The 46312-nt window shown below is 67.0% G+C and carries 37 protein-coding genes; 26 read left to right on the top strand and 11 right to left on the bottom strand.

Annotated features, from left to right (window positions below; translation table 11 throughout):
• Positions 1-224 precede the first annotated feature (224 nt).
• The 18 genes from hutI to A0J57_RS21640 all read left to right on the top strand — a co-directional run bounded on the left by hutI (position 225) and on the right by A0J57_RS21640 (position 18284).
• Positions 225-1412: an imidazolonepropionase gene (gene hutI / locus A0J57_RS21725; protein ID WP_173664370.1), complete on the top strand. Its 1188-nt coding sequence runs from the start codon at positions 225-227 to the stop codon at positions 1410-1412.
• Entirely contained in the window at positions 1409-2929 is a 1521-nt protein-coding gene (gene hutH / locus A0J57_RS21720) for a histidine ammonia-lyase (protein WP_061937096.1), read from the top strand. The genes hutI and hutH overlap by 4 nt, the downstream gene beginning before the upstream one ends.
• Positions 2926-3717 carry an N-formylglutamate deformylase gene (gene hutG, locus A0J57_RS21715; RefSeq protein WP_061937099.1) on the top strand — a complete coding sequence of 264 codons (792 nt, stop codon included), beginning with the start codon at positions 2926-2928 and terminating at the stop codon, positions 3715-3717. Before hutH ends, hutG begins: the two co-directional genes overlap by 4 nt.
• A gap of 87 nt (positions 3718-3804) precedes the next feature.
• On the top strand, positions 3805-5472 hold the full coding sequence (gene hutU, locus A0J57_RS21710) for a urocanate hydratase (protein WP_061937102.1): 1668 nt from the start codon (positions 3805-3807) through the stop codon (positions 5470-5472).
• Between the two features lie 107 nt (positions 5473-5579).
• A complete protein-coding gene (gene phhA / locus A0J57_RS21705; protein ID WP_025551576.1) occupies positions 5580-6443 on the top strand; it encodes a phenylalanine 4-monooxygenase in 864 nt (287 codons plus the stop codon).
• Positions 6444-6510: 67 nt separating this feature from the next.
• The gene (gene hppD, locus A0J57_RS21700; RefSeq protein WP_061937105.1) at positions 6511-7551 is read left to right on the top strand and encodes a 4-hydroxyphenylpyruvate dioxygenase; all 1041 of its coding nucleotides are present in this window, start codon (positions 6511-6513) and stop codon (positions 7549-7551) included.
• Positions 7552-7863: 312 nt separating this feature from the next.
• Entirely contained in the window at positions 7864-8775 is a 912-nt protein-coding gene (cpaB, locus tag A0J57_RS21695) for a Flp pilus assembly protein CpaB (protein ID WP_061937108.1), read from the top strand.
• Between the two features lie 218 nt (positions 8776-8993).
• Positions 8994-10115, top strand: a complete 1122-nt coding sequence (locus A0J57_RS21690) for a type II and III secretion system protein family protein (protein ID WP_061937204.1) — start codon at positions 8994-8996, stop codon at positions 10113-10115.
• A gap of 2 nt (positions 10116-10117) precedes the next feature.
• Positions 10118-11269, top strand: a complete 1152-nt coding sequence (locus tag A0J57_RS21685; RefSeq protein ID WP_061937111.1) for a hypothetical protein — start codon at positions 10118-10120, stop codon at positions 11267-11269.
• Positions 11266-12594, top strand: a complete 1329-nt coding sequence (locus tag A0J57_RS21680; protein WP_061937114.1) for a CpaF family protein — start codon at positions 11266-11268, stop codon at positions 12592-12594. The genes A0J57_RS21685 and A0J57_RS21680 overlap by 4 nt, the downstream gene beginning before the upstream one ends.
• The gene (locus tag A0J57_RS21675) at positions 12588-13481 is read left to right on the top strand and encodes a type II secretion system F family protein (protein ID WP_061937117.1); all 894 of its coding nucleotides are present in this window, start codon (positions 12588-12590) and stop codon (positions 13479-13481) included. The genes A0J57_RS21680 and A0J57_RS21675 overlap by 7 nt, the downstream gene beginning before the upstream one ends.
• Positions 13481-14344 carry a type II secretion system F family protein gene (locus tag A0J57_RS21670; RefSeq protein ID WP_061937119.1) on the top strand — a complete coding sequence of 288 codons (864 nt, stop codon included), beginning with the start codon at positions 13481-13483 and terminating at the stop codon, positions 14342-14344. The genes A0J57_RS21675 and A0J57_RS21670 overlap by 1 nt, the downstream gene beginning before the upstream one ends.
• Positions 14341-14955, top strand: a complete 615-nt coding sequence (locus A0J57_RS21665) for a tetratricopeptide repeat protein (protein ID WP_235600932.1) — start codon at positions 14341-14343, stop codon at positions 14953-14955. Before A0J57_RS21670 ends, A0J57_RS21665 begins: the two co-directional genes overlap by 4 nt.
• A 1-nt stretch (position 14956) precedes the next feature.
• A complete protein-coding gene (locus A0J57_RS21660; protein WP_061937125.1) occupies positions 14957-15154 on the top strand; it encodes a hypothetical protein in 198 nt (65 codons plus the stop codon).
• Positions 15151-16947, top strand: coding sequence for a TadG family pilus assembly protein (locus A0J57_RS21655; RefSeq protein WP_061937129.1), 1797 nt, complete (start codon positions 15151-15153; stop codon positions 16945-16947). The genes A0J57_RS21660 and A0J57_RS21655 overlap by 4 nt, the downstream gene beginning before the upstream one ends.
• Positions 16948-17020: 73 nt before the next feature.
• A complete protein-coding gene (locus A0J57_RS21650; RefSeq protein WP_025551558.1) occupies positions 17021-17203 on the top strand; it encodes a Flp family type IVb pilin in 183 nt (60 codons plus the stop codon).
• 5 nt (positions 17204-17208) lie between these two features.
• The gene (locus A0J57_RS21645) at positions 17209-17634 is read left to right on the top strand and encodes a TadE/TadG family type IV pilus assembly protein (RefSeq protein ID WP_025551556.1); all 426 of its coding nucleotides are present in this window, start codon (positions 17209-17211) and stop codon (positions 17632-17634) included.
• Positions 17635-17750: 116 nt separating this feature from the next.
• Positions 17751-18284 carry a hemerythrin domain-containing protein gene (locus tag A0J57_RS21640; RefSeq protein ID WP_025551554.1) on the top strand — a complete coding sequence of 178 codons (534 nt, stop codon included), beginning with the start codon at positions 17751-17753 and terminating at the stop codon, positions 18282-18284.
• A 127-nt stretch (positions 18285-18411) separates the two neighbouring features.
• On the opposite strand, the gene glf is transcribed toward A0J57_RS21640, so the two are convergent.
• A complete protein-coding gene (gene glf, locus A0J57_RS21635; RefSeq protein WP_061937132.1) occupies positions 18412-20658 on the bottom strand; it encodes a UDP-galactopyranose mutase in 2247 nt (748 codons plus the stop codon).
• A gap of 292 nt (positions 20659-20950) precedes the next feature.
• On the opposite strand from glf, the gene A0J57_RS21630 reads away from it, so the two are divergent.
• Both A0J57_RS21630 and A0J57_RS21625 read left to right on the top strand, forming a co-directional pair.
• Complete coding sequence (locus A0J57_RS21630) at positions 20951-23170, top strand: NAD(P)-dependent oxidoreductase (RefSeq protein ID WP_061937135.1); 2220 nt, start codon at positions 20951-20953, stop codon at positions 23168-23170.
• A 233-nt stretch (positions 23171-23403) separates the two neighbouring features.
• Entirely contained in the window at positions 23404-24471 is a 1068-nt protein-coding gene (locus A0J57_RS21625) for a cellulase family glycosylhydrolase (protein WP_061937138.1), read from the top strand.
• A gap of 151 nt (positions 24472-24622) precedes the next feature.
• Here A0J57_RS21625 and A0J57_RS21620 read toward each other — a convergent pair whose 3' ends face one another.
• Entirely contained in the window at positions 24623-24835 is a 213-nt protein-coding gene (locus A0J57_RS21620; protein ID WP_025550480.1) for a hypothetical protein, read from the bottom strand.
• Positions 24836-25150: 315 nt separating this feature from the next.
• Between A0J57_RS21620 and A0J57_RS21615 the strand changes: the two genes are divergently transcribed.
• Entirely contained in the window at positions 25151-26371 is a 1221-nt protein-coding gene (locus A0J57_RS21615) for a molybdopterin-dependent oxidoreductase (protein ID WP_082718695.1), read from the top strand.
• Positions 26368-26682 (top strand): hypothetical protein, encoded by a 315-nt coding sequence (locus A0J57_RS21610; protein WP_007684475.1) that lies wholly within the window; start codon positions 26368-26370, stop codon positions 26680-26682. The genes A0J57_RS21615 and A0J57_RS21610 overlap by 4 nt, the downstream gene beginning before the upstream one ends.
• Positions 26683-26760: 78 nt before the next feature.
• On the opposite strand, the gene A0J57_RS21605 is transcribed toward A0J57_RS21610, so the two are convergent.
• From A0J57_RS21605 to A0J57_RS21580, 5 genes are all read right to left on the bottom strand, one after another.
• Positions 26761-27759, bottom strand: a complete 999-nt coding sequence (locus tag A0J57_RS21605) for a ParB/RepB/Spo0J family partition protein (protein WP_061937141.1) — start codon at positions 27757-27759, stop codon at positions 26761-26763.
• A gap of 94 nt (positions 27760-27853) precedes the next feature.
• The gene (locus A0J57_RS21600) at positions 27854-29071 is read right to left on the bottom strand and encodes an autotransporter domain-containing protein (protein ID WP_061937144.1); all 1218 of its coding nucleotides are present in this window, start codon (positions 29069-29071) and stop codon (positions 27854-27856) included.
• A 191-nt stretch (positions 29072-29262) separates the two neighbouring features.
• Positions 29263-30735, bottom strand: a complete 1473-nt coding sequence (locus A0J57_RS25575; protein ID WP_061937147.1) for a hypothetical protein — start codon at positions 30733-30735, stop codon at positions 29263-29265.
• 583 nt (positions 30736-31318) lie between these two features.
• Entirely contained in the window at positions 31319-31879 is a 561-nt protein-coding gene (locus A0J57_RS21585) for a 2OG-Fe(II) oxygenase (protein WP_025550470.1), read from the bottom strand.
• A gap of 48 nt (positions 31880-31927) precedes the next feature.
• Positions 31928-33622: a ShlB/FhaC/HecB family hemolysin secretion/activation protein gene (locus A0J57_RS21580; protein WP_235600931.1), complete on the bottom strand. Its 1695-nt coding sequence runs from the start codon at positions 33620-33622 to the stop codon at positions 31928-31930.
• 450 nt (positions 33623-34072) lie between these two features.
• Between A0J57_RS21580 and A0J57_RS21575 the strand changes: the two genes are divergently transcribed.
• From A0J57_RS21575 to A0J57_RS21565, 3 genes are all read left to right on the top strand, one after another.
• Positions 34073-34348 carry an HU family DNA-binding protein gene (locus A0J57_RS21575; protein WP_007684484.1) on the top strand — a complete coding sequence of 92 codons (276 nt, stop codon included), beginning with the start codon at positions 34073-34075 and terminating at the stop codon, positions 34346-34348.
• Between the two features lie 758 nt (positions 34349-35106).
• Positions 35107-35979, top strand: a complete 873-nt coding sequence (locus A0J57_RS21570) for a MucR family transcriptional regulator (protein ID WP_061937153.1) — start codon at positions 35107-35109, stop codon at positions 35977-35979.
• 1153 nt (positions 35980-37132) lie between these two features.
• The gene (locus A0J57_RS21565) at positions 37133-38062 is read left to right on the top strand and encodes a hypothetical protein (RefSeq protein WP_061937156.1); all 930 of its coding nucleotides are present in this window, start codon (positions 37133-37135) and stop codon (positions 38060-38062) included.
• A 799-nt stretch (positions 38063-38861) separates the two neighbouring features.
• Here the strand turns inward: A0J57_RS21565 and A0J57_RS21560 are convergent.
• From A0J57_RS21560 to A0J57_RS21550, 3 genes are all read right to left on the bottom strand, one after another.
• Positions 38862-40052 carry a replication initiator protein A gene (locus tag A0J57_RS21560; RefSeq protein WP_061937159.1) on the bottom strand — a complete coding sequence of 397 codons (1191 nt, stop codon included), beginning with the start codon at positions 40050-40052 and terminating at the stop codon, positions 38862-38864.
• A 388-nt stretch (positions 40053-40440) separates the two neighbouring features.
• The gene (locus A0J57_RS21555) at positions 40441-41538 is read right to left on the bottom strand and encodes a ParB/RepB/Spo0J family partition protein (RefSeq protein ID WP_061937162.1); all 1098 of its coding nucleotides are present in this window, start codon (positions 41536-41538) and stop codon (positions 40441-40443) included.
• 53 nt (positions 41539-41591) lie between these two features.
• Positions 41592-42788, bottom strand: a complete 1197-nt coding sequence (locus A0J57_RS21550) for an AAA family ATPase (RefSeq protein ID WP_013054122.1) — start codon at positions 42786-42788, stop codon at positions 41592-41594.
• Positions 42789-42987: 199 nt separating this feature from the next.
• On the opposite strand from A0J57_RS21550, the gene A0J57_RS21545 reads away from it, so the two are divergent.
• Positions 42988-44328, top strand: coding sequence for an anti-phage deoxyguanosine triphosphatase (locus tag A0J57_RS21545; RefSeq protein ID WP_061937165.1), 1341 nt, complete (start codon positions 42988-42990; stop codon positions 44326-44328).
• A gap of 130 nt (positions 44329-44458) precedes the next feature.
• Here the strand turns inward: A0J57_RS21545 and A0J57_RS21540 are convergent, their stop codons facing one another.
• Positions 44459-46036, bottom strand: a complete 1578-nt coding sequence (locus tag A0J57_RS21540) for a family 16 glycosylhydrolase (RefSeq protein ID WP_061937168.1) — start codon at positions 46034-46036, stop codon at positions 44459-44461.
• Positions 46037-46312 lie beyond the last annotated feature (276 nt).

Here is a 46312-nt window from a genome sequence, read left to right as displayed (position 1 = left end):
CGGGAGGGGTTAGGGGTGGGCGCGAGCGTAGCGAGCTTCTGACTTAGCCGTTGCAAAACAGCGCAGATGCCGCGCCAGCCCACCCCCTAACCCCCTCCCGCCTGCGGGAGGGGGAATGTCCGCAATCCACCCGTTTCCAACCTGAAGCCTTGCGCGCTCTGGACAATGGTGATCTGCTCCATTTATGTATATACATTATTGAGTCGGCGCCAGTGGAAATGACGATGCGGCCTGCCTGCGACAGAATCTGGACCCATGCGCGTCTTGCGACTTTGCGGGATGGGGTGGGTGTCGTCGAAGACGGCGCGGTGGGGGTGCGGGATGGCTTGATCAGCTATGTCGGAAGTACGGACGGCGCGCCGGATGCGGTCGAGACGATCGATTGCCAAGGGCGGTGGATCACACCGGGGCTGATCGATTGCCATACGCATCTGGTGCATGGCGGGGATCGGGCGGCGGAGTTCGAGATGCGGCTGGCCGGGGCCAGCTATGAGGAGATAGCGCGGGCCGGGGGTGGGATTTTGTCCACCATGCGGGCCACGCGGGAGGCGAGCGAGGATGCGCTGGTCGAAAGCGCCCTGCCCCGGTTGGATGCGTTGATCGCCGAGGGCGTCACGACCGTCGAGGTGAAGTCGGGCTATGGGCTGGACCTTGAGAATGAGGTCAAGATGCTGCGGGCGGCGCGGCGGTTGGGGAGCGAGCGGGCCGTTTCCATCAGGACCAGTTTTCTGGGCGCGCATGCCCTGCCGCCGGAATTTTCAGGCGACGCGGACGGCTATATCGATCTGGTCTGCGGCATGTTGCCGGAGATCGCGCCGCTGGCCGACGCGGTGGATGGGTTTTGCGAGGGGATCGGCTTTTCCCCGGCGCAGATCGGAAGGCTGTTCGAGGCGGCCGGGCGGCTGGGGCTGCCGGTGAAATTGCATGCGGAGCAATTGTCGAACAGCCGGGGGGCGGAACTGGCGGCGCGGCATGGGGCGCTTTCCGCCGATCATCTGGAGCATCTGGATGCGGCGGGGGTGGCGGCCATGGCGCGGGCGGGGACCGTCGCGGTGCTGTTGCCGGGGGCCTTTTACTTCATGCGCGACACGCAGGCGCCGCCGGTCGAGGCCTTGCGGCGGGCGGGCGTGCCCATGGCGGTCGCGACCGACTGCAATCCGGGGACCGCGCCGCTGACGTCGCTGCTGCTGGCGATGAACATGGGGGCGACCCTGTTCCGGCTGACCGTCGAGGAATGCCTGGCCGGGGTGACGCGGGAGGCGGCGCGGGCGCTGGGGATGCTGGACCGGGTGGGGACTTTGGAGGTCGGCAAATGGTGCGACCTTGCCGTCTGGGACATCGAGCGGCCTGCCGAACTGGTGTATCGCATGGGGTATAACCCGCTCCATGCGCGTGTGTGGAGAGGACTATGAAGCTGGTTCCGGGCGCGGTTTCGCTGGGGCAATGGCGGGCGATTTACGAGGGCGCGGCGGTGGTGCTGGACCCGGCCTGCGCGCCCCGCATCGCGGCGGCGGCGGCGGCGGTCGAGCGGATATTGGCGCGGCATGAGCCGGTTTACGGGATCAATACCGGCTTCGGAAAGCTGGCGAGCGTCAGGATTGGCGACGATGATCTGGCGGTGCTTCAGCGCAATATCGTGCTGAGCCATGCGGCGGGGACCGGCGCGCCCTCCCCCGTGCCGGTGGTGCGGTTGATGATGGCGTTGAAGCTGGCGAGTCTGGCGCAGGGCGCTTCGGGCGTTCGGCCGGGGACGGTGGCTTTGCTGGAGGCGATGGTGGCGCGAGGCCTGATTCCTGTGGTGCCTGCGCAGGGATCGGTGGGGGCGAGCGGGGATCTGGCTCCCTTGGCGCATATGACCGCTGCGATGATCGGGGTCGGGGAGATCTGGGTTTCGGGCGAGCGGGTGCCTGCCCTTGAGGCATTGGCGCGGGCCGGGTTGGGGCCGGTGGAATTGGGGCCGAAAGAAGGGCTGGCGCTGCTCAACGGGACGCAGTTTTCGACGGCGAATGCCTTGGCCGGGCTGTTCGGGGCGGACCTCCTGTTCCGGACGGCGCTGGTGACGGGGGCGCTCTCGACCGAGGCGGCCAAGGGGACCGACGCGCCGTTCGATCCGCGCATTCACCGGCTGCGGCGGCATGCGGGGCAGATGGCTGTGGGCGAGGCTCTGGCGGCGCTGATGGCGGGGTCGGCCATTCGCGCTTCGCATCGGGCGGACGATCCGCGGGTGCAGGACCCCTATTGTCTGCGTTGCCAGCCGCAGGTGATGGGCGCGGCGCTGGACGTGATGCGCTCCGCCGGGGCGATGCTGGAGACGGAGGCCAATGGGGTTTCGGACAATCCCCTGATCTTCGCCGAGACGGACGAGGCGCTTTCGGGCGGGAATTTCCATGCGGAGCCGGTGGCTTTCGCGGCGGACATGATCGCCATGGCGCTGTGCGAGATCGGATCGATCGCCGAGCGGCGGATCGCGATGCTGGTCGACCCGGCCCTGTCGGGACTGCCCGCCTTTTTGACGCCCCGGCCGGGGTTGAATTCGGGCTTCATGATTCCACAGGTGACGGCGGCGGCCCTGGTGTCCGAAAACAAGCAGCGGGCCTTTCCGGCGAGCGTGGACAGCATTCCGACTTCGGCCAATCAGGAGGATCATGTGTCGATGGCGGCGCATGGGGCGCGGCGGCTGGCGGAGATGGTGGCGAATGCGGAAGCCGTGATCGGGATCGAGCTTCTGGCGGGGGCGCAGGGGTGCGATTTTCATGCGCCCTTGCGGTCTTCGCAGGCGCTGGAGCGGGTGCGGGCGAGGCTGCGCGGGCAAGTGCCGCATCTGGAGGAGGACCGGCATTTCCATGTCGATATGGAGGTCGCCAATCTTCTCGTGCGCGGCGGGGCGGTCGTGGAGGCGGCGGGGCTGGACCTGCCGGGCGTGCTGTGACGGACTGGCTGACGGTCGAGCGGGGCGAGGCTCCGCTGGTGGTGGCCCTGCCGCATGCGGGGACCGATCTGGTCGATGTGGAGGGCGCGTTTCGTTCGCCGGAAGTGGCGCGGCGGGATGCGGACTGGTGGGTGGACCGGCTTTACGGCTTTGCCGGGGATTTGGGCGCGACCGTGGTGCGGACCGGGGTGTCGCGCAGCGTGATCGATGTGAATCGCGATCCTTCGGGGGCTTCGCTTTATCCGGGGATGGCGACGACCGGGCTTTGTCCGACGGAGACTTTCGACGGGGAGGCGCTTTATCCGGGGGATGGGCCGGATGCGGCGGAGATTATGCGGCGGGTCGAGCGGTGGTTCCGGCCCTATCATGCGGCTTTGGCGGGGGAGATTGCGCGGCTGCGGGGGCGGCATGGGCGGGTGGTGGTCTATGACGCGCATTCGATCCGGAGCCGGGTGGCGCGGTTGTTCGAGGGGGAGTTGCCGCTTTTCAATATCGGGACTTTCGATGGGGTTAGTTGTTCGGCGGAACTGGCTGAGGCGGTGCGGGGCGTGTGCGCGGGGAGCAGTCATGTGGTGGACGGGCGCTTCAAGGGCGGGTGGACGACGCGGCATTATGGCGCGCCGGGGCGGGGCGTGCATGCGATCCAGATGGAATTGGCGATGCGGGGCTATCTGGATGAAGGCGCGGGGTGGCCGCCGGTTTTCGATGCTGGGCGGGCGGCGGGGACGATCGCGGTGCTTTGGGAGGTTTTGGGGGGGTGTTTGCGGTTTGCGGAAGGGGGTGGGTGAAGGTGACGTCTCACCCTCACCCTTCCGCCGCGCTTTGCGCGGCTCCCTCCCTCTCCCGGTGGGAGAGGGAATATGGAAGGATGTTCGATGACTCGGATCGATAATGGGCGTGTTGTTCGGGCGGATATTGGCACCGTTCTGCGGGCGAAGAGTTGGTTGACCGAGGCGCCTTTGCGGATGCTGATGAATAATCTGCATCCCGATGTGGCGGAGCGGCCGGAGGAGCTGGTCGTCTATGGCGGGATCGGGCGGGCGGCGCGGGATTGGGAGAGTTATGACCGGATCGTAGAGACGCTGACGCGGCTGGAGGAGGACCAGACGCTGCTGGTGCAGTCGGGGAAGCCGGTGGGGGTGTTCCGGACGCATGCGGATGCGCCGCGGGTGCTGATCGCCAATTCCAATCTGGTGCCGCATTGGGCGAATTGGGCGCATTTCAACGAACTCGATCGGCGTGGCCTCGCCATGTACGGGCAGATGACGGCGGGGTCGTGGATCTATATCGGCACGCAGGGGATCGTGCAGGGCACCTATGAGACTTTCGTCGAGATGGGGCGGCAGCATTATCAGGGCGATCTTTCGGGCAAGTGGCTGCTGACCGCCGGGCTGGGCGGCATGGGGGGCGCGCAGCCTCTGGCGGCGGTGATGGCGGGGGCTTCCTGCCTTGCAGTGGAGTGTCAGCCGAGCCGGATCGAGATGCGGTTGCGGACGGGCTATCTGGATGTGGCGGCTTCCTCGATTGAGGAGGCCTTGGCGATCATCGGGGAGAGTTGCCGGGAGAAGAAGCCGGTTTCGGTGGGGTTGCTGGGCAATGCGGCGGAGGTCTTGCCGGAACTGTTCCGGCGGGGGGTGCGGCCCGATCTGCTGACCGACCAGACCAGCGCGCATGATCCGGTGAACGGCTATCTGCCCATCGGGTGGACCGTGGCGGAGTGGATCGAGCGGCGGGAGCGCGAGCCTGAGGCGGTGGCCGGGGCGGCGAAGGCGAGCATGGCGGTGCATGTGCGGGCGATGCTCGACTTTCAGGCGGCGGGGGTGCCGACGACCGATTATGGCAATAATATCCGGCAGATGGCGAAGGATGAGGGGGTCGAAAACGCCTTCGATTTTCCGGGGTTCGTGCCGGCCTATATCCGGCCCCTGTTCTGCCGGGGGGTTGGGCCGTTTCGCTGGGCCGCGCTGTCGGGCGATCCGGAGGATATTGTCCGGACCGACGCCAGGGTGAAGGAGTTGCTGCCCGATGACGCGCATCTGCATCGGTGGCTGGACATGGCGCGGGAGCGGATTCGCTTTCAGGGACTGCCGGCGCGGATCTGCTGGGTGGGACTGGGGGACCGGCATCGGTTGGGGTTGGCCTTTAACGAGATGGTGGCGAAGGGAGAATTGAAGGCGCCGGTGGTGATTGGGCGGGATCATCTGGATTCGGGGTCGGTCGCTTCGCCCAATCGGGAGACGGAGGCGATGATGGACGGGTCGGATGCGGTGAGCGACTGGCCTTTGTTGAATGCGATGTTGAATGTGGCTTCGGGGGCGACCTGGGTTTCGCTGCATCATGGCGGCGGGGTCGGCATGGGATATTCGCAGCATGCGGGCATGGTGGTCGTCGCGGATGGAACCGAGGCGGCGGCCAGGCGATTGGAACGGGTGTTGTGGAACGATCCGGCGACCGGCGTGATGCGGCATGCGGATGCGGGCTATGAGATTGCCCGGACTTGCGCGCGGGAGAAGGGGTTGGACCTGCCGGGAATATTGGGATGAAGCTGTTTCAGATTTTTGGGTGATGTGATGATCCTGTTTCAGGAAAACGGGGAATTGGCGCGGAATTGAAACCCTTTTTCCCGTCTGGCGTGCGATAAGGCTTTCCTATGGCACATGCGGAACTGACACTTCCCGAAGGCGCGGCTGCGGACTGGACGGTTCCGCAGGACTGGGCGGCCTATACGCCCGACGAGCATGCGATGTGGGATCGGCTGTTCGAACGGCAGGCGGCGATGCTGCCCGGGCGGGTGGTGCCGGAATTTCTGGATGGGCTGGATATTTTGCGGATGACGAAGCCGGGGATTCCCGACTTTGCCGAATTGTCCGAGCGGTTGATGAAGCGGACCGGCTGGCAGGTGGTGGCGGTGCCGGGGCTGGTGCCGGACCGGGTGTTCTTCGAGCATCTCGCCAATCGGCGCTTCGTGGCGGGGCGGTTCATCCGCAAGCCGGAGCAGATCGATTATCTGCAGGAGCCGGACATTTTCCATGACGTGTTCGGCCATGTGCCCTTGCTGACCCATCCGGCCTTTGCCGATTATATGCAGGCCTATGGCGAAGGCGGGTTGCGGGCCGACCATATGGGGGCGATCGATCATCTGGCGCGGCTTTACTGGTACACGGTGGAGTTCGGGCTGATGCGGCGGGGCGACGACCTGCGGCTTTATGGCGCGGGGATCGTTTCATCCTTTGGCGAGTCGGTGTTCGCGCTGGACGATGCTTCGCCCAACCGGATCGGATTCGATCTGGAGCGGTTGATGCGGACCGAATACCGGATCGACGACTATCAGCAGAGCTATTTCGTCATCGACAGTTTCGAGGATCTTTTGCGCAGGACTTCGGACGTCGACTTCGGGCCGATCTATCGCGCGCTGGAAGGGGCGAGCGATCTGGCGCCCGATGCGGTGCTGGCGGAGGACCGGGTCTATCATCGCGGCACGCAGGACCATGCGCGGGCGAAGATGGCATGCTGACGCGGGAGACCGGTTCTGTTTTCGCTGCGGGCATCGCGCCTTTTCCATAATCGAGAGGATTGCCTTCATGGCTGACATCATCAATCCGCTGGGCCTGAACGGCTTCGAATTCGTGGAATTCACCTCGCCCGATCCCGAAGCCATGGGGCGGCAGTTCGAACAACTGGGCTTCGTCGCCAGCCATCGGCACCCGACCAAGAACATCACCCGCTACAGGCAGGGGCGCATCAACCTGATGCTGAACCGCGACGATGCCGGGCGGGTGGCGGCTTTCCGGGGCGAGCATGGGCCGTCCGCGAGCGCCATGGCCTTTCGCGTGGCCGATCCGGAGGCGGCGATGCGATGGGCGCTGGAGCATGGCGCCAAGCCGACCGATGAGGACGATACCGTGATCCAGGGGATTGGCGGCTCCTATCTCTATTTCATCAGGGATGGGGAAGACCCGTATGCGGGCTGGGCGGAGTTTGCCGGGTGGCGGGAGGCCGAGGCGGCGAACAATGTGGGTCTCGATCTGCTCGACCATTTGACGCATAATGTGCGGCGCGGGCAGATGCGGGTGTGGAGCCAGTTCTACCGCACGCTGTTCGGGTTCGAGGAGCAGAAATATTTCGACATCAAGGGGCAGGCGACCGGGCTGTTCAGCCAGGCGATGATCGCGCCGGACAAGGCCATTCGCATCCCGCTCAATGAAAGCCAGGACGACAAGAGCCAGATCGAGGAGTTCATCCGCCAATATCATGGCGAGGGGATTCAGCATCTGGCGCTGACCACCGACAATATCTACGACACGGTGGAGAAGTTGCGGGCGCGGGGCGTCAGGTTGCAGGACACGATCGAGACTTATTATGAGCTGGTCGACAAGCGGGTGCCGGGGCATGGGGAAGATTTGGAGAGGCTGCGCCGGAACCGGATATTGATCGACGGGTCTGTGGAGAATGGCGAGGGGATTTTGCTCCAGATCTTCACCGAGAATATGTTTGGGCCGATCTTCTTCGAAATCATCCAGCGCAAGGGGAATGAGGGTTTCGGGAACGGGAATTTCCAGGCCCTGTTCGAGAGCATCGAGCTGGATCAGATACGGCGCGGGGTGATTTCGGTCGATGCCTGAGGGGGCGAACTCCCCTGTTTGATTTGCTGTGTGCTCCTGCGGCCCGAAGGGGGGCGTAAGCCAGGGCAGGAGCACGGGGGATTGTGAGGCAATCGGAACCGGTTCGGATCAATCGCGGCTGCTTTTGCGTAGCAGGCGGACGCAAAATCCCGGCGGCACCATATGCAAGGCGTGCTTTTCGCGCCCTGTCCGCACTCCATGACTTTGCACCGTTCCGGTTGCTTCTTTCATGCCCTGACAATCGCCCAAAGCCTATGAATTCCCCCGGTTGAAGCATTTTGCGTTCACGCAATATGCGCATGGGGGAAAGCGATGCGTTTGGGTTTGAGGGCCAGGCTGACGATCGCCATCGGGCTGACCGCCGCTTCGGCTTTTCTGCTGCTGGGCGTCAGGGAATTGCGTAAGGCTTCCGCCGCGACGGTTGAGGGCCGGGACGCGCCCGCGAGGGTGGCCGCGCCGGTCGCGCTGCTGGTGCAGGCGGCGCGGGCGATCAGGACCGGGGAGACGATCAGCGCCGCCATGATCCGCAATGCGGCGGGCGATCCGGCGCGCTTTCCCTATGCCGCGACCTCCGCCGAAGTGGTGGGGAAGGTCGCCACGCGGGAGATTCCGGCCGGGGCGCTCATCGCCCGCGACGCCGTGGGGATGGAGAGCAAGCTCGCCATTCGCGTGCCCATGGGGATGCGCGCCATCAGCATCGACACGACGGCGGAGATCGCCGTGGCCGGGCTGGTCCGGCCGGGCGACCGGGTGGATGTGCAGGTCGTCTATCCGGGGGCGGACGCCATCAGCGGGGCGCGGGGAGCCGGGCGCAGCCGGGCGCAGGCGCTGTTGCAGATGGTGCAGGTTCTGGCCGTCGGCGAAGTGGTGGTGGGGACGCAGCAGGCGTCCGGAGCCAATGGCGGCGTGGAGGGGGCGCTGGCCGCCCCTCCCCCGCCTGCGCGGACGGTGACGCTGGCCTTGACGCCGGAGCAGGTGTCGACGCTTTCGCTGGCGAAAAGCACGGGCGCGCTGACGCTGTCGCTGCGCAATCCGGCGGATAGCGCGCAGGTGGCGGTGGCCGTCGCGGCCTCGGCCGGGGTGGAGCCGGGGGTCGCGCCGGTCGCGCCCAGGGTGGTGGCGGTGCCTGCGCCGCGTGCCGTGGTCCGCCCGGCGGCGCATGCCATCGAACTGGTCGTGGGCGACCGGCGCGAGACCATCTATTCGGGGAGTGGCGGGCGTTGAGGAATTCCGGGCATTTTGGGTTGAGCCTTTCGAGCCGGTTCAGGGGCGCGGATTGGGCTTGTTTTCCGTCATCCCGGCGGAAGCCGGGATCTCCGGCGATAGGGCGCGGTCTGGCCTCACGAGATCCCAGCTTCCGCTGGGATGACGGTGTTTATGGGCGGCGCGCTGCTCTATGGCCGGTCGCCGGGTTGATCGCGCTGGCCTTGCCCTTGGGGGCGATGGCGCAGACGGCGTTGCGGGTGAAGGAGCAGCATGTCCTGTCCTACCCCCGCGCCATCGGGCGGGTCGAGGTGGATCGGGAGGGTGTGCTGGCTGTCGCCGCGCCTTCGGCCCGGTCGCTGCGGCTGACGGCGATCGGCGAGGGAGAGGCGACCGTCAGCGTCTATGGCGGCGATGGCGGGTTGATCGCGCGGGAGCCGGTGCGCGTGGGGGCCGATGCGGCGGCGAGCGCACCGGTGGTCCGGGCGGGCGAGCAGGTGGTGGCGGTGGATGTGCAGTTCGCCGCCGTCTCCGCCACGACGCTGAAGGCGCTGGGGTTCAATTTCTCAAAGCTTTCCGGCGATATTCAGGGGGCGATCGTTTCGCCCAGCAGTCTGGGGAGCGCGTCCTTCAATCCCGATGGGCTGTCGCTGGAGGCGAGCGCGCCGATCCAGAATGCGTTCAACCTGTTCCTCTCCGCCCCCAATCGGGGGATCGGGGCGGTGTTGAGCGCGCTGTCCTCCAACGGCCTGTCGCAGTTGCTGGCGCAGCCGACCCTGCTGGTGCGGTCCGGCGAGCAGGCGAGTTTCCTGGCCGGGGGCGAGTTTCCGGTGCCGGTGCCGCAGGTTTCGGGGTCCGGCAATACGCTGTCCATCCAGTATAAGGAATTCGGGGTGCGGTTGTCGGTCACGCCCTTCGTGTTGTCGAAGGAGCATATCGTGCTGAAGATCGCGCCGGAGGTCAGCGAACTCGATTATAACAACGGCGTGCAGTTGCAGGGCTATGTCGTGCCGGGGCTGCGGCGGCGGTCGGCGGAGACGACGGTCGAACTGGGCAGCGGGCAGAGCTTCGTCATCGCGGGCCTCAGCTATTCCAGCCAGACGGTGACGAAGGAGAAGACGCCCCTTCTGGGCGATATTCCGGTGCTGGGCGCCTTCTTCAAGCGGCAGCAGAACCAGAAGGAGAAGCAGGAGCTGATCATCGTCGCCACGCCCCGGCTGGTGGGGCCGGTGAAGCCGGAGGAGGTGCCGCCCCTGCCCGGCGCAGCGACGGCGGGCATCGATCCGGGGATAGGCGACATGATTTTGGGCACGGACGGGCTGGACCAGTCCAGCGCGCCGTTCGGCGTGGTGCGGCGGTGAGCATGGCGAAGATCCTTCTGCTGTCGGTCGACCGGATGCTGGCGCAGCGCATCGAGGAAGCGGCGGGCGGCCGCGCCACGGTCGAGCTGGCGCAATCGGTCGAGAGCGAGGCGCTGGACGGGCCGGCGCTGATCGTCATCGACCGCGCCGCCATTCCGCCCGAGCGCGCCCTGTCGGTCGCGATCGGCGCCGTGGTGGCGGGCGCGGGCGGGCGGCCCGTGCTGCTGGCGACGGATGAGATGGAGGCCGGGCCGCTGCTGCGCGCCATTCGCGCCGGCGTGCACGACGTCGTTCCGCGCGACGGGGAGCGCGGGGAGATCGCCCCCATATTGGCGCGGCTGTTGAACGAGGCGGTGGCGGACCGGGGCAGCCGGGGACGGCTGACGCTGCTGCTGGGGGCGGATCGCGATGCCTGCGCGATGGTGGCGACGGACATGGCCGTCGCCACGGCGGCGCGGGGATCGACGCTGCTGATCGACTGCACCCTGCCGACGAGCGCGGCGGCGACCTATCTGGACCTGAGCGTCGATTATGGGCTGGCGTCCGCGATCAGCGACATGGACCGGCTGGACGCCAGCCTGCTGGCCAGCACGGTGGCGCGGCATGGGCCGAGCGGGTTGATGCTGCTGACCTTCGACGGCGGGACCGGCGCCGAACCGGCAGGACTGGGCCCGGGCGACCTGGCGGCGCTGATCCGGCGGCTGCTGGGCTGTTGCGGGCATGTGGTGTTGAATGCGGGGAGCCTGCGCCATGGCGGGCTGCTGCGCGAGGTGGTGGCGGAGGCGGATCGGGTCGAACTGCTCTGCGGCCAGACCATTTGCGAGATCGAGGCGTGCCGCCGCCTGCTGGACAGGATCGGGACGGAGCGCGAGCGGATAGAGGCGATGCGGCTGCTGGTGTGGGATCATCTGCCCGGCGTGCTGCTGGATGGGCGGCGGATGGCGGATGCGCTGGGGGTCGGCGCGGCGCTGGCGCTGCCCATCGACCGGGCGCGGATGCGCAATGCGCTGAACGCCGGGCGGCCGATGGCGATGGAGGCGGATGGCGGGGCCTATATGGCGGCGATCCGGCGGGTTTGCGGGGTCGCGCCGAAGCCCGGCGGGATCGACCGGTTGCGGGGGGCGATGCTGCGCGTCGTCCAGCGTGCGTCATGAGCCTGCTGACCGGCGAAGAGGGCTTCATTCCGGCGCGGGAGGTGCGGATGGCGCCTGTCGCGCAGCCGGCGGCGCAGCGGATGAGCGACATCTATCAGATCGCCAAGGCGCAGACCTGCGCCCAGTTGATCGAGCAGCTGGAGGCGCGGGGCGATACGGCGGAGACGCTGGGGCCGAGGGCGCTGCGCGAGGAGATAGAGCAGGTCGTCGCCAGCCGCAGCCGCCGTGGGCAGATGGCGCTGAACAGCGCGGAGCGGCTGCTGCTGATCGAGGATGTCGAGGATGAGGTGGCGGGCATGGGCCCGCTGGCGCCGCTGCTGCGCGATCCGGGGGTGGACGACATCATCGTCAACGGGCCGGGGCATATCTATGCCGAGCGGGGCGGGTTGCTGGAGAAGGTCGAGACGCGGTTTCGCGACGACGCGCACCTCATGAACATCATCCAGCGCATCGTCGGGCCGATCGGGCGGCGGGTGGATGAGGCCAGTCCCTATGTCGATGCGCGGCTGGCGGACGGGTCGCGGGTGAATATCGTCATTCCGCCGGTGGCTCTGGATGGGCCGACGCTCTCTATCCGCAAGTTCCGGTTGCAGAGCATGACCATCGAGGACTGCGTTTCGGCGCAGATGATGAGCGCGGACATGGCGGCTTATCTGAGCGCGGCGGTGCGGTCGCGGCTGAACATATTGATCTGCGGCGGGACGGGGGCGGGCAAGACGACTTTGCTCAACATGCTGTCGACCTTCATCGGCGACCGGGAGCGGCTGATCACCATCGAGGACGCCGCCGAACTGCAGTTGCGGCAGAGCCATGTGGTGCGGCTGGAGACGCGGCCGCCGACGGTCGACGGCAGCCGCGAGGTGAGCAGCCGCGAACTGGTGCGCAATGCGCTGCGGATGCGGCCGGACCGGATCATCCTGGGCGAGGTGCGCGGCGTCGAGGCCGTGGAGATGTTGCAGGCCATGTCGACCGGGCATGACGGGTCGATGGCGACGCTGCACGGCAATAGCCCGAGGGACGCCTTTGCCCGGCTGGAGATGCTGCTGGGCTTTGCCGGGGTGCAGAGCGACGTGCGGGCGATCCGGCGCTTCATCGCCAACAGCGTGCATGTGGTGGTGCAGTTGCAGCGGCTGTCCAACGGCAGCCGGCGGGTGATGTCGGTGAGCGAGGTGACGGGGCTGGAGGGCGAGGCCTATTCGCTGAATGAACTGTTCGCCTTTCAGGAGCAGCCCGCGCTGTCGGGGACGGGGGAATTTCGCACTTTGTCGTTGCGGCCGTTTTTCGCGGGGCGGCTGAGGGATTATCGGGGCGGGCGGCCGTGCTGAGCGGGGCGGCCTTTCTGATATTGTCGCTGCTGATCCTGATGGGCATCGGCTGGCCATTGCTGGCGCGGCAGGCGCGGGAGCGGGCGGCGATCGACCGGCGGCTGGGACTGGCCCCGACCGCGGCGATGCCGCGCCCGGCGGTGCTGGCGGCGCCGGACCGGATGGCGCCGCTGCTGGCGCAGGCGCAGATCGACGTGACGGCGCGGGCGCTGGGCATGGTCGGCGGCGGGCTGCTGCTGATCGCGCTGTTCGCCCTGCTGGCGGCGGGGCCGGTGGCGGCGCTGGCGGTGGTGGCGGGCGTGCCGATGGCGCTGATCGGCTGGGTGCGGCGGCGGGCGCAGCGGCGCGTGGAGGCGCTGATCGAGGCATTGCCCCATTATATCGACGCGGTGCGGCAGATGCAGGCGGTCGGCAATTCGCTGGCGCAGGCGCTGGACCGGGCGCTGGCCGACGCGCCCGCCGTGGTGCGGAGCAATATCGCGCCGGTCGCAAGGCGGCTGGAGCTGGGCGCGCCGGTGGCCGATGCGATGCAGGTGCTGGCGGAGCGGCTGCGCGTTCCCGAAATATCGATGCTGGCCGCCGCGATCCGCACGAACATGCGCTATGGCGGGTCGATTTCGGCGGTGCTGCTGAACCTGGCCAACATCCTGCGCGAGCGCATCCGCATCAAGCGCGAGCTGAAGGCCGCCATTTCCGAAGCGAAGATCAGCGGCCGGGTGCTGATCGTCATGCCGCTGGTGGCGATGGCCGTGCTGGTGGCGATGAACCCCGATTATATCGGTTTCTTCCTGCGCGATCCGCGCGGGCATCGGCTGGCGGCGATCGCGCTGGTCTTGCAGGGCATGGGCATGCTGGTGATGCGGCGGGTGATGAGGCTGGCCTTCTGATGGGGGCGCTGTTCCTCCTTTGCGCGGCGCTGGGCGTCGCCTGCGCCGCGATGGGCGTGCGGATGCTGCTGGCCGACCGGCGGCTGGAGGCGCGGCTGGGCATGGCGGGCGACCGGCCGGGCTTCCGCCTGCCCATGGCCTTCGCCGCCAGGGGGCGGGACCGGTCGGAGATTGCCGACAGGCTGATGCTGGCGGGGTTCCAGGATGCGCGGGCGGCGGACCGGTTCGTCTGGGCGCGGATGGCGGCGACGGTCGGCGCGGGGCTGGCGGCGATGCTGGTTTCGCGGATCGGCTGGGGCGGATTCCTTGCCCGGCCCCTGCTGATCGTCATCGCCGCCGGCCTGACCTATGTCGGGGCGAAGCAGGCGATCCATCTGCTCGCGGCGCGGCGGGCGCGGGCGATCATGGCGGAATTTCCCTTCCTGCTGGACCTGATGCTGATGATGCTGGAAAGCGGCATCTCGCTGGACCAGTGCTTCCGCTCCATTGCGCGGGACGAGGCCATTGCGGTGCCGCACCATGCGCGGCTGATCGCGATGCTGGTCGCCGATCTCGACCGGGGCATGCGCTATGAGCAGGCGCTGGACCGCTGGGCGGCGCGGGTGGCGGTGAACGGGGCGAAGGAACTGGCGGCGCTGTTCCGCCAGGCGCTGTTCCAGGGGGTCGAGCTGGCCCCTGCCCTGCGCGAATTCGTGCGGGAGTTCACCCAGCGCCGCGTCGCCAGCGCGCGGGAGGCGATGGGCGGCATCACCGTGCGCATGGTGGTGCTGATGATCCTGTTCTTCATGCCCGCCCTGTTCGTGGTGCTGGGCGGGCCGCCGGTGGTGGCGATCTTCGATACTTTGCGGGGGGTGTCGCAATGAGGCGGTTGATGCTGGCGGCGATGCTGATGGCGGCCGCGCCGGGGGAAGCGGAGGAAGCGCCCGGCACGCGCGGGCTGTATCTGCAACTCATCCACCAGGCGCGGGCCGACGGGCGGCCACGGGCGGCGCTGGCCTATCTGGACGATTTCGAGCGGCGCTATCCGGGCGATGCCGAGGCGCGGCTGCTGCGGGTCAACAGCCTGATCGACCTCGGGCAGATCGACGCGGCGGAAGCGGTGGTCCTGCCGCCGGAGACGGCAGGCGGAGGGGTCAGCGCGGTGCGCGGGCATCTGCTGGCGGCGCGGGGGCGGTGGGACGAGGCGGCGGCCTGGTACGAGCGGGCGAGCCGGGCGAGTCCGGCCGATCCGCTGCCGCGCAATGCGCTTGGCTATGCGCTGTTGCGGGCCGGGCGGGTCGGCGCGGCGATAGAGGCGTTGCGCGGGGCGAGCGATCTGGGGCCGCAACTGGCGGTGGTGCGCAACAACCTGCTGCTGGCGCTGATCATCGGCGGGCGGCGCGACGAGGCGGAGGCCGGGTTGCGCCGGGCGGGAGACGGGGCGCTGCGGCAGAAACTGGCGGCGGAAGCGGCGCGGATCGGCAAGGGAGGCTGAGATGGTGGTGCTGTTGCTGATGGCGGCTGCGCCCGCGCCGGCGCCGGCGGGCGAAGCGCGGCGAGTGATGGAGGCGCAGCTGAAGGCCCCGGTGCGCGAGGATGCGGAGCTTTCGGCGGAGGAGGCTGCGGTCATTCGGCGGCGCTATCTGGAGTCCATCGGCCGGCGGGTCGAGCGCGCGGTGGACGGGGCGCGATGATCCGGGCGCTGTGCATCGCGTTTCGTCGGGCATGGCTTCGGCGGCTGGCTGGCGACCGATCCGCCGCCGTCGCGCCGATGATCGCGGCATTGGGGGCGGTGTTGATCGGGGCGGCGGGGTTCGCGCTGGACGGGGGGCTTTATTATGTGAGCCTGCGCAATCTGCGGGCGGCGACCGATGCGGCTGCGCTGGCCGCCGCGCAGAATCCGGCGCAGGCGGCGGCGCGGGCGCGCGACAGCCTGAGCCGCAACGGATATGATCCGGCCATTCTCCGATCGGTCGAACTGGGCCGCTATTGCGCCGATGCGGGGCTGGGCGCGGCGCAGCGCTTCGACGCGAGCATGGCGCTTTGTCCCGGCAATGGGCGGGTCAACGCCGTGCGCATCCGCACCGGGAAGCCCGCGCGCCAGTTCCTGATGCGCGTGCTGGGTCCGGCCAACCCCCTGCCCGACCTGTCGGCCAGCGCCACGGCGGCGCGCATCGACGAGGCGGGGATCGGCATCAGTTCCGGCGTGCTGACCGTCACCAATGCGCTGGTGAACAGCGTCAACGACCTGCTGGGCGCGCTGCTGGGGATCAAGCTGCGCCTCTCCACCGCCGATGTCGAGGCGTTGATGGCGAGCCATGTCGATGCCGGCCTGTTCTTCGACGCGCTGGCGCAGCGGGTCGGGGAGAGCGGCAGCTATGGCGCGCTCACCGCGCGCACGGTGGCGCTTCGCGACCTGCTCGCCGCCGCCGCCAGCGCGGCCGACGACAGCGCGACCGCCGCGACCCTGAACCTGCTCGCCGGGCAGGTCGGCAATGGATATGCCGTGCCGCTCAACGGCCTGTTCGGCCTGGGCGTGTGGAAGAACATGCCGGTCGGCGGGGCGGACGAGAAACCGGCCCTGCGCGCCGGGATCAATGCCTATCAGCTCTTTTCCTACGCGGTGCAGGCGGGCAATGGCGCGGTGGACCTGTCGGACGCGGTCGGCACCGTGGCGCCGGGCAGCAGCGTCCTGCTGGCGGCGATGGCGACCGGGCCGATGGACCGGCCCCGCTTCTCCTTCGGTCCGGCGGGGGAGACCGGCGTTTCCACGTCCGCCTTGCGGCTGCAACTGGATGTCGGGATCAGGAATGTCAGCCTGCTGGGCGTTCCGCTGATCGTCGTCAACCTGCCGGTCACGATCGACATTGCGGCGGCGCAGGGGCAGGTCAGCGCCATCGATTGCCCCGACACGGCGGAACAGGCGCGCGACACGCGGGTGACGGTGCAGGCCGGCAGCGGCCTCGTCAACGCCTATATCGGCGCCTTGCCCGCCGGCGCCATGACGCGGCCGATGCCGCCCCTGTCCGCCGCCGACGTGCGTCCGGTCCAGATCGTCAATGTGCTGGGCGTCGTCGCGGTGGACAGCCGCGCGGTGGCGCAGCCGGTCATGGGCGCGAGCGGCGCCGTCGTCTTCGGCCCCGGCGGGCAGGGCCGCATAGGCCGTCCCGGATCGCCCGGCACGCCCGCCAGCATCGGCAACGGGGCGCAGGTCGGGCCGCTGCTGACATCGCTGGTGGGCAGCCTTGGCGGACAGGACGGGTTGCAGGTGACGTTGCTGGGATCATGCCTGCCGATCGTCTGCGACGCGACCCGGGCGCTCGCCCGGTCCCAATTGTCGAGCGTGGTGGTCAATCCGGTCGCCGGACTGGTCGGCACCACCATCGATCCGCTGGTCACCAATCTGCTCGCCGCGCTGGGCGTCCAGCTTGGCCATGCGACGCTCTGGGCGACGGGCGCGCGCTGCGGGGTGCCGGTCCTGGTGTGAGTTTTCATGGCGGCGCGCGGTTCCCCCTCGCCATGCGCCGCCGGTCCTTTGCGGAGGGGATTGGAGGACAAGCATGAACAAGTTTCTGGGTTCGCTGATCGCGAAGCTGGCGCGGGATGAGAAAGGCCTGACGGCGGTGGAATATGCCGTGCTGGGCGCGGTGGTGGTCGCCGCCATCGTCGCGGTCGGCGCCAATTTCCGCACGCAGCTGGGCGCCGCCTTCACGACGATGTTCAACAGCGTCAATCCGGGCTGATCGGGATGCGCGCGGCGCGGCGGCTGCGGACATGCGAGCGGGGGCTGGCGGCGCTGGAATTCGCGCTGCTGGCGCCTGCGCTGCTGATGCTGGTCTTCGCGGTCGTGCTCTATTCCTTCTACTTCGCCGCGCTGATGGGCGTGCGCCATGCCGCGGTGGAGGGCGCCCGCGCCGCCGTGGCGGGGCTTTCCACGGCCGAACGCACGGCGCTGGCGCAGGGCCGGGCGCAGGCGGTGATCGGCGGCTATGGCACGCTGCTTGCGGCGGGGGGCGGGCCCGTCGTCACGGCAGGGCCCGATGCGACCGGCACGTTCCGGGTGCGGGTCAGCTATGACATGAGCGGCAGTCCGATGATGCGTTATGCGGCCTTCATACCCATGCCCTCCCCCACGGTGAGCGCCAGCATCGTCGTCACGAACGGGAGCTATTGAAGGGAACGCCCCTTAAACCTGTGTTAGCGACCTTCCGCTTTGGCCCGCCGTCCAGGAACCGGGGGCGCGGTGCGGCGCTTGCATGGGAGTCACGCCCATGAGCAGAGGAGCATCCCATGTCCGTCATCGACAGGATCGTCGCAGCCGTCACGCCGCCGGAATCGGAAGAGGACCGCGCCCGCGCGAGGGAGAAGGCGCGGGCCGCGGCCATGGCGGGGGACTGGCTCGACCAGATCCTCCAGCACCACCAGCAGATCGAAATGGCCTTCAGCGAGGCGGAGGCGGCGATGGACGCATCCAGCCGGACGCGCGCCCAGAGGAAGCTCGCCGCGCTTCTGACCGCCCATTCCAGCGCGGAGGAGGCGGTCATCTACCCGCAGCTTTCCCACGGTCACAAGACGCATATGGCGATGGCCTATGAGGAGCAGCAGGCCGCCAAGGTCCAGCTCGCGCTGCTGGAAGCGCTCGATCCGCTGAGCGAGGATTGGAGCGAAAAGCTGGAGCATATCAGGGGCGCGGTCGCCCATCATGTCTATGAGGAGGAAAATGACCGCTTCCTTCATCTGAAGGAGGAAATTCCCCCGGCGGATCAGGAGCGGATGACCGCGCGCTATCGGGAGGAGATGGCGCGTTACGACAGCGGGCTTTAGGGCGTTTTGCAGGCCGATAGGGTTATCGGCCGATTTGGAAGGGGCGGTAGAAAAAAGACCTGAAGCGGCCGATCCGATATAGTCGGGTCGGCCGCTTCAGGGTCGGTCCTGTCCAGCCTGTGGCGGGTCAGCCCGCCGAAGGGCGGGGCTGCGCGGCGGCGGCGAGGTGGGCGGGCACGGTGCGGATGGCGGGGGCCCTGGTCATCCGGCGGTAGGTCGCCAGCGCCTGTCCCACCACCTGGTCCATGTTGTAATAGCGGTAGGTGGCGAGCCGCCCGACGAAGGTGACGTCGGTCTGCACCATCGCCAGCGCTTCATAGCGTTTGAAGAGCTGCTGGTTTTCCGGCCGGGGGATGGGGTAATAGGGGTCGCCGTCCGCCGCGGGGAATTCATAGGTGATGCTGGTCCCCGGCACCTGCTGCCCGGTCAGATGCTTATATTCGGTGATCCGCGTGTGCGGCACGTCGGGGGACGGATAGTTCACCACCGCCACCGGCTGGAACCGGTCGACGTCCAGGCTGACATGCTGGAACCGGAGCGAGCGGTAAGGCAGCTTGCCATGGCGATAGCCGAAATATTCGTCGATCGGGCCGGTGAACACCAGATGATCGTGCGGATAGGCGTCGCGCGCCTCGCAATAGTCGACGCCCAGCAATATGTCGATATTGGGATGGTCCAGCATCCGTTCGAACATGCGCGTATAGCCTTCGAGCGGCATCGCCTGGAACCTGTCGGTGAAATAGCGATCGTCCTTATCGGTGCGCGTCGGCACGCGCGAAGTCACCGCCTTGTCCAGTTCCGAAGGGTCGAGACCCCATTGCTTGCGCGTATAGCCCTGGAAGAACTTCTGGTAGAGTTCCCGTCCCACGGCCGAGATCACCACATCCTCCGACGTGCGGACGACCGACACCGGCTCCGCCTGCGCGGCGAGGAAGGCGGCGGCCTCCTCCTCCGTCCCCAGGTCCAGGCCGTAGAGCATGTTGAGCGTGGTCCGGTTGATCGGCATCGGCACCAGCAGGCCGTCCACCGCCGCCAGCACGCGATGTTCATAGGGCCGCCATTGGGTGAAGCGGGAGAGATAGTCGAATATCTCCTGCGAATTGGTGTGGAAGATGTGCGGCCCGTAGCGGTGGATGAGGACCCCGGCATCGTCCAGCTCGTCATAGGCATTGCCGCCGACATGCGGCCGGCGGTCGACCAGCAGCACCTTCCTGCCGCCGTCCGCGGCCAGCCGTTCGGCCATGACGGCGCCCGCGAAGCCCGCGCCGACGACCATCACGTCATAACGCCGCGGCGGGCCGTCCTTCCAGCTGGTGGGCGACACGATGGGATGGGCATGGGCGCCGCGCGAGATCGCTTCCCTGATGAGGCGGCTCATCTGCTGGAAACTCTTGTCCCAGGACATGCCGGCCAGCACCTTGTCCGCCTCCGCCAGCCAGTCGCCGCCCGAGCGGGACAGGGCCAGCGCCGCGTCGCAGGCGCGGATGAAGGCTTCGCCGCGCTCCGCGATGCGCACCGCGCCGATCCCACCATAATGGCGGATGACGTCGGCGATCGGCGTCGACACGACCGGCTTTCCCGCCGCCAGATATTCGGGCGTCTTGGTCGGGCTGATGAAGCGGGTCGCGTCGTTGATGGCGAAGGGCATCAGGGCCACGTCCCAGCCCGCGACGCAGCCGGGCAGATCGTCATAGGAGCGGCCGCCCAGGAAATGGAGATTGGGCCGTCGCGGCAGGTCCGCCTCGCCGATCTTCACGACCGGGCCGACAATTTCCAGATCCCAGCCGGGGCGCGCATCGGCCAGCGCCGCCAGCAGGCCGACATCCATCCTTTCATCGACGACGCCGTAGAAGCCGAGGCGCGGGCGGGCGTCCTGCGCAGATTGCGTTCGGGCAGAGCGGGCCTGGGCGAAATGCGCCGCGTCGACGCTGGAGGGAAAGGGATAGACATGGCCATGCCTGTCCTTCTTCGCTTCATAGAGGCTGTAGCCGCCGGTGAACACCAGGTCGGCCTGGGAGAGCAGGCGCTGTTCCAGCGGCAGCAGTTCGGGCGGGGCGCCCCTGAAATTGGCCAGCTCGTCCATGCAGTCGTAGACGATGCAGTCGGCCATGACATGCTCCGAAAAGGGCAGCATCATCGGGGTGTAGTACCAGCGGACGAACGGGCCGGATTCGCCCGCCAGGAGCAGGTCGAGCAGGCCCTTCAAATTCTCCCCATCCTGTTCGCGCGCGCCGTCGGCGGGCAGTTGCGGCGTGATGACGGTGACGCCGCTGGCGGCGCAGACGTCGATATGCAGGTCGGGCTCCGCCAGCTTTTCGACAAGGCAGGGTTCTTCCCAGAAGAGGACGCGGGACTGGGCGGCGAAGCGACTCATCAGGTGCTGGGGACGTTGAAAGACGAATTTCCACCGCAAATGACTGAAGCAGAGGATGGTATGCGTGCCGTTCGACGGAATTGATCCAGATTCATGCCAAGGGGAAGACTGGGGCTGGACCATTATATGCAACCTTTCTGCGGGATGAACATTGGTCAAACCGCGGCGGAGAACGATCCGTTCCTTCTTCTCCACTGATCCAGGTTGCTGGCATGTCGCAATTACCCTGCTTTCACTTGATCGAAGTTCAACGAGCCAAATAATCGCGCCCATCATTGCAACGGAGACCGGAATGACCATGCAGCCGCAGCTATGGGGTGGTCTGGAATGCACCGTGAACCGCGTCCACGACAGTTACCGCGACCAGATCCGCGCGACCGGGCATCAGGATCGGGCGGACGACCTGGACCGGCTGGCGACGCTGGGCATCCGGGCGATCCGCTATCCCGTCCTGTGGGAGAGGGTCAGCCCGCGCGATCCGGACGAGCGCGACTGGCAATGGACCGACGAACGGCTGAAGCGGCTGCGCGACCTTGACATCCGCGTCATCGCCGGGCTGGTCCATCATGGCAGCGGCCCGGCCCATACCGGCCTGCTGGACGAGGGGTTCGCCGCCGGGCTGGCGCGTCATGCCGGGGCGGCGGCGGAGCGCTATCCGTGGATCGCCGACTGGACGCCGGTCAACGAGCCGCTGACCACCGCCCGCTTTTCCGCCCTGTACGGCCATTGGTATCCGCATCACCGGTCCGAACCATCCTTCTGGCTGGCGCTGTTGAACCAGACCGACGCCATTCGCCTGTCGATGCGGGCCATCCGCCGCGTCAGTCCCGGCGCGCGGCTGATCCAGACCGACGATCTGGGCCGCACCTATGCCACCGCCTCCCTTCGCGAACAGGCGGGGTTCGACAATCTGCGCCGCTGGGCGAGCTGGGACCTGCTCTGCGGCATGATGACGCGCGAGCATCCGCTGTGGGATCGCCTTTCGGGCTTCGGCTTCGCGGACCGGCTGCGCGCCATTGCCGACGATCCCTGTCCGCCCGACGTCATCGGCATCAACCATTATCTGACGAGCGACCGCTTCCTCGACCACCGGCTTCACCGCTATCCCGCGCACAGCCATGGCGGCAGCGACACGCAGCTTTATGCCGATGTGGAAGCCATCCGCGTGCTGGAGCCGCCGCCCCAGGGGCTGGAGGGTGCGCTGCGCGAGGCATGGGCGCGTTATGGACGGCCGCTGGCCGTCACCGAGGTCCATAATGGCTGCACGCGGGAGGAGCAGTTGCGCTGGATCGCGCAGGCCTGGGACGTCGCCGGCCGATTGTGCGCCGAGGGGATAAAGGTCGAGGCCGTCACCCTCTGGTCGCTGCTGGGCAGTTCGGGGTGGAACAGCCTGCTGACGCAGCCGGGTCATTATGAGCCGGGGCTGTGGGACGTCAGCAGCGGAACGCCGCGCGCCACGGCGCTGCTGCCTCTGGCGCGGGCGCTGGCGCGCGGGGGCGAGCGCCCGATGCTGGCGGAGGGCGCCGGCTGGTGGCAGCGCCCCGTGCGGATCGCCCATCCCGGCGTGGCGCGCCCCGCATCGATGAAGGCGCATCTGGCCGGGCGTTTGCATCCCTCTCCGGCCCGTCTCTCTCCGGCACGGCCGCTGCTGATATGCGGCGCGACGGGGACGCTGGGGCGGGCGATGGCGCGGGCCTGCGCGTTGCGGAACATTCCCTTCGTCCTCACATCGCGGGGGGAACTGGACCTGTCGGCGCCGGGGACGATCGCCGCCGCGCTCGACCGCATCGCGCCATGGGCGGTCGTCAACGCCGCCGGCTGGGTCCGGGTGGACGAGGCGGAAACGGCACGAGACGCCTGCCTGAACGCCAATGCGCGGGGGGCCGTGGCGCTGGCGAAGGCATGCGGGGATCGCGGCATCGCGTCGCTTTCCTTCTCCAGCGATCTCGTCTTCGATGGGGAGAAGGGCGCGCCCTATCTGGAGGACGACCCGGCTGCGCCGCGCAATTGCTATGGCCTCAGCAAGGCGGAGATGGAGGAAGGGATCGCCGCGCTTGTCCCCCCTCACCTGCCCAATCGCCACCTGATCATCCGCACCGCCGCCTTCTTCTCGCCCGATGACGATCATAATTTCGCGGTCGCCGTGGTGCGGGCGCTGAGCCGGGGGGAGACCATATTGGCGGCGGAGGACCTGATCGTGACGCCCACCTATGTGCCGCATCTGGTCGCGACGTCGCTGGACCTGCTGATCGACGGCGAGGCCGGGCCGTGGCACCTGACCAATGGCGAGGCGCTGTCCTGGGCCGATTTCGCCCGCCGGATCGCGATGCGCTGCGGCGGCGACCCCTCGCGCATCCGGGGCGTTCCCCACCGGACGCTCGGCTGGGTGGCGGAGCGGCCCGCCAATACGGCGCTGGCGAGCCGTCGAGGGGCGCCGCTGCATTCGCTCGCCACGGCGATCGATCATTTCGCGGCGCATCTGCCGGGGGAGATGGTCCGGGAAGCGGCGTGAGACCGCATCCGGTCCCATGCGGTTGGTCGTTTCGAACCTGTATTATTTCGATTTCATAATCAAAGGGCGAGTTTCCATACTATAACGATCATGTAACGAAGACGGGTTGGGACAATCTTCGAAAAGATCGAAATTTCCTCTTACTCAGACCATATTAATCTTCTTGTCCTATAGATGACCGATGTTAATGGCCGCCTTCAGGGTGACAGTAGAAGCGGGTGTTGAGCGGGTATATGGGCAATCGTTGGACGCCGGAAGCGGCGCATCGCTGGTTCGAACGGCAACCGTGGCTGGTGGGGTGCAATTTCACGCCCTCCAACGCCATCAACCAACTGGAAATGTGGCAGGCGGGCAGCTTCGACCTTCCCACCATCGACCGCGAGCTGGAGCTGGCGGCTTCGGTGGGGATGAACAGCGTCAGGGTCTATCTGCACGACCTGTTGTGGCTGGACGACGCGGCAGCCTTTCTGGACCGCATCGACGCCTTCCTTACGGTGGCGGATCGGCATGGCATCCGCGTCATGCTGGTGCTGTTCGATTCCTGCTGGCATCCCGAACCGGCGCTGGGGCCCCAGCCCCAGCCGCGCGAGGGGGTTCACAACAGCGGCTGGGTGCAGTCGCCGGGCGTCGCCGTGCTCCGGAATCCGGCCGAGCATGCGCGGCTGGAGGATTATGTGCGGGGCGTGGTCGGCCGCTTCGGACAGGATGAGCGCGTGCTGGCCTGGGACATCTGGAACGAGCCCGACAATGGGCCGGAGGTCGCGCTGTGCGATCCGGCGGCGCTCAGGGCGAAGGCCGATCTGGTCGTGCCGCTGCTGGTCGCGGCGTTCGGCTGGGCGCGGGAAATGCAGCCGATGCAGCCGCTGACCAGCGGCATCTGGCTGGGCGACTGGTCGGCGCCCGACCTGCTCAGTCCGATCCAGCAGGCGCAGACATCGCATTCCGACGTCATCTCCTTCCACAATTACGGCATTGCGGAGGATTTCGCGCAGCGCGTCAAATGGCTGAAGACCATGGGGCGTCCGCTGCTCTGCACCGAATATATGGCGCGCCCGGCGGGCAGCACCTTCCAGGCGATCCTGCCGATCGCGAAGGAGGAGCAGGTCGGCACCTTCTGCTGGGGCCTGGTGAAGGGGAAGACGCAGACCCATCTGCCGTGGGACAAGTGGGAAAACCCCAATCTGGAGGGGCTGAAGGAAAAATGGTTCCATGATATTTTCGATGCGGACGGCACGCCGCATGACGAAGGCGAGGTGGCCTTCCTGCGGCTCATCAACCGGCTGGACGAAGTGACCGCCTGAAGGGGGCTCTCTTCCTGCGGGCGACGGCTCGGGAGAGGCGGCATCGAAAGACGAAAGCGTTTTCCGGGCAGGCAGAATCATCTGCTGGCCCGGAAAACGCGGTAGAACATAGGCCTGGGGCGGCCGATGCGATGCAGTCGGATCGGCTGCTCTAGATGGGGTTGCGATCCACCTTGCGGAGCGCGTCCAGTATCTCGTCAATGGGGATCGGCCGATCGTGCCGCGGCGGGCGCCTGACGGCGGGATTGCCCTCCACGGCATTGGCGTCCGAAGCCCAGGATGCGAGGATCGCGCGCTTCACTTCAGGTTCCAACTGGGGATGATGGGCCACTTCGAAGGGGCCTTGAAAATGGGAGAGGGACATGGGCTTGCCTCCTTTCTTCCAATCCTCTCTTCCTTCCGGCGGCGACCGCCACGCGCCAAATTAGGGACAGCGCGGAGGCTGTTCAAGATGGTTTTGCGGGGCGGGGCTTCGCTAATGATGATCGTGCTTCCATCCTGCCGAGGCAGCTCCGCACCTCCCGGATTGACTGGCCCGCCGCCGCATCCTACCCACAGCGGATCGGCGTTGCCCGACCCTGGAGCGTCGGGGCGGCGAGAGAAACGAAGCCAGACCGCGCACCGGATCACCGGCCGCATTCCGATCATCAGAGTGCAGGAAGGTGCAGGCAGGACAGCCATGGCGGACGGACGGACCATGAACGGGGTGGATCGGCGCGGCCTTATCGCCGCCATGGCGGGGGCGATGTTGCCGGTGCCCGGCTGGGCGCGGGCCGGTGACGGCCACGCCGCCCTGCCCTTCGGCAATGGCGAGCGGCCCTTGGTCCGCTATCCGCAGAAGCGGGCGCTCATCGGCCTTACCGCGCGGCCGCCGCAACTGGAGACGCCGTTGGCGCTGTTCGACGGGCCGGTCACGCCCAATGATGCCTTCTTCGTGCGCTATCATCTTTCGGATTTGCCGCTCGACATCGATGCGCGGCGGTTCCGGCTGGCGCTGGGCGGTCATGTCGAGCGGCCGCTGTCCCTTTCGCTCGCGGAACTGAAGCGCGACTTTCCCGTGCAGGAGATCGTCGCGGTCAACCAATGTTCCGGCAATGGGCGCGGCTTTTTCGAACCGCGTGTCGGGGGCGGGCAACTGGGCAATGGCGCGATGGGCAATGCTCGCTGGCGCGGCGTTCCGCTTCGCGCGCTGCTGGACCGCGCGGGGGTGCGCGCGGGGGCGCGGCAGGTTGCGTTCAACGGGCTCGACAATCCGCAGGCCGACGGCATCCCGGACTTCATCAAGGCGCTGGACGTCGACCATGCCCGCGACGGCGAGGTGATGGTGGCCTGGGCGATGAATGGCGCGGACCTGCCCTTTCTCAACGGCTATCCATTGCGTCTGGTCGTGCCGGGCCATTACGGCACCTATTGGATCAAGCATCTGCATGAGATCAACGTCGTCGACGCGGCCTATGACGGCTATTGGATGAAGACCGCCTATCGCATTCCCGACAATGATTGCGCCTGCGTCGCGCCCGGCGGCAAGCCGGACAGGACGCGGCCCATCGGCCGGCTCAACATCCGGTCCTTCCTCACCAGCCATATGTCCGGGGCGCAGGTGGCGGCGGGCAAGCCGGTGGCGCTGTCCGGCATCGCGTTCGACGGCGGATCGGGAATCGCGCGGGTCGACATCTCCACCGACGGGGGCGCAAGCTGGCGGCAGGCCGAACTGGGCGAGGATCTGGGCCGCTACAGCTTCCGGTCATGGCGGTCGGCGCAGAGCCTGACGCCCGGCCGCCATCGCATCCTCGTCCGCGCGACGGGCCGGTCGGGAGAGGTCCAGCCGTTCGATCCGCTCTGGCAGCCCGCCGGCTATATGCGCAATGTCGTCGAAGCCGTGGAGGTCGTCGCCCTGTGAAAGCGCTGCTGCCCATCGCCCTTCTCGCCGCGAGCGGCGCGGCTGCCGCCGGCTATCGCCTGCCCGACGAACGACCCATTGTCCTGCCGCCCGGCGACGGCGCGGAACTGACGGCGGCGACCTGTTCCGCCTGCCATTCGCTGGATTATGTCACCACCCAGCCACGCGGCAAGGGGGCGCAATTCTGGCAGGATAGCGTCGGCAAGATGATCAAGGTCTATGGCGCGCCGATCGAGCCTGCCGATGCCGAGCGGATCGCCGCCTATCTGGCTGCCACTTACGGCCGGAAGGAGGCCGCCGGGCCTTCATAGACGCGCCGGCATCAATGGTCGCGGGCTTTTTGCGTATACGCAAAGTCGCCTGTTGAGGCTCCGGAAGCGATCGCGGTCCTATTGCATGACCGGCGCGGCGCGGGCCGCGACGATGGTTTCGCGCAGCCGCGCCAGCAGTTCGTCCAGATCGGCATCCTCCGATATGCTGAGGTCGATGGTCAGGCCGCCGCTTCGACCGGGCCGGGGGCGGCCGATGCGCGCGCCGCCCGCGATGATCGCCATGTCGCGCGCTTCCTCCAAAGGCTGCGGCGTGGCGGCATCGCGCAGCCGGGCCAGCACCGTCGCGGGGGAAAGCATGCGGCCGCCATCCCGCGCGAGCGCCTGTTGCTGTTCCCCGATGGACCGAGCTTCGGCAATCATGCGCGCCCGCTGGTCCGGACGGCGCAGCAGCGGGGTCAGGATTTCGGAATAGCGCACGCGCAATTCATCGGGAGTGGCGAAGGCGTTCACCACATCCTCCGGCAATTGCGCCAAGGCGAGCAGGCGGCTTAGCTGGCTGTTGGAAAGGGTGAGCGCTTCGGCCATGCGCGATTGCACCCCGCCGTAGAAGCGTTCGACCGCATGCTGATAGCTGCGCGCCCGGTCCAGTTCGCTGATGTCCGCCCGCTCGCGATTTTCGATGTCGGCAAGGCGGAAGGCTTCCTCGTCCGACAGGTCGACGACCAGGGCCGCCAGCCGCATTTCCGGCCGCCCATTATGGTTGAGCCAGTCCACCGCGAAACGGCGGCGGCTGCCGACCAGAAGCTGATAGGGCCGGTCCGAACCCGGCGGGTTGAGGCGCACGAGGACGGGGATGCGGTTGCCGCCTTCGCTGGCGATGGAATCGATCAGCGACCGGCAGCCGTCCGCCGTCAGTCCCGGCTGGTCGCGCGGATTGCCGTCCCAGACCGAACATTCGTCCGGCTGGATCGAAATCGTGCCGCGCGATCCCGGCCCCTTGTCCGCGAAAGGCGCGAGCCGCTGGTCGAGGCGGCTGAGCGCCTGCTGATCGGGCGGGCCCCTGCCGGCGGGTTCGTGGGAAAGGGTCGCCAATATGTCGCGGATGAAGCGGGCCATGGATCACTTCCTTTGCGTGAGCAGGCCCACGCAATAGCGGGATATGCACGATTGTGGCGCGGAATCCGGTTCGTTTCGGAGCAATCCCCTTTGCCTAGAAACGCCGTCCGACCGTCAGCGCCGCCGCGTGGACATGGCGGTCGGAACCGAACTCGCCCGCATAGCCCAGGCGGAAGGTGGTGCGGTTGTTCCAGGTCGCGCTGATCCCGGCATTCACCAGTCCCGCGTCACGCGCCAGCCGGGTGGGGCGCAGCGTGAAGATGGGCAAGTCGCGGGTGGCCAAGCGGGCCTCTATTCGGCTGTCGGGGCGGCTGCGCAGTTCGCGCTGCCATTGCGCCTCGACCGAGGGGCGGAGGGTCCAGCCGCCTTGCGTCACATTGGCGGAGATGCGCGCGCCCAGCGCGCCGCGAAGCGATCTGGTGCGGAAGGCGGCGACCTCCAGCGCGGCGGGTCCGCCATTTTCGACGAAGCCGCTGACATCGGCATAGCGATGGTGCAGGCCGGCGAAGGGCTGTATCCGGACCGGGCCTGCGCGCAGCATCGCGCCCGCCTCGCCGGATGCGGCCCAGCCGTCGCCGTCCACGGGCGCCACCAGCCGCCCGGTAAAGCCCGCCCAGCCGATTTGGCGCCGCAGCTTATATTCGGAGAGCGTATAGGCCGCCGTCGCGTCGACATAGAAGCGGCCGTCGCTATAGCTGGCATAGGAACCGATCTGGCTGTTGAACTGGCTGATGCGGGGGCGTCGCGCCGGGTCGAGCCGGGCGTCGATGCCGTCGATGCCCAGGGTCGCGCCGACGATGAGGCCGGGCACGGGCTTCACATCGACGGCGAAGCGCAGCGACCGGCTGTCGGATTCCGCTTCGGGGCGGTCGACGCGCGCCTTATAGCTCGCCTGCTTTATCCCTCCGCTCAGCATCACGGTGATGGTGCGGTCGCCGCTGGCCGGAACATCGGCCGGCGCATCGATGGCGATGCTGCGCCGTTCGGCCAGCCAGGAGCGGATTTCCCGGTCGGCGGCGTCCATCGACTGGATCGACAGGCGGGGCAGCAGGGAATAGCTGCGCGGCGAGAGCTGGCCCAGCGCATCGGCACGCGCCGCGGCCGTCGGCAGGGCGTCGATCGATGCGAGCATGGCCGCGCGGTCGCCGCCGGGTGCGTGCGTCGCGGCGTCCAGCATCGTTCCCACCGCGGTTTCGCCCGACGTTGCGGCATAGGGCGCGTAGGGACCGGCCATGGCGGGCTGGGCATTGAGCAGCAGCAGGGCCGCAGCGCCATCGATCAGGCGGCGGATGAAGAAAAGGCGGTTCGGCAAGATGATATTCCCCTTTGGCGAAGATTTTTGCGTGAACGCAAAGCGTGCCGGCCTGCGTTCGGAATCGGTTTGAGGAGGCAGTGCGCCCACTGCCTCCTCGCCCCCGCCCTTCCCCCGGGGGCTATAGGGGGAGAGCATCGTCGGCGTGCGGCCCGCCATGCATGAGGACCATGGCGGGCCGCGCCGCCGCGTCAGTTGCCGCCCCCGAGCAGCCCGCCGAGCAGGCCGGTCACGGGCGCCGTGGCGGAACCCGATCCGGTCGCCGGGGCCAGCGCGCCGTTCAGCAGGCCGGTGACGGGGGCCAAGGCATTGCCGCCGGTCCCCTCCCCTGCTCCCAGCAGGCCGCCGGCCAGGCCGGTCACGGGCGCGAGCGGGGAACCGCTTTCTCCTCCGGGCAGCGTCGGGGCCAGGCTGTTGACGGTGTCGAGCAGGGGCGCGGCGACGCTGTCGACCGTGCTGGTGGCGGCCGCGACCACGGGGGCGACGGCGCTGGTGACCTGAGTGACGGTCGCTTCCGCCTGCGGGCCAAGGAGACCCCCGGCCAGGTTGCCGACCGGCTGCAATCCGGCCTCTACCCCGGCCGCGGTCGTCGGCACGGCGATGTCGACCAGATTGCCCTGCGTCAGGACATCGACCGTCGCCAATTGTCCGGCAGCCGCGCCGCCGTCCGACGGCAGCAGGTTGACCCCGACAAGCGTGCCGGGCGTGGAGGCGCCGGTCAGGACATTGCCGCCGACATTCGCGCCGACAAGCGGTCCGCCCAGTGCGGCGGAAGGATCGCCGCCGACGCCGCCCAAAGCGCCGGTCAGGCCGCCCACCGCATTTTCGACCAGCCCCGTTACGGGGGCGAGGACGCCATTGTCGCCCACCAGCGGACCGGTGACGGGCGAGAGCGCGCCGTTGACCGTGTCGAGCAGCGGCGTGGTGAGCTGGCCGACCGTCGAGGTGACGGCCGCCACCGTGGGGGAGAGACCGTCGGTGAGCTGCGTCACCGCTTCCCCCGCCGGTGCGCCGAGCAGGCCTCCTGCGAGCGTGCCGACCGGCGCCAGACCCTGCTGCACGCTCTGGGGCGTGGTCGGCAGGGCGAGCTGGGCGACGGTGCCGTCGCCTGTCAGCAGATCGACGGAGGCCACGCTGCCGGTCGCCTGGGTGTCGCCCGGCAGGACGTTGACGCCGATCAGCGATCCGGGACCGGTGGGCCCGACCACCGGCAGATTGCCGATGGAAGCCCCGATGATCGATCCGCCGCTGGTGGGGCTGGTCGGACCGGTGGGTCCGGCAGGACCAGTCGGGCCGCCGGGGCCGGTGGGTCCGCCGGGGCCGGTCGGGCCAGTGGGTCCAGTGGGGCCGCCTGGGCCCACAGGACCGGAGGGGCCGGTCGGGCCTGCTGGGCCGGTTGGGCTGGTGGGACCGGTGGGGCCGCCCGGACCCGTGGGGCCGCTGGGACCGGAGGGACCGGACGGGCCGGATGGACCCGACGGGTTGGTCGGGCCAGTGGGACTTGTCGGACCTGTCGGGCCGCTGGGACCGGAGGGGGACTGGCCGCCGCCCGCCCCTATGTCGAAGCCCACGCCGTCGGCGCAGGCGCTGAGCAAAAGAAGAGGTATCGCCGTGGCGCACAGCAGATAGTGCCGTCCCGACCGGACCGATCCATAACGTGGCATTGCAAGACTCCCTGTTTTCCTGCGAGCAGATCGCAACGGGAGCAAGTTAGGCCCGGCGGTCCTTATCGCCGCGTCAAGAAGAAACCGGTCTGGTCAGAACGGCTGGCTTTGCCGATATTGGTCCCGGTTCAGCGCGCAAAAGCCTGTTGCCGCCTGCGCAAGGCCGGTCGAAAGGTCAGGGAATCCGCATATCTGGCGGCTTTTGGCGGCATCCTTAAGGTCCCTCGTCCGCAAAGCCGGGTTCAGGGCAAGCAAATCGTCCTTCGCGGGATTGCTTCCGATATGGTCCATTTTCCTTCGAAGCGGCGATGGAAAGCATGAGTTGCGGCTGCGGTCGGCGCGCATCCATGCGGGCCGCGCCGATCGTGGTTCGATCGCCGGAAGATCAGAGATCGGAAGATCGGACCGTCAGCGGCAGCTTAGAGCCAATCGACATTCAGATGATGACGAGCCGAGCCGAAGGCCACCGAAGGTAAAAGGGTGGTTTTCCGTGACCCGGAGCGCAGCCTACTCAAAATAGGTGAGCACCGGAGGCACGGAAAAGCGTCATTTGCAGGCCGTCAGGGCTGAATGTCGATTGGCTCTAGCGCCACCGGGGCCCTTCGATCCAGCTCACCAGGCTGCGGCGGACGCCCCTGGTCACTGGCAGGACGCGATGCTGGAGGAAGGAGGGGAAGATCAGCATGCTGCCGCGTGGCGCGAAATTGACACCCGGCTGCTGAAGGCCGAAAAATTCGAAGGCGCCGCCCTCATACTCATCCGGGTCGGACAGTTGCACCACCACCGACAGCTTGCGGTCGAAGGGGCGGGAGGATTCCAGCCACACATCCTGATGCCAGTCATATTTGCCCTGAGCCCGCCCATGATATTCGGTATATTGCAGTTCATAGGGGCCGGCGATGTCGATCCCGAAATTGGTGCGGTTGGAAGAATGGACGAACTGCATCAGCCGGTCGACAATGTCCTTGTCGCGATGAACGTCCAGCCAACTTATGGTGGACGAGCGATATGCATGATCGCTGCGCACCGCCTGCGCGAAGCCGACGGTCGCGCTTTCCGGCTGATAGAGCGCCGCGCGCTTGACGATGGCGTCGCATTCGGCCCCGGTCAGGGCCGAGGGCCATACCTCCCACACATTGTTCATTGTCTTGCTTCCCATTTTCTTGTTTTTGCGTATTCGCAAAAGGACGGATCAAAATGCCCGTCCCACCCCGAAGAAAAACCGCGCCTTGCGGCTGAGGGTCGGGTCGGGCCGCTTGACCGGCACGGCCACTTCCGCGCTGACCCGCCATTTCGCGCCCAGGCCCAGCCGCAGCCCGCCCCCCGCCGATGCAAGGCTGTAGTCCCGCGCCGCGAGGCGGTAGGCGGGCCGCGCCGTGCCATGCGCCAGCGCACCGTCAAGCGCGACGAACAGCGCGCTGGCCTTCAGCACAGGCGACCGGGCGGGCAGCGACCATGAGAGTTCGGCGCTGCCGGCAAGGGCCTGCTCCGCCGTCAGCGTTCCGGTGCGAAAGGCCATGCCCGCGCCCCGGCCGCCCAGCGGAAAGCGCTCCGTCACCGGAAGATCGTCTTTCGAATATTGGCCCTTGACCGAAGTCCGGAGGCTGAGCTTGCCGCTGATCCCCTTCACTGCGATGGCCTGAACATTGACCTTGGTGAAGCCGGTTTCGGAAAAGCCGGTGAAGGGCCGGGCGCCCAGCGCGTCGATCCCCTGGCTGACGACCGTGGAAACCGCATAGCCGTTCCTTGCGTCGGCACGGGACCAGGAAGCCCCCAGGCGCAGCGCCCGCGACCGGTAATCCCCGAAGCGGATGTCGAGGAAATAATTGTCGCTGTCGATGCCGTCGACGGACGCCGTGACGGACAGTTGGGACTTTGTCGACCGCAGCACGGGATAGCTGAGCGTCAGGCCGGCCAATGTCGCCTCACCCGTCGTCCTGCTGTCGCGCGAACGGGTTTCGACATGGGCGGCCTGCGCGGCCAGGGTCAGGCCATTGCTGCCGATGGGCGTGCTGTGGCTGAGCGAATAATATTGGTAGCGGTCGGGATAGAAGGGCAGGTAGCCGGCGATGCGCGTGCTGTCGCCTTCGCGCGCAAGGCCGTTGACCGTGACCGACATCTGCGCCTGCACGCCCTGCACGACATTGCTGACCCCGCTATTGTCGATCGTGAGGCCGATCTGCACCTGCTTGCGCTTGACGATGAGGTCGATCAGGAGATCGCCGGGCGCGCCCGACTGGCGCAGCCGGGCGTCGACCGTCTGCCCCGGAATGTCGCGCAGCAGCGCCAATGTCCGTTCCAGACGGCTCTTGCGCAGCGGCGCGTCCCGCATCAGCCGGCGCATATGCGCGGCGATCAGCCCGACGGGCATGCTGGGCGACATGCCCGCGAGGCGATAATCCCTGACCCGCCCCTCGACCAGATGGACGGTCAGGACGCCGCCGCCAGGCAGCTGGGGCGGAATGGAGACGGAATAGAAGGCGATGTCGCTCTTCGCATAGGTCGCACTGATCGCATGAGCGATGGCCTGGAGCGTTTCACCGGTCAGCGGCCGACCGATAAAGGGGGAAGTGGCGGCATCGAGGCGGGATCCGGGCAGCGTCGTTCCGCTATAGATAAGCCGCGTCAGCAGCGTCTGGGCCGCGGAGGAAGCCGCGGGCGCGACCTGGACCGAGGGCGCCGGGCGCGGCGCGGCGACAGGTGGAGGCGCGATCTGCGGTTCGAGCCGGTCGGTGCGGTCGCGGTCGATGATCGGGGCGGCGCTTTGCTGGCCCAGCGCTGCGTCCTGCGCCGCCGCAGGGACTGCCAGCATCAGCCCGAGGCCCACCGCGACCGCCCGCGCCGCGCGCCTGCACCACCCCATCCCCGCCATGCTCTGCCGCCACATCGTCCCACGCCATTCCGGCCGCAAGGGGCCGCCGTGCAGGAAGGATGGGAGAAAATGACGCGGCCTTCATCTGCAACCGCGACCGGATCGGTTCTATCCGCAAGCTTTTGTAAAAGGGCTGCGTCGGGCCAAAGTCCCGCCCTTGGCGGTCCACCCCCGGCATGGCGCGGGCGGCGCGCGCGACAATTGCGACCATTTTGGCGGAACAGCCGCCCGGAGGGCCCTTTTCACGGGCGAAATGCCTGCTCGTGCGGCGGATCGGAACCCGGGCGGAGGAGTCGCCGCCGGCGGGAAAGGCGGGCCGAAGGCTCCGGTCGGGGGTCATTTTCCCATCCGAAAGCGCCAATAACGCGATTTTACTGCCGATTTTCGCTGTTCGCCGGTCGCAAAGGGGCTAGTTGAGTGCGAAGAGACAGGTTAAGACCATCCGTCCACGAAAGGGAGATCATCATGAACAATACTGAACTCGCCGAAGCACTGGCCGCCGACCATGGCCTGACCAAGGCCGACGCGCGCAAATATGTCGACGGCGTCTTCTCCGCCATCGCCGGTGCCGCCGCGAAGGGCGAGGAAGTTTCGCTGAACGGATTTGGCAAGTTCAAGGTCAAGGACCAGCCCGCTCGCGAAGGCCGCAATCCGTCGACCGGCGCCGTGATCCAGATCGCCGCCTCGAAGAAGCTGACCTTTACCCCGGCCAAGGCCGTGAAGGACCAGCTGAACGGCTGAAGACGATCTTCGGCGGCCGCGCCTGGCCGCCCAAGTCTTCATCGACGCAAGATCGGAAGGATCGGCCCGGACGAACGGGCCGCCATCCCTTCCTTGATCGAATGGCGCGCCCCTGTCGTACCGGCGGGGCGCGCGCCAGTCCGGCGGGATGGACCCCCGCCCTGCCCTTTTCAGACATATGCGCGATCTTTGCCGGGTGCGTCGCACGCGGCGTGGACGTTCGTCCCGAAGCGTTCGCCCTGAACGATGCGCCGTCCGCGGCAGGGCATTCCGACATGGTGCGATATGAAGCCGGCGCCGGGAATTGCGCGCAACGCAATCACATCGCCGCGCTTCGCATTTGCCATTGGAGGTCCGGCGCGCCATCTGGCGGGTGCCTTTCAGGCATCCTCTCCTAAACTCAGTAGGCCGGTCGAAAGACCGGCCTTTTTTTGTGCAGAACAGGTTTCGCTGTCGACAAATATTGTCGCCCGCCGGTCGAACACTGGTATTGGGCAGGCGAATATAGATTAGCGGCCTGCCTATGCTGTTCAAGGCGCCCTGCCTTCGCGCCGTTGACTGGCGAATGATATGGCGAAGATGGTTCCACCCCGGCGGACGCAATTGCGCGGTCAGGCTGTCCCATCTCGAAACAAAATGAGCTTGTTTGTTCCTGTTCGACAGCATGCGGACGGGCTGTCAAGTCGTTTCGGATTTACATTTAACGCAAAACCGCGCAAAAGGCCGTTTCTATTACTCAAAGATGGGAAGCGGGGCCAATGTCTGAAAACAACCAGCCTGACATCACGACGCTCACTGTTCAGCTGGTGAGTGCCTTTGTCTCCAACAATAATGTAGCGAGCGAAGGTCTTGCCGACCTCATTCGGACCACGCGTCTGGCCTTGACTGATGATCTTGCCGCAAAGCCCCAAGAGGCGGCGGCGCCGACTTACACGCCGGCCGTGTCGGTCCGCAAAAGCCTGTCTTCGCCCGAACATATTCTGAGCATGATCGACGGCAAGCCGTACAAGACGCTGAAGCGCCACCTGGCCAGCCATGGCCTGTCGCCCAATGACTATCGCGAACGCTATGGCCTGCCGAAGTCCTATCCGCTGGTCGCGCCCAACTATTCGGAAGCGCGGCGCGCCGTCGCGACGAAGCTTGGCCTTGGCCGCAAGCCGGTGAATGCCAAGAAGCCGGCCGAAGCGGCTCCGGCCCCTGCCAATGCCGCCCCGGCGGCTCCGAAGGCGGCCGCTGCTCCCAAGGCTGCGCCTGCAAAGGCAGCGCCTGCCAAGCCGGCGGCGGCCAAGGCCCCTGCGAAGACGTCCGCTCCCAAGCCTGCGGAAGCGAAAGCCCCGGCGGCAAAGGCCCCTGAGGCAAAGGCGCCCGCAACGAAGCCCGCCGAGGCGAAGCCTGCTGCCAAGGCGCCCGCCGCCAAGGCTCCGGCTGCCAAGCCCGCCGCATCGCGCAAGCGCCTCTCCATCGCTACGCCATCGGCGCCCACGCCGAAGAAGGACGCCGCTCCGGCTGCTGCCAAGCCCGCGGAAAAGGCGGCGGCGGGAAGCAAGGCGGCAGCGCCTGCCAAGGCGCCCGCCAAGGCCGCTCCCAAGAAAAAGCCGGCAGCCAAGGCGCCTGTGGCCGAAAAAGCCTGATTGTACGTCTGGCCGGTTCGGACGATCCGGACCGCCGACCAAGATCACGCCCCGAACGACGCAAATGTCGTTCGGGGCGTTTTCCTTTCAAGGATGCGGTTGAGGAGGGCTGGACTTTATTGATGGCGGCGGGGTCAAGGCTCTCTGAAAGTCGCGCTGTGCAATCGCAATTATCGGGAGGCGGTGAGAAAGGTGGCAGCGGGTTGAACTGTTGATCTATCCATCTCCATTACCACAATTGAGACGCCCTTGCCTTGCGATGCAATGTTCGAGCTTTGCCAGCAATGCAAGATGATCTGATGGGTGAAAGTCTTCGCTGGAACATCGCTCCTTGCCTCTCGGGAGAACGGGCTTTTCGATTGGGATGCCCTATAATGGCCTTGGACGGGCTTTGGTCGTGCCTGACTCCGTTTTGCGATTGTCAAAGGCCGGATGCCGGTGAAGATTGCTGCACTGGATCATGAATATATCCCATGATCCTCTGCGGGGACTTTCAGTTGTCCGGTCGATCAGGCGGTGCCCTTGCCTGCTCCCGTCGAGGGCGATCGAATATAGGCCGGGCGTGTTGCGGCATCCGTTCCTGCTCCCTCGATATGATGACGAGTTCCTCCGCAGATCATCGCGGGGTGAATCGATGCCGCCCCATCCATCGGGTGCGGCTCTATGACGTTCGCGATCCCGAGCAGGATAGGAGCTACGGCAGCCAGCGCATTGTTCCTGTGGGCCGGGAGAACAGATCGATGGGCCGATTGCCTAAAATTTGGGCAGGCTGGGAAGCTCTCTGAAAGGCAAAGGCCGATGGCGCCGAGCTTGTCTATATCTCACTCGTCACCGGCGCCTGACGGGCCTCCCAGGGCAAAATAGCCCTGTTTCCTCTTTTGTTCCCCTTTTGCGGATCGGTTGGATGCCCTTTCCCCTTTCGCCTTTACCCGACGGACGTGTCCGAGAGGGGCGTCGTCTTATTTCAGGGCTTTTGTTCGGGTTCCCACTTTGGATGTTCGGTTGACGCTGGCGGGCGCTACTGCATTATGGCATAAGAAAGAGGGTAGCCATTCGCCGGCGATCAGGCGGAGCAGCCTGCTTTCCTACCATCATAGCATATACAACCAACTCGCCTCTTTGGTTGTAGTCCATCTTGCGCTATCCATGGGAAATGCAGGATTTTTCAGCCTCGCCGGATCATGCCCTGCTTCTTCTCGGGCGGCTCGACGGGCGGCTTTGCAACAGCCCGGCGACCGATGTCTGGCTGGCCAGGGCAAGGCTGAAGGGCGCCTCCATGCTGTCGGGCTTTGCCGGCGTGCCGGTGTCGGTTGCGGAGCTTCAGAACTGGATTTGCGGGCGGACGCCGCCGCCGCGCCATAGCGAGGGGCTCAACGATCCGCTTTCCGTCGCCGCGCTCTTCCATTTTGCGCTGTCGGCAGGCGATGACCGGGACCCGGTCGCGCGCGCGACCCTCAACATCTCCCGCACCTTGCTTGACGACCGCAAGGAGGCGGGATTGTGGGCGCCCGAGGATCTGGTCCGCTTCGGCCCGGCGTGGCGCATGGCCCAGATGCTGCTGGAGGCCCCCTACCCTGCCGGCACCCTCCAGGCGGTCGCGCAGCGGCTGATCGATGCGAGGGGGAGCCTCGATACGCCTGTCACCGAGGGGCATCTGGTGACGACGGCCGACGGGCGGCAATGGCGCATCGATCCGCGACGGTTCGATATGGGCTGGGTGCTTGCCTGCCACCTTCCCGGCGCCTTTGTGGCGGCGGGGCTCAGCCTGCGTCGCCTGCCCTGCTTTGTCGGCCTGCCGCGCTTCCTGCCGGACGATGCCGCTTCTTTGGCGGGAGAGATTGCCGCCATGGTCGCGCGCCAGGCGGCGCAGGGGTTGATCGAACTGGATCGGCTGGAGGCGAAGCTGGCGCGGCTGCCGGTGGAACTGGAGGTGACGCGGCGGAGCAAGGCCCCGTTGCTGATGCGGCTTGAGCTGGCCTATCCGGGGCTGAGCAAGATGGCGGTCGCGCGGCTGCTGGGCGTTTCGCACCAGGGCGCGACGAAACTGGTGGCGCAGGTCAAAAGACTGACAGGGCGGCATTAGACGGCGCTGCCCGAGGCTTCTCATCCAGTCTCTTGCCAAAAATATGTCTCGCCCAGGTTATAAGGTTTCTAGGAAAGTTAAAGAGTTACCGGGCGGGGATGTGGGGGGGCGAATCGCCATGAGAGCACGAGTCGGCGTTGGTTGGCTGTTCCCATAGGATCGTTGGTCCGTTCCTATAGTGTCGACGCTGGCGTTCCTGAAATGTCGGGGAAACGTTCCTAAAGGCGCGAAGGGTGTTCCCGGAGTGTCGAAGCATGCGATTTGCTGTTGTCGGTCGGTGGGGGATTGAATCATATTGGAGGGGGGTGTTGGAAAGGACGTTCAAATTCCGGGGCGGATTGAGGTCGGCTATCGGGGTGTGCGACGGGTTGTTCTTTCCGATCAGCGCTACCCGACACTTCGGGAACGCCCTCCCCGGCATTTCGGCGTGGCTTGGGCATGGGGTGCGTCGGCTGAATTGCAGGGTCGGAATATGGCGTGGGTTTTGGGGCGGTTTTGGTCGAGCCCTTTGCCTTTTGGGATGCGGCTCGGCATCGCAGGGCGGGTTTTCTGCTTGAAAGGATGTGACGACCTGCGTCCGGTTGACGCAGCGCGCTCTGGGGCGATTTCCGAGCGACCGGTTTCGATCGCTGGCGGGAATCGCGGAAGACGGGGAATGTGGAGCGGCGACCTGATGGAATCAGAGCGAAACCCGCTCTGGAGCGTGCTGCGTTAAATCATACGCAGGCCGCGCGCTCCAGGCTTTTGTTGTCGCATCCTTTTAAGCGCAAAACCGGTTCCCGCTTTTGCGCACGATGCTCTAGAGGCGGTGGCGGTTCTTCTCGTGGAAGCGGCGGACGAAGCCGATGAACGCCTTCTGATAATTGACAGGCGTGCGGGTGGGGTCGGCTTCGAGCCAGTCGCGAAACTCCTGATGGAGCGTCTGATAGTCCCAGCCGGGATAGTCGGCGCGCAGGGTCGCCATGGTCGCGTCCGTGATCTCCCCGGCGCTGGCCTTGGCGGACATTCCGGCCAGGGTCCGGCGGATCATGCTGCCGGCATCGACCAGCATGTCGGCGTCGGCCGGTGCGGGGGACGGCGTTGTCTTGGGAGGGGTGGACGGCGAGGCCGTCGCCGGTCGGCGGGCGACGGTTGCGGCCGGGAGCGGATCGGCCTGGGGGCGGCGGCGCATGCGGAGCGACGGTTCACGCTTGCCGTCGGGCTGTTCCAGTTCGACTGTATAGCCGGGCAGGGGATCGCGTTCGGCGATCTTGGCGATTTCGAATTTGAAGCGGCGATAGGCGCCTTCGGCCCCCGACTTTTCGAAGAGGGTGGGCATGGAGATGGCGAAGCCCCCCTCCCCTGCCCCGCCGGCATGTTTGCGCGCGACCTTGTAGAGCCAGCGTTCGCGGCCGCCGGTCAGGTCGAAATAGGCGCGGTCGATGCTGAGCACCCCGCCCTGCATCAGCACGCCTTCATAGAACCAGTTGCTGAGTTCGATGGTCATGCCGCGGGAGCGTTCGGTGCGTTCGTCGACCAGTTGGGTCCAGCCGTCGAGCCAGCTGAAGGTCGCTTCGCGGCGGTTTTCGGCGCGGATGTTGGTCTTGATCGTGGTGGAGACGAGCCGGTCGAGCGACTGGCCGAGCAGTTCATAGGCGCGGCCCGTCGTCGGGCGGTGGATGGCGCGCAGCAGGTCATAGGGCATGAGGTGCAGCTTGCGCGGGATGTCGTTGAGGCCGCGGCGCGCCATGTCGGCCAGGACGGAGGCGCAGTAGATCAATATGTCGGCATCCCAGATGGTGGCCATGCCATAGTCCGGATTGGCCGAGACATGGACCCAGGCCTTGCCGTCGGGGGAGGTGTAGTCGATCGGCTTGACCCGCTTGGACTTGGCGAGGCTGAAGAAGGGGCGCTCCATCATCTCGCGCTGGTCGCGCAGGGGCATGTCCGCGATATAGGGGAGGAAGAGTTCGAACTGGTCGGTGATCTCGGTCCTGGAAGCGCGGGTCATGGGCGGGTCCTGAAGATGAGCGTCAGCCCATGGCGTGATGCCGCAGAGGAGGGAAGGGGCGCGCGGGGGCTATTCCATGAACGTTCCGGAGAATGGACGGGAGTTATGGAATGAGGGGCGCATGTCGGGATGGGGGCCGATGCGTGGCTGCGGTCGTGCGGCGACCGGGCCAGGCTGGCGGCGCTGGCCGGGGATGCCGGCGAGGGCGGGCTGGTGGCCGGGGGGATGGGGGATCGGCTGTTTCCCCGGGGAAACAGCGGGCGTGTTTCCCATGGGTCGGCGGGGACAAGGGGCTGATGTTTCCCCGGGGAAACAGGGGGCAGGGCGGAAGCCGCCGGTTGGACCGGCCTTTCGCTTCCGTCATATGTCCTGTGCCCCCCGCTTTCCATCAGCGCTGGAGCCCCATGCCCTGCCGTTCGAGATGTTCGAGCGTGTCGCGCAGCGCGGTGGCGAGCGTTTCCATGTCCGCGCCCGAACCGGCGTGGAGGCGGATGGTGATGCCCTGGCGGTTGACCGACTGGACCGTCAGCGCCGGACGGCCATAGCGGGTGGTCCAGGTGAAGGGTTCTTCCCTGGGGGCCGACTGGGCGGCGCGGGGCGCGTCGAGCAGGCGTTTCAGCACATCCGAGGCCGGGATGGGCGCGGCGCCCGCCGACCGCAGCGCGCGCTGTTCGGAGGCGAGGCGGTTCGCCTCCGCGCGGATGGCGGGCGCGCCCTTGGGGTCGTCGAGCGACTGGGCCAACGCATAGGCGGGCTTCAACTGGACGTCGGCCGGGGAGGCGAAGGCGTCGATCACCGCATCCTCGATGCCCGCGACCTTGATCATCTTGCTGAGCCATCCCTTGGAGAGCTTCAGCCGTTCGGCCATGCGGGTCAGGTGGCTGCCATAATGGGCCTTGAGCGCATCGGCATAGTTGCGCGCGCGTTCGAGGTCCGAGACGTCCTTGCGGGCGCGGTTTTCGAGGTCGGCGAGGCGGAAGGCGGCCTCATCGTCGAGCTGGGCGACCTGCGCCACGAACATCATGTCGGAATAGCTGTTGGCGCGCAGCCAGCTGATCGACCAGTGGCGGCGGGTGCCGGCGATCACCTCATAATCATGATCGGGATCGCCCTCTATCCGGCGGACCACGGCGGGCACCTTCTGCCCGCCTTCCGCGATGATCGAGTCGATCAGTTCGCGGCAATTTTCCTCGTTGAGATGCGCATAGAGGCGGGCATTGCCGCTCCATATCCGGACTTTCGCCGGGTCGAGCAGCAATTGCGTGACCTGCCGCACCTCGCCCGAGGCCAGACGGGCAAGGGCGGATTCGCGGCCGAGCAGGGTGGTGCCGCGGGCGCGATCCTGACGCGGCGCGGCCGGGCCAGAGGAGGGGGAGGGGGGCGATGCGGGCGGGCCTGCCTCCTCCGGCTCGACGGGCGTTGCCGCTGCCGCCTCGGGCTCGTCGGAGAGAAGGGCGGCCAGATAGTCGGATTGCTTACGCGCCATGGCATTCCCTTTCGGCAAACCGGGAACATATCATGAACATGCGGAAAGGGGCTTCATGCCGCATTGACGATGTCCTCTTCCCGCGCAGGGGCGACGCGGCCCCAGCCCTGACGCACCAGCGCCTCGATCTGGCCCATGGCCTCGTCCAGATTGGCGCGGCAGCGCTTGTGGGTGCGCGGCGTGCCGATCGGCTTTTCCAGTTCATAGACGGTCATCATGCGCAGCGCGGCATGGCTGATTTCCGCGCTGTCGAGGATCGGAATGGGCAGGAGGGCCGGGCCGAAGCTCTGTTCCATGATCGCGCGGACCATCGAATGGCTGGGATCGTTGCTGTCGAATTTCGAGCAGAGCAGGCGGACGAACTGATAGTCGACCTCTATCCCCGCCTGCTGCAGCTGGCCGATCACCTGATCCATCATCGAGAGGAACTGGACGGTCGAGCAGAAGTCGGGCGTGGTCGCGGCCAGCGGCACCAGCAGGGCATTGGCCGCCTGCATCACGGCGAGGCTGATCGTGCCCAGCGCCGGCGGCGGATCGAGCAGCACCACGTCATAATGGCGGGCAAGGTCCATCAGGCCCTGCTTCAGCTTGCGGAAGCGCGCCGCAAGGACGGAGCCGCCGTCGCTGCCCGCCGCCGCCAGTTCATATTCCACGTCGAACAGTTCGAGATTGGATGGGATGAGGTCCACATTGGGCCAGGCGGTGTGCTTGACCGCGTAGAGCAGGTCGACCTGCGTCGGGTCGATGGAGAGATAGGGGTAGAGCGTTTCTTCCCGCTGGATGTTGAAATGCGGGTTGAAGCCGAACAGCGTGGTGGTGGTGGCCTGGCTGTCGCAGTCGACCACCAGCACGCGATAGCCCTGCACCGCGAAATAATGGGCGAGATGGGTGGTGACGGTCGACTTGCCGACGCCGCCCTTGAAATTCTGCACCGCGATGATGGCGGGAATGTCCAGCGGGGCGCGTTCGGGCGAGGCGCCCAGCACCTGCCGCATGTTCAGCAGTTCCTCCACCTTGTAGCCGGGGCGGCGGCCGTTTTCGGTCGGCGGGGCAGGGGGAAGGCGTCCGTCTTCCTCCGCCATGCGGATGCGATTCGTGGAGCAGCCGAGCAGTTGCGCGGCTTCGGCGATGCCGAAGCGGATGTTGAGTTCCTTGCGGCTATCCGGCAGAAAAGCCTTGCGCCGCAGGCGTTCGACCATCTTTTCGCCGGCCTCCGCCAGATCGCCGATCTGGGTTACCACTGCGTTCATTCCTGCCCTCTTGCGCGAAGTTGAAGCTTGTTTGGGATAGATGTGGCATAAATAGTTCAAATAGGCAAATGAGGGCGGGGTGGGATGAGGATCGGCATGGAGGAAGCGGCATGAACCGGTTTTCCTGCCCCTGCACGGGAGAAGCGGCCTATATTCCGGCCAAGCGACAGGCGGTCGGGATTCGCCGGAGAAGAGTGGCATGAACTGGTATGAACGGCAGGAAAACTGGCAGGCGCAGAGCGAGGATGCCCGCAATGAAGCGGATGTCGACTATGCGCGGGTCATCCATTCCGCGTCCTTCCGCCGCCTGCAGGGCAAGACGCAGATTCTGAACCTGGGCGACAGCGATTTCTATCGCACGCGGCTGACCCATTCGCTGGAGGTCGCGCAGATCGCGGGCGGCATAGCGCGGCAGTTGCGGCAGGATTTCCCCGACCACCCGGCGATCCCGCATCTGCCCGACCACAGCCTGATCCAGGCCATCGGCTTCACCCATGACCTGGGCCATCCGCCCTTCGGCCATGGCGGGGAAGTCGCGCTGAATTACTGCATGCGGCAGGCGGGCGGGTTCGAGGGCAATGGCCAGACGCTGCGCATCCTGGCCCGGCTGGAGAAATTTTCGGCCGGGGCGGGGGCCAATCTCATGCGGCGGACGCTGCTGGGCGTGCTCAAATATCCGGTCCCCTATGCGCAGGCCTGCAATCCCGCCTGCGCGCCCCGGCTGAGCGACAGGCCGTCTTCCATCCGCATCATCGACCGGGCCGCCAGCAAGCCGCCCAAATGCTATCTCGACAGCGAAAGGCAGGTGGTGCAATGGATATTGGCGCCGCTGTCGAGCGCCGACCGGGAGGCGTTCACGGCGATCGAGCCGCAGGTCGGCAGGCACCACCGGGCGATCCACAAATCCTTCGATTGCAGCATCATGGACGTGGCCGACGACATCGGCTTCGGCGTCCATGACCTGGAGGATGCGCTGGCGCTGCGCCTGATCGGGGAGGAGGCCTTTCGCAGGCTGGTGCCGGAGGAGGAATGCGCGTCCTTCCTGGTCCACCTCAAGCGGAAATATCCCGGCGAATCCGAGAATAATGTCTATGAGCGGCTGGTCGGGGCGCTGTTCGGCGAGGGCGGCGGGCGCAAGCGCTGCATCGGACGGATGGTGCATCACCTGATCACCCATTGCCGCATCGACACGCGGGAGGAGTTCGAGGAGCCGCTGGTCCGATACCGCGCGGGGATGCAGGAGGGGCCGGCGCGGTTCCTGGGCGCGCTGAGGAACGCGGTCTATCAGGAGGTGATCCGCAGCGCCGGGGTGCAGCAACTGGAGTTCAAGGGACAGAAGATGGTGGTGTCCGTCTTCGAGGCGCTGGCGTCGGAGCCGGAGACCCTGCTGCCGGCCGAGCAATGGGCGCTGGTCCGGGCGGGGGAGGAGGCGCCGCGGGTGATCTGCGACTATATCGCCGGGATGACCGACGGGGCCTTGCTGAAGGCCTATGACCGGCTGTTCAGTCCGCGCATGGGGTCGATCTTCGATCAGTTCTGAGGGGCGCGGTCTTCCCGATCCGTCGCATGCTCCCGCGCGGGGCGGGAGCATGAAGGCGGAGGGGTTGCCGAATATCCGTCGGGCCCGAACAGGGGTGGGATGGTCGCGCCTGGCCGCGCGACGCCTTCGTTCAGCCCCCGTCCGCATAGACCTTGATGTCGCGGACGATCATGTCGCCGGCGCCGTCCGCATAGTCGCCGGTCGTCTTCACCGCGACGTTCATGATCGGGTACCAGCGGAAGCCGGCGAAGGGATTGACCGCCTGATAGGTCTCCTTCCCGTCGATGAACCAGGTGATATAGTCGGGCTGGATGTCGACGGCGAAGCTGTGGAAGCCCGTGGTGAAGCCGCCGATGCCGTAGACCTCTTCGGTGTTCATGAAGACGCCCTGCTGGAAGGTGCGGGTGATGTTGGCGCCGCCGTGCAGCGTGTTGGCGGTGTAGCGGTCGAAATCCCACCAGCTTTCGAAGCCGAACCCTTCGTAAATGTCGATTTCCGGCGGCCAGCCGGCGGTGGAGATCAGCCAGAAGGCGGGCCAGGAGCCGCGCCGGTTCGGCATCTTCGCGGTGAATTCATATTGGCCGTAGCCGATCTGCACCGGCCGGGTGTTGTGGCCGCTGAGCACGACCGCGCCATAGTCATAGGGGACGCCGTCCCAGGCGATGGGCTGCTTCAGCTTCTGCGTGTGCATGACGAGCCCATCGTCCGTGTAGCGCAGGGGCGCCTCTATGCCATAGTCGCGATAGACCCAGCCGTCGAGATAGATGCCGGTTTCCTGATTGCCCGGTTGCGAGCGGCCATTGGGCAGTTTGGTCGACCAGGCCTTGTCATGGCCGGCGTCGGACCATTTGAGGGTTTCGCGGCTCATCCTCCACTGGAGCGTGCCCGTGGGCTGGAAGGTGCGGGGTTCGCGCCCCGCCACCTGTTCCGCCGTCGGTTCCTGCTGGAAATCGCATTGGACGAAGGCGCGGTCGGTGCCCATCCTGCCGCCCCATGGAGCCTCCACGAAGCGGACGATGAAGTCGGCCTGCGGCACGCCGAGCAATATGGGCACGGAGACCGTCTTGGTCAGCGGGTCGCCGGGGCGGAAGATCACCGCCTTGTAGATGCTTCGATAGTTGATGCCCGCCACGCCGCGGACGAGGCCCGGTCCATCCTCCGTCATCACCCGCGCGATCACGGTGTTGGGCGTCGGGCGGTCGAGCGTGATCGGCACATAGGCGACGGTCGCGCCGGGGCGGTAGAAGGCAGGGCCGACCGACGCGGTCGCCTGTTCAGGGTAGCGGGTGCCGCCGGCGAAGTCGAAATTGGCGAAATCGCCTGCCTGCGCGGTGGTGGCGGCGGTGGAGAGGGCCAGCATGGTGCTGACCGGCGCCATTGGTCCGGCGGCGCGCCCGGCCGGGCCGCCGGTTCGGGCGGCGGCGGCGGTGGTGGGAAAGAGCGCGGCGGGATTGCTGCTGCCCAGCGCCGTGGTCCAGGGGCTGGGGGAGGGGCGGGAGAAGTCGATCTGCGGCGTCGGGTTGGCGGTCCGGCCGAAAAAGCCGTTGGTGAGGATGGAGGCGATGCCCGGCGGGTCTTTCGCCGCTGGCGTGGGCGCGGAGATTTTTTCCGTGTCGGCGGTGAGGGACAGGCCCCATTCGCTCATGCAGAATATGAGCACGCACGCGAACAGCACGCCCGCAAGCGGGCGAAGAGAGAAAATGCGCATGGTACGACCCCGTTGTTGAGCGGCCCTGTGCCGCCTTTGTTGAACCTCCTTCCCGGAACGGCGGATTGCCCCGGCGCCGTTGCGGGTTCGCAAGATGGTTGGTGCGGATTCGTCCGCTATGGCTTTGAATAATAATGGATTTTCATGGCCGTGAAAAGGCTGCGGGCGTCATGTGTCGATGTTCATGCACATATCGGCTCAAGGGGGAGGGCGGTCATGCGCGGGGGCGCGCCACCGGCGGGCCGGTTGTGCGGCGCGCCGATGGGGGGCTTGCGG

This window comes from Sphingobium sp. 22B (assembly GCF_001580035.1).
Taxonomy (GTDB): Bacteria; Pseudomonadota; Alphaproteobacteria; order Sphingomonadales; family Sphingomonadaceae; genus Sphingobium; species Sphingobium fuliginis.
The sequence above is the reverse complement of the archived record's forward strand: the minus strand, read 5'-3'. Positions and strand labels throughout refer to the sequence as shown.

Excerpts from the sequence above, each read along its gene's own strand:
- phhA (WP_025551576.1), top strand. The coding sequence starts at position 5,580 with ATGGCACATGCGGAACTGACACTTCCCGAAGGCGCGGCTGCGGACTGG.
- A0J57_RS21545 (WP_061937165.1), top strand. The coding sequence starts at position 42,988 with ATGAACTGGTATGAACGGCAGGAAAACTGGCAGGCGCAGAGCGAGGAT.
- hutH (WP_061937096.1), top strand. The coding sequence starts at position 1,409 with ATGAAGCTGGTTCCGGGCGCGGTTTCGCTGGGGCAATGGCGGGCGATT.
- A0J57_RS21575 (WP_007684484.1), top strand. The coding sequence starts at position 34,073 with ATGAACAATACTGAACTCGCCGAAGCACTGGCCGCCGACCATGGCCTG.
- glf (WP_061937132.1), bottom strand. The coding sequence starts at position 20,658 with ATGAGTCGCTTCGCCGCCCAGTCCCGCGTCCTCTTCTGGGAAGAACCC.
- A0J57_RS21620 (WP_025550480.1), bottom strand. The coding sequence starts at position 24,835 with ATGTCCCTCTCCCATTTTCAAGGCCCCTTCGAAGTGGCCCATCATCCC.
- A0J57_RS21660 (WP_061937125.1), top strand. The coding sequence starts at position 14,957 with ATGGTGGTGCTGTTGCTGATGGCGGCTGCGCCCGCGCCGGCGCCGGCG.
- hutU (WP_061937102.1), top strand. The coding sequence starts at position 3,805 with ATGACTCGGATCGATAATGGGCGTGTTGTTCGGGCGGATATTGGCACC.
- A0J57_RS21585 (WP_025550470.1), bottom strand. The coding sequence starts at position 31,879 with ATGAACAATGTGTGGGAGGTATGGCCCTCGGCCCTGACCGGGGCCGAA.
- hutI (WP_173664370.1), top strand. The coding sequence starts at position 225 with ATGCGGCCTGCCTGCGACAGAATCTGGACCCATGCGCGTCTTGCGACT.
- A0J57_RS25575 (WP_061937147.1), bottom strand. The coding sequence starts at position 30,735 with ATGCCACGTTATGGATCGGTCCGGTCGGGACGGCACTATCTGCTGTGC.
- A0J57_RS21560 (WP_061937159.1), bottom strand. The coding sequence starts at position 40,052 with ATGACCCGCGCTTCCAGGACCGAGATCACCGACCAGTTCGAACTCTTC.
- A0J57_RS21690 (WP_061937204.1), top strand. The coding sequence starts at position 8,994 with ATGGCGCAGACGGCGTTGCGGGTGAAGGAGCAGCATGTCCTGTCCTAC.
- A0J57_RS21655 (WP_061937129.1), top strand. The coding sequence starts at position 15,151 with ATGATCCGGGCGCTGTGCATCGCGTTTCGTCGGGCATGGCTTCGGCGG.
- A0J57_RS21645 (WP_025551556.1), top strand. The coding sequence starts at position 17,209 with ATGCGCGCGGCGCGGCGGCTGCGGACATGCGAGCGGGGGCTGGCGGCG.
- A0J57_RS21605 (WP_061937141.1), bottom strand. The coding sequence starts at position 27,759 with ATGGCCCGCTTCATCCGCGACATATTGGCGACCCTTTCCCACGAACCC.
- A0J57_RS21565 (WP_061937156.1), top strand. The coding sequence starts at position 37,133 with ATGCAGGATTTTTCAGCCTCGCCGGATCATGCCCTGCTTCTTCTCGGG.
- A0J57_RS21555 (WP_061937162.1), bottom strand. The coding sequence starts at position 41,538 with ATGGCGCGTAAGCAATCCGACTATCTGGCCGCCCTTCTCTCCGACGAG.
- A0J57_RS21625 (WP_061937138.1), top strand. The coding sequence starts at position 23,404 with ATGGGCAATCGTTGGACGCCGGAAGCGGCGCATCGCTGGTTCGAACGG.
- A0J57_RS21615 (WP_082718695.1), top strand. The coding sequence starts at position 25,151 with ATGGCGGACGGACGGACCATGAACGGGGTGGATCGGCGCGGCCTTATC.
- A0J57_RS21680 (WP_061937114.1), top strand. The coding sequence starts at position 11,266 with ATGAGCCTGCTGACCGGCGAAGAGGGCTTCATTCCGGCGCGGGAGGTG.
- A0J57_RS21640 (WP_025551554.1), top strand. The coding sequence starts at position 17,751 with ATGTCCGTCATCGACAGGATCGTCGCAGCCGTCACGCCGCCGGAATCG.
- cpaB (WP_061937108.1), top strand. The coding sequence starts at position 7,864 with ATGCGTTTGGGTTTGAGGGCCAGGCTGACGATCGCCATCGGGCTGACC.
- A0J57_RS21580 (WP_235600931.1), bottom strand. The coding sequence starts at position 33,622 with ATGTGGCGGCAGAGCATGGCGGGGATGGGGTGGTGCAGGCGCGCGGCG.
- A0J57_RS21570 (WP_061937153.1), top strand. The coding sequence starts at position 35,107 with ATGTCTGAAAACAACCAGCCTGACATCACGACGCTCACTGTTCAGCTG.
- A0J57_RS21540 (WP_061937168.1), bottom strand. The coding sequence starts at position 46,036 with ATGCGCATTTTCTCTCTTCGCCCGCTTGCGGGCGTGCTGTTCGCGTGC.
- A0J57_RS21670 (WP_061937119.1), top strand. The coding sequence starts at position 13,481 with ATGGGGGCGCTGTTCCTCCTTTGCGCGGCGCTGGGCGTCGCCTGCGCC.
- hppD (WP_061937105.1), top strand. The coding sequence starts at position 6,511 with ATGGCTGACATCATCAATCCGCTGGGCCTGAACGGCTTCGAATTCGTG.
- A0J57_RS21650 (WP_025551558.1), top strand. The coding sequence starts at position 17,021 with ATGAACAAGTTTCTGGGTTCGCTGATCGCGAAGCTGGCGCGGGATGAG.
- A0J57_RS21665 (WP_235600932.1), top strand. The coding sequence starts at position 14,341 with ATGAGGCGGTTGATGCTGGCGGCGATGCTGATGGCGGCCGCGCCGGGG.
- A0J57_RS21550 (WP_013054122.1), bottom strand. The coding sequence starts at position 42,788 with ATGAACGCAGTGGTAACCCAGATCGGCGATCTGGCGGAGGCCGGCGAA.
- A0J57_RS21630 (WP_061937135.1), top strand. The coding sequence starts at position 20,951 with ATGACCATGCAGCCGCAGCTATGGGGTGGTCTGGAATGCACCGTGAAC.
- A0J57_RS21685 (WP_061937111.1), top strand. The coding sequence starts at position 10,118 with ATGGCGAAGATCCTTCTGCTGTCGGTCGACCGGATGCTGGCGCAGCGC.